Origin of the sequence: Collinsella sp. AK_207A (assembly GCF_902501965.1) — a bacterium.
In the GTDB taxonomy this organism is placed as follows: domain Bacteria; phylum Actinomycetota; class Coriobacteriia; order Coriobacteriales; family Coriobacteriaceae; genus Collinsella.
Map to the genome: position 1 here is coordinate 114,262 of NZ_CABWID010000015.1, position 57,671 is coordinate 171,932.

At 65.2% G+C, this 57,671-nt stretch carries 48 protein-coding genes and 1 pseudogene (2 of these 49 only partly in view); 42 read left to right on the forward strand and 7 right to left on the reverse strand.

From position 1 onward, the window contains the following. From GDJ97_RS05385 to GDJ97_RS05500, 24 genes and pseudogenes are all read left to right on the forward strand, one after another. Positions 1-758: the 3' portion of a DMT family transporter gene (locus tag GDJ97_RS05385; protein WP_152070272.1), read on the forward strand. Its footprint begins 229 nt before the window's first position; 758 of the gene's 987 nt are visible here — the last part of the coding sequence; its start codon lies beyond the left edge, outside the window; the stop codon is at positions 756-758. A gap of 126 nt (positions 759-884) precedes the next feature. After that, entirely contained in the window at positions 885-2,198 is a 1,314-nt protein-coding gene (hisS, locus tag GDJ97_RS05390; protein WP_152070273.1) for a histidine--tRNA ligase, read from the forward strand. Positions 2,199-2,429: 231 nt separating this feature from the next. Further along, positions 2,430-4,955, forward strand: a complete 2,526-nt coding sequence (locus GDJ97_RS05395) for an ATP-dependent helicase (protein WP_152070274.1) — start codon at positions 2,430-2,432, stop codon at positions 4,953-4,955. Between the two features lie 204 nt (positions 4,956-5,159). After that, positions 5,160-7,274, forward strand: a complete 2,115-nt coding sequence (locus GDJ97_RS05400) for a C69 family dipeptidase (protein WP_226808844.1) — start codon at positions 5,160-5,162, stop codon at positions 7,272-7,274. Between the two features lie 103 nt (positions 7,275-7,377). Beyond that, positions 7,378-8,727 (forward strand): branched-chain amino acid transport system II carrier protein, encoded by a 1,350-nt coding sequence (gene brnQ, locus GDJ97_RS05405; RefSeq protein ID WP_226808846.1) that lies wholly within the window; start codon positions 7,378-7,380, stop codon positions 8,725-8,727. A gap of 29 nt (positions 8,728-8,756) precedes the next feature. Continuing rightward, positions 8,757-9,575, forward strand: coding sequence for a pyruvate formate-lyase-activating protein (gene pflA, locus GDJ97_RS05410; RefSeq protein ID WP_152070275.1), 819 nt, complete (start codon positions 8,757-8,759; stop codon positions 9,573-9,575). Beyond that, positions 9,575-10,633 (forward strand): GTP 3',8-cyclase MoaA, encoded by a 1,059-nt coding sequence (locus tag GDJ97_RS05415; RefSeq protein WP_152070276.1) that lies wholly within the window; start codon positions 9,575-9,577, stop codon positions 10,631-10,633. Before pflA ends, GDJ97_RS05415 begins: the two co-directional genes overlap by 1 nt. 57 nt (positions 10,634-10,690) lie before the next feature. After that, a complete protein-coding gene (moaC, locus tag GDJ97_RS09835; RefSeq protein ID WP_152070277.1) occupies positions 10,691-11,812 on the forward strand; it encodes a cyclic pyranopterin monophosphate synthase MoaC in 1,122 nt (373 codons plus the stop codon). Continuing rightward, entirely contained in the window at positions 11,802-13,058 is a 1,257-nt protein-coding gene (locus GDJ97_RS05425; RefSeq protein WP_226808848.1) for an MFS transporter, read from the forward strand. Before moaC ends, GDJ97_RS05425 begins: the two co-directional genes overlap by 11 nt. Positions 13,059-13,103: 45 nt before the next feature. Then, positions 13,104-13,589 carry an S-ribosylhomocysteine lyase gene (locus tag GDJ97_RS05430; protein WP_152070334.1) on the forward strand — a complete coding sequence of 162 codons (486 nt, stop codon included), beginning with the start codon at positions 13,104-13,106 and terminating at the stop codon, positions 13,587-13,589. Between the two features lie 206 nt (positions 13,590-13,795). Continuing rightward, positions 13,796-15,568, forward strand: a complete 1,773-nt coding sequence (gene aspS / locus GDJ97_RS05435; RefSeq protein WP_152070278.1) for an aspartate--tRNA ligase — start codon at positions 13,796-13,798, stop codon at positions 15,566-15,568. A 397-nt stretch (positions 15,569-15,965) separates the two neighbouring features. Continuing rightward, the gene (locus GDJ97_RS05440; protein WP_193221323.1) at positions 15,966-18,806 is read left to right on the forward strand and encodes a metallophosphoesterase; all 2,841 of its coding nucleotides are present in this window, start codon (positions 15,966-15,968) and stop codon (positions 18,804-18,806) included. A gap of 136 nt (positions 18,807-18,942) precedes the next feature. Continuing rightward, positions 18,943-20,118, forward strand: a complete 1,176-nt coding sequence (locus GDJ97_RS05445) for a YibE/F family protein (protein ID WP_152070280.1) — start codon at positions 18,943-18,945, stop codon at positions 20,116-20,118. Positions 20,119-20,159: 41 nt separating this feature from the next. Then, the gene (locus tag GDJ97_RS05450) at positions 20,160-20,780 is read left to right on the forward strand and encodes a LamG domain-containing protein (RefSeq protein WP_152070281.1); all 621 of its coding nucleotides are present in this window, start codon (positions 20,160-20,162) and stop codon (positions 20,778-20,780) included. Positions 20,781-21,430: 650 nt separating this feature from the next. Further along, positions 21,431-22,348 carry a hypothetical protein gene (locus tag GDJ97_RS05455; RefSeq protein WP_152070282.1) on the forward strand — a complete coding sequence of 306 codons (918 nt, stop codon included), beginning with the start codon at positions 21,431-21,433 and terminating at the stop codon, positions 22,346-22,348. 256 nt (positions 22,349-22,604) lie between these two features. After that, positions 22,605-22,982: an ABC transporter permease gene (locus GDJ97_RS09360; RefSeq protein WP_306437639.1), complete on the forward strand. Its 378-nt coding sequence runs from the start codon at positions 22,605-22,607 to the stop codon at positions 22,980-22,982. Further along, positions 22,936-23,777 (forward strand): annotated as a pseudogene (locus GDJ97_RS09365) (ABC transporter substrate-binding protein). The gene GDJ97_RS09360 and the pseudogene GDJ97_RS09365 overlap by 47 nt, the downstream one beginning before the upstream one ends. A gap of 66 nt (positions 23,778-23,843) precedes the next feature. Beyond that, a complete protein-coding gene (locus GDJ97_RS05470; protein WP_226808850.1) occupies positions 23,844-24,362 on the forward strand; it encodes an ATP-binding cassette domain-containing protein in 519 nt (172 codons plus the stop codon). A 276-nt stretch (positions 24,363-24,638) separates the two neighbouring features. Beyond that, entirely contained in the window at positions 24,639-24,878 is a 240-nt protein-coding gene (locus GDJ97_RS05475; RefSeq protein ID WP_152070284.1) for a FeoA family protein, read from the forward strand. Positions 24,879-24,946: 68 nt separating this feature from the next. Then, positions 24,947-25,168 carry a FeoA family protein gene (locus GDJ97_RS05480; RefSeq protein ID WP_152070285.1) on the forward strand — a complete coding sequence of 74 codons (222 nt, stop codon included), beginning with the start codon at positions 24,947-24,949 and terminating at the stop codon, positions 25,166-25,168. Positions 25,169-25,254: 86 nt separating this feature from the next. Beyond that, positions 25,255-27,495 carry a ferrous iron transport protein B gene (gene feoB / locus GDJ97_RS05485; RefSeq protein ID WP_152070286.1) on the forward strand — a complete coding sequence of 747 codons (2,241 nt, stop codon included), beginning with the start codon at positions 25,255-25,257 and terminating at the stop codon, positions 27,493-27,495. Between the two features lie 165 nt (positions 27,496-27,660). Beyond that, complete coding sequence (locus tag GDJ97_RS05490; RefSeq protein WP_152070287.1) at positions 27,661-27,867, forward strand: hypothetical protein; 207 nt, start codon at positions 27,661-27,663, stop codon at positions 27,865-27,867. 161 nt (positions 27,868-28,028) lie between these two features. Next, on the forward strand, positions 28,029-29,372 hold the full coding sequence (locus tag GDJ97_RS05495; protein WP_152070288.1) for a glutamine synthetase family protein: 1,344 nt from the start codon (positions 28,029-28,031) through the stop codon (positions 29,370-29,372). 111 nt (positions 29,373-29,483) lie between these two features. Beyond that, complete coding sequence (locus tag GDJ97_RS05500; RefSeq protein ID WP_152070289.1) at positions 29,484-30,146, forward strand: winged-helix domain-containing protein; 663 nt, start codon at positions 29,484-29,486, stop codon at positions 30,144-30,146. 105 nt (positions 30,147-30,251) lie between these two features. On the opposite strand, the gene GDJ97_RS05505 is transcribed toward GDJ97_RS05500, so the two are convergent. From GDJ97_RS05505 to GDJ97_RS05520, 4 genes are all read right to left on the reverse strand, one after another. Next, positions 30,252-32,081, reverse strand: a complete 1,830-nt coding sequence (locus GDJ97_RS05505) for an InlB B-repeat-containing protein (protein ID WP_193221324.1) — start codon at positions 32,079-32,081, stop codon at positions 30,252-30,254. 539 nt (positions 32,082-32,620) lie between these two features. After that, on the reverse strand, positions 32,621-33,085 hold the full coding sequence (locus GDJ97_RS05510) for a hypothetical protein (protein WP_152070291.1): 465 nt from the start codon (positions 33,083-33,085) through the stop codon (positions 32,621-32,623). Beyond that, a complete protein-coding gene (locus GDJ97_RS05515) occupies positions 33,082-33,495 on the reverse strand; it encodes a helix-turn-helix transcriptional regulator (RefSeq protein WP_152070292.1) in 414 nt (137 codons plus the stop codon). The genes GDJ97_RS05510 and GDJ97_RS05515 overlap by 4 nt, the downstream gene beginning before the upstream one ends. Beyond that, positions 33,492-33,914: a hypothetical protein gene (locus GDJ97_RS05520; protein ID WP_152070293.1), complete on the reverse strand. Its 423-nt coding sequence runs from the start codon at positions 33,912-33,914 to the stop codon at positions 33,492-33,494. Before GDJ97_RS05520 ends, GDJ97_RS05515 begins: the two co-directional genes overlap by 4 nt. Positions 33,915-34,312: 398 nt before the next feature. Between GDJ97_RS05520 and GDJ97_RS05525 the strand changes: the two genes are divergently transcribed. From GDJ97_RS05525 to GDJ97_RS05570, 11 genes are all read left to right on the forward strand, one after another. After that, positions 34,313-35,803 (forward strand): S1C family serine protease, encoded by a 1,491-nt coding sequence (locus GDJ97_RS05525; RefSeq protein ID WP_152070294.1) that lies wholly within the window; start codon positions 34,313-34,315, stop codon positions 35,801-35,803. A 604-nt stretch (positions 35,804-36,407) separates the two neighbouring features. Next, a complete protein-coding gene (gene rsxC / locus GDJ97_RS05530) occupies positions 36,408-37,742 on the forward strand; it encodes an electron transport complex subunit RsxC (RefSeq protein ID WP_152070295.1) in 1,335 nt (444 codons plus the stop codon). 5 nt (positions 37,743-37,747) lie between these two features. Further along, positions 37,748-38,680: an RnfABCDGE type electron transport complex subunit D gene (locus GDJ97_RS05535; protein ID WP_152070296.1), complete on the forward strand. Its 933-nt coding sequence runs from the start codon at positions 37,748-37,750 to the stop codon at positions 38,678-38,680. Further along, positions 38,667-39,278 carry an FMN-binding protein gene (locus GDJ97_RS05540; protein ID WP_226808853.1) on the forward strand — a complete coding sequence of 204 codons (612 nt, stop codon included), beginning with the start codon at positions 38,667-38,669 and terminating at the stop codon, positions 39,276-39,278. The genes GDJ97_RS05535 and GDJ97_RS05540 overlap by 14 nt, the downstream gene beginning before the upstream one ends. A 1-nt stretch (position 39,279) precedes the next feature. Continuing rightward, the gene (locus GDJ97_RS05545; RefSeq protein WP_152070297.1) at positions 39,280-39,945 is read left to right on the forward strand and encodes an Rnf-Nqr domain containing protein; all 666 of its coding nucleotides are present in this window, start codon (positions 39,280-39,282) and stop codon (positions 39,943-39,945) included. Continuing rightward, entirely contained in the window at positions 39,945-40,547 is a 603-nt protein-coding gene (locus GDJ97_RS05550) for an Rnf-Nqr domain containing protein (protein ID WP_152070298.1), read from the forward strand. Before GDJ97_RS05545 ends, GDJ97_RS05550 begins: the two co-directional genes overlap by 1 nt. Positions 40,548-40,560: 13 nt before the next feature. Then, positions 40,561-40,716 carry a hypothetical protein gene (locus GDJ97_RS09370; protein WP_193221325.1) on the forward strand — a complete coding sequence of 52 codons (156 nt, stop codon included), beginning with the start codon at positions 40,561-40,563 and terminating at the stop codon, positions 40,714-40,716. 145 nt (positions 40,717-40,861) lie between these two features. After that, on the forward strand, positions 40,862-43,051 hold the full coding sequence (gene ligA, locus GDJ97_RS05555; protein ID WP_152070299.1) for an NAD-dependent DNA ligase LigA: 2,190 nt from the start codon (positions 40,862-40,864) through the stop codon (positions 43,049-43,051). A 143-nt stretch (positions 43,052-43,194) separates the two neighbouring features. Further along, positions 43,195-43,734 carry a MarR family winged helix-turn-helix transcriptional regulator gene (locus tag GDJ97_RS05560; protein ID WP_226808855.1) on the forward strand — a complete coding sequence of 180 codons (540 nt, stop codon included), beginning with the start codon at positions 43,195-43,197 and terminating at the stop codon, positions 43,732-43,734. 57 nt (positions 43,735-43,791) lie between these two features. After that, on the forward strand, positions 43,792-45,540 hold the full coding sequence (locus GDJ97_RS05565; protein ID WP_152070300.1) for an ABC transporter ATP-binding protein: 1,749 nt from the start codon (positions 43,792-43,794) through the stop codon (positions 45,538-45,540). Beyond that, complete coding sequence (locus GDJ97_RS05570) at positions 45,533-47,470, forward strand: ABC transporter ATP-binding protein (protein ID WP_152070301.1); 1,938 nt, start codon at positions 45,533-45,535, stop codon at positions 47,468-47,470. Before GDJ97_RS05565 ends, GDJ97_RS05570 begins: the two co-directional genes overlap by 8 nt. A 57-nt stretch (positions 47,471-47,527) precedes the next feature. On the opposite strand, the gene yihA is transcribed toward GDJ97_RS05570, so the two are convergent. Together yihA and GDJ97_RS05580 are read right to left on the reverse strand one after the other, a co-directional pair. Next, positions 47,528-48,172 (reverse strand): ribosome biogenesis GTP-binding protein YihA/YsxC, encoded by a 645-nt coding sequence (yihA, locus tag GDJ97_RS05575; RefSeq protein ID WP_152070302.1) that lies wholly within the window; start codon positions 48,170-48,172, stop codon positions 47,528-47,530. Positions 48,173-48,259: 87 nt separating this feature from the next. Then, entirely contained in the window at positions 48,260-49,084 is an 825-nt protein-coding gene (locus GDJ97_RS05580; protein ID WP_152070303.1) for a 5'-methylthioadenosine/S-adenosylhomocysteine nucleosidase, read from the reverse strand. Between the two features lie 275 nt (positions 49,085-49,359). Here GDJ97_RS05580 and GDJ97_RS05585 point away from each other — a divergent pair, with 275 nt between their 5' ends. The 4 genes from GDJ97_RS05585 to GDJ97_RS05600 all read left to right on the forward strand — a co-directional run bounded on the left by GDJ97_RS05585 (position 49,360) and on the right by GDJ97_RS05600 (position 53,293). After that, positions 49,360-50,379, forward strand: a complete 1,020-nt coding sequence (locus tag GDJ97_RS05585; protein WP_152070304.1) for an ABC transporter substrate-binding protein — start codon at positions 49,360-49,362, stop codon at positions 50,377-50,379. A gap of 57 nt (positions 50,380-50,436) precedes the next feature. Beyond that, positions 50,437-51,423, forward strand: a complete 987-nt coding sequence (locus GDJ97_RS05590) for an ABC transporter substrate-binding protein (RefSeq protein ID WP_152070305.1) — start codon at positions 50,437-50,439, stop codon at positions 51,421-51,423. A gap of 159 nt (positions 51,424-51,582) precedes the next feature. After that, the gene (locus GDJ97_RS05595; protein ID WP_152070306.1) at positions 51,583-52,506 is read left to right on the forward strand and encodes an ABC transporter permease; all 924 of its coding nucleotides are present in this window, start codon (positions 51,583-51,585) and stop codon (positions 52,504-52,506) included. Beyond that, complete coding sequence (locus tag GDJ97_RS05600; RefSeq protein ID WP_152070307.1) at positions 52,499-53,293, forward strand: ABC transporter ATP-binding protein; 795 nt, start codon at positions 52,499-52,501, stop codon at positions 53,291-53,293. Before GDJ97_RS05595 ends, GDJ97_RS05600 begins: the two co-directional genes overlap by 8 nt. Before the next feature lie 379 nt (positions 53,294-53,672). Here the strand turns inward: GDJ97_RS05600 and GDJ97_RS05605 are convergent, their stop codons facing one another. Further along, the gene (locus tag GDJ97_RS05605; protein WP_152070308.1) at positions 53,673-55,070 is read right to left on the reverse strand and encodes a hypothetical protein; all 1,398 of its coding nucleotides are present in this window, start codon (positions 55,068-55,070) and stop codon (positions 53,673-53,675) included. A 552-nt stretch (positions 55,071-55,622) separates the two neighbouring features. Here GDJ97_RS05605 and rplJ point away from each other — a divergent pair. From rplJ to GDJ97_RS05620, 3 genes are all read left to right on the forward strand, one after another. After that, entirely contained in the window at positions 55,623-56,156 is a 534-nt protein-coding gene (gene rplJ / locus GDJ97_RS05610) for a 50S ribosomal protein L10 (protein WP_152070309.1), read from the forward strand. A gap of 81 nt (positions 56,157-56,237) precedes the next feature. Continuing rightward, the gene (gene rplL, locus GDJ97_RS05615; RefSeq protein WP_152070310.1) at positions 56,238-56,615 is read left to right on the forward strand and encodes a 50S ribosomal protein L7/L12; all 378 of its coding nucleotides are present in this window, start codon (positions 56,238-56,240) and stop codon (positions 56,613-56,615) included. Positions 56,616-56,874: 259 nt separating this feature from the next. After that, positions 56,875-57,671, forward strand: partial view of a UTP--glucose-1-phosphate uridylyltransferase gene (locus GDJ97_RS05620; protein ID WP_152070311.1) — the 5' portion only. 112 nt of this gene lie beyond the right edge of the window; only the first 797 of its 909 coding nucleotides appear in the window; its start codon is at positions 56,875-56,877; the stop codon falls past the right edge of the window.

The window sequence follows — 57,671 nt, forward strand, 5'->3', positions numbered from 1 at the left end:
GCATTCGCTTTGGCGGGTCGGCGCTTTTGATGCTCGCGGCGTTTCATCGCCGTATCCGCGCGCACCTGAATCGGCGCTATGTGGCCGTCGGCCTGCTCATGGGGTTCTTCATGGGCATGGGCTATGTGTGGCAGACCCTCGGGCTCACCGACACCACGGCGGGCAAGAACGCGTTCCTGACGGGCACCTATTGCGTGCTCGTGCCGTTTATCAGCTATGCGGTGAATCGCGAGCCGCTCACGCGCTACAACCTGGGGGCGGCGCTGCTCTGCCTTGCGGGCATCGCGCTCGTGGCGCTCGACAACCTCACCGTGCAGACCGGCGATTTGCTCACGCTGGTCGGCGCCCTGTTCTTTGCGCTGCAGATTGTGACCGTGTCCAAGTTCGGGGCGAATCTGGATGTGATGGCCCTGACGTTCTGGATGTTCCTTTCCATCGGCGCGGGGTGCCTGGCGGCGTTTCCCTTTGTGGAGGCGGCGCCTCCGGCCTCGGCGTGGACCCCGCAGCTCGTGGCCACCATCGCCTTCCTCGTGTTGGTCTGCACGTTTCTGGGGCTCATGGTGCAGAATCTGGGGCTTGCGCACGTTCCCTCGAGCACGGGCTCGCTGCTGCTCTCCCTCGAGAGTCCCTCGGGCGTGTTCTTCTCCGTGGTGCTGGCGGGCGAGATGCTCTCCGGCCGGCTGATCGCGGGGTTCGTCCTCATCTTCCTGGCGATCGTGCTGTCCGAGACGCATTTCGCCTTCCTGCGCCGGCGGTAGCGGTTGGGGCGTCCCGCACGATGGTCTCTGGTTCCATCGTGCGGGGTGCCGCCGCCCGTTCAGTCCGTCCTCATCCCACATTGCGTATAATGTGGGGCGCAAACGACGACGCAGGAGGTATGGCTCATGCAGGCACAGCGAGCTGAGGGTACGAAGGACCTGATCGGGAGCGAGATGCGCGCCTGGCAGCGGATGCAGGAAGTGGCCGCCGAGGTCTTTGGGCCGTACGGCTTCGAGCTGGTGGAGACGCCCGCCATCGAGCAGCTCGACGTCTTCGTGCACGGCATCGGCCAGTCCACCGACGTGGTGCGCAAGGAGATGTTCCGCGTGTTCTCCGGTGCCAACTTCGCGCGCGTGCTGGAGGAGGGCACCGACGCCAAGCTCAAGGCCAAGCAGCGGCTGGCACTGCGCCCCGAGGGCACGGCCGGCGTGGTGCGCGCCGTGGTGGAGAACAACCTGGTCCCGCAGGGTGCGGCTCCCGTCAAGCTCTACTACACCGAGGCGATGTTCCGCGGCGAGCGTCCGCAGAAGGGCCGTCTGCGCCAGTTTCACCAGGTAGGCATCGAGTGGCTGGGCGCGCCCGATCCCGCAGCGGACGCCGAGTGCATCATCATGCTCATGGAGTTCTACAAGCGCCTGGGCTTCGACCTCTCTAAGCTGCGCCTACTCATCAACTCCATGGGCGATCCGGCATGTCGCCCCGCGTATCGCGAGTCCGTGCGCCAGTTTATCCTCGACCACGCCGACGAGATGTGCGACGAGTGCCGCGAGCGCGCCGAAATCAACCCGCTGCGCGCCTTCGATTGCAAGAACGACCATTGCCGCGAGGTCATGAAGGACGCGCCGCTCGCCCCCGACCATCTGTGCGACGAGTGCCGCACTCATTACGAGCAGGTGAAGAAGTACCTGGATGCGGCCGGTATCCAGTACGTGGAGGACCCCACCCTCGTGCGCGGCCTGGACTACTACACGCGCACGGTCTTCGAGGTGGAGGCACCGGGTGCGGGCGTAGGGTCGATTGGCGGCGGCGGTCGCTACGACGGCCTGGTGGAGCTCGAGGGCGGCAAGCCCACGCCGGGCGTCGGCTTTGCCGTGGGCTTTGAGCGCGCGCTGCTGGCGCTCCAGGCGTTCGGCGGCGACATGGGCCTTCCGGTGCCGGCGTGCGTGTACGTGGCCAATGCCGGTGCGGAGCTGCGCGGCGAGGTGTTCGACGTGTGCCGGGCCCTGCGCGCGGCCGGCGTGCGCACTGAGGCCGACTACCAGGGTCGTTCCCTTAAGGCGCAGTTCAAGCAGGCCGACAAGCTGGGGGCGCGCCTGATGGTGATCGTGGGCGGCGACGAGCTGGCTGCCGGCAAGGTGAAGATCCGCGACATGCGGAGCCACGAGGAGCTGCTCGTGGACCGCGCGAGCGTGGCGGAGGCCGTTTCCGCGCGGTTGTAAGCTAAGAAAACGCTGCGCTGCCGAACGGCTAAAACGAACTTTCTCTTCTAGTCGTTCGGTTGTGCGGTGAATCGTCTTTCTGCGGCCCGCAGGGGCGCCCGGATTCCCTATGGGGGTTCCGGGCGTGTCCGTGCGGGCCGCTATACTAGAGGACCGCAAATGCTTACGGGTGCTCGCAACCACCGACGAGCTCCCGAGATCTCGCAACCAGAGCAACCGGAAAGGCAGCCCATGACGCAGCCCGCCATCGATATCGATTCGCTGAACCCCGCGCAGAGGGAGGCCGTGCTCACGACGGAGGGGCCGCTGCTGGTGCTGGCGGGTGCCGGATCGGGCAAGACACGCGTGCTCACGCACCGTATCGCGCACATGGTGGCCGACCTGGGCGTTCGCCCCTGGCAGATTCTCGCCATCACCTTCACCAACAAGGCGGCGGCCGAGATGCGCGAGCGCCTGGACGCACTGCTGCCGGACGGCACGCGCGGCATGTGGGTGTGCACGTTCCACGCCATGTGCGTGCGCATGCTCCGCGAGGACGCGGACCTGCTGGGATACACCGGCCAGTTCTCCATCTACGACGACGATGACTCGCGCCGCATGGTGCGCGACATCATGGGCGCGCTCGACCTCGACCAGAAGAAGTTCCCGCTGAACATGGTGCGCGGCAAGATCTCCGCCGCCAAGAACGCGCTCGTGAGCGCCGAGCAGATGCAGGCCGAGGCCGCGGACCCGCCCACCCAGGCCGCCGCGCGCGTCTACCTGGAGCTGGAGCGCCGCCTGCGTGCCGCCAACGCCATGGACTTCGACGACCTGCTCGTACGCGCGCTCGAGCTGCTGCAGACGCGCCCGGAGGTGCTGGACAAGTACCAGGAGCGGTTCCGCTACATCTCCGTGGACGAGTACCAGGACACCAATCACGTGCAGTACCTGATCGCCAACCTGCTGGCCGCCAAGTACGGCAACCTCATGGTGGTGGGCGACGACGACCAGTCCATCTACAGCTGGCGCGGTGCGGACATCACGAACATCCTAGACTTTGAGAAGGACTTTCCGCAGGCCAAGGTGGTCAAGCTCGAGCAGAACTACCGCAGCACGGGGCACATCCTCAACGCCGCGAACGCCGTGGTGCGCCGCAATTCGCGCCGAAAGGACAAGCGGCTGTTCACCGCGGCGGGCGACGGCGAGAAAATCCAGGCGTACCAAGCTTCCGACGAGCGCGACGAGGGCGCGTGGATCGCCCGCGAGATCAAGAAGCTGAACGACGGTGGCATGCCGTACTCCGATATCGCCGTCTTCTACCGCACCAACGCGCAATCGCGCGTGCTCGAGGACATGTTCCTGCGCGGCGGCGTGCCCTACCGCATCGTGGGCGGCACGCGCTTCTTCGACCGCGCCGAGATCCGCGACGTCATGGCGTACCTCAAGATGGTCGTGAACCCGGCCGACGAGATGAGCGTCAAGCGCGTCATCAACACGCCGCGTCGCGGCATCGGCTCCACGAGCGTACAGAAGATCGAGCTTCTGGCGCATCAGAGAGGCGTGAGCTTCTTCCAGGCGTGCGAGCTCGCCTGCGCCGAGACGGGCCTGTTCTCCGCCAAGGTGCGCAACGCGCTCGGCGAGTTCACGGGCGTGGTGCGCGAGGGTCGGCGGCTGGACGGCGAGCTGCAGGACGTGGTGGAGCGCATCATCGAGATGTCTGGCCTGCAGCAGGCGCTGCGTGCCGAGGAGAGCATGGAGTCCGAGAGCCGGCTCGAGAACATCCAGGAATTCCTGGGCGTAGCGTCGGAGTTCGAGGAGACCCACGACGATATCGAGGGCACCCTCGAGAGTCTGGCGGAGCTCCGGCAGGCCGGCGTGGCCGATGTGCCGGACGCCGCGCCGGCCCTTGCGGGCGGTTCCAGCGTGGTGCCCGGTGCGGACGGCGCGATGCCCGCATCGCTCGTGCAGGACGAGATCACGCGCACGTACGGCGCGCTCGCCTGCCCGGCGCTCCCGGCTCTTATGGAGTGGCTGGCGCTGCGCTCCGATTTGGACGCGCTCTCGGGCGAGTCTTCCGCCATCACCATGATGACGGTGCACTCCGCCAAGGGCCTGGAGTTCCCAGCTGTGTTCGTGGCGGGCATGGAGGAGACGATCTTCCCGCACGTCAACAACTTCATGGACGATGATCCCGGCAAGCTGGAGGAGGAGCGGCGCCTGGCGTACGTGGCCATCACGCGCGCCCGCAAGCGGCTGTTTCTCACCTATGCCGCGCACCGTCGCGTGTACGGCTCCTCGCAGGAGAATCGCCGCTCGCGCTTTCTGGACGAGATCCCCGAGCAGGATATCGAGCTCGTGGGCGTGGGCTCTCGCGGCTTCTCGGGCGTGGGGCTCGACAAGCGCGGGGATCGGCGCGGCACGTTCGGTACCGGCGGCGCGGAGTACGGCGGCAACGTGTTCGGCCAGTACACGCGCTCGGCGGGCGGCGTGCAGCGGCATCGCGGCGTGAGGCCCGACGCGGGGCTGGGCCCCGCCACCTTCGGCGGCGGCCGGGGCCGCGCCGAGCGCCAGGCGGCGGCACCCGTGGTGGAGCAGCGCAAGCCCGACGTGGCGAAGGCGCGCGAGGTATTCGCCGTGGGCGACCGGGTGAGCCACAAGACCTTTGGAACCGGCACGGTCGTTGCGGCGAGCGGTGACATCATCGAGGTCAAGTTCGAGAAGATGGGCCAGGTCAAGAAGCTCATGAAGGGCTTTGCCCCCATCGTGAAGCTGGTCTAGCGCCCAAAGCGCGGTGTACGGGGTCGGTTCCCGTGTGCCGCGCTTGCCGTTGGCAGGGTATCTGCTATCGGCCGGCCAACGTTATCGAACCGTATTCGCCTGTTCACAGTTCGGAAATGCTATCTGCCGTATAGTTCTCCTATTCGCGACGCCGAGAGATACCGGCAGATTCGGGCGTCGGCCACTTCGGGGGAAGGACACGACATGAAGTTGCGTTCCGTTATTGCCAAGATCGCGGGGGGGGGTATGCTCGCCGCGTCGCTGATCATGGCTTCGCCTATCTCGGCGCTCGCGTGCACGCAGATCTACATGGGCAAGGCGCTGACCACGACGGGCGATACCTATGTGGGGCGGTCCGAGGACTATAGCAGTCGCTACGTCAAGGCCTTTGGCATTCAGCAGCGTGAGGAGAACCCGAAGTTCACCTCATACGAGAATGGCGCTGTCGACGGCTCCGGGTTCCAGTGGACCTACCAGGGAACCTCGTATCGCTACACCTACGTGCGCGACCTGCCCTCTGAGTGGGGCGCCGAGAACAGCGCCTCGGCCTCTAAGGTCTATTCCGAGGCCGGTATCAACGAGCGCGGCGTCTCGGTCTCCGCGACGGATAGCACGTCGATGAACACGGGCATCAGCGCTCTGGACCCCGTCGTTGACACGGGTATCGGCGAGTACAACCTGGCCGACGTCATCCTCTCCATCGCCGACTCCGCGCGCGACGGCGTGAAGAAACTGGGCGCGATCATCGACCAGTACGGCTCGTGCGAATGCAACCAGATCATCATCGCCGATAGCAGCGAGACCTTCATCTTCTGCCAGCTCTCCGGGCATCAGTGGATCGCCCTCAAGATGCCGGACGACAAGGTTGCCGTTACGCCCAACCTGAGTGGCCTGCAGTATAAGGTGAATCTCGATGACGAAAGCGTCTGCCTGCACTCCGCGAATATCGTGGAGATGCCCCAGGATGCCCGTCTGCTCCAGACTTATGCCGATGGCACGCCCAATATCTTCAAGACCTATGGCGATTCGAATGTGAACGGCCGCTACAAGCTGGCTCGCGACTACTTCAAGGCACAGCTCGATTCCGGAAGCGATGCCGAGGGTCCGCAGCTCGCTTTCACACCGGGCATCCAAATCGACTCCTTTACCGCGATGCGCTCCTTTGCCGCTAAGAGCACGAGTGGAAACCCGACGAGCAACTACAGCGATATCGGTAGCCAGGTCACGACTGAGACGAGCATGTTCCAGATTCGCTCCGGCCTCTCCTCCGATATCGCGGCGGTGCAGTGGACGGCACTGGCACCCGCTGAGTACAGCGTGTTCATTCCCAGCTACTCAGCGCTGCTGACCGAGGTGCCTGAGGACCTGTACCCGGCATGGAACACCATCGACGGCTCGCATGCCGGCGGCGGTGTGCAGAACGCTCTCGAGGAGGCCCCCGACGTCACCGGCAAGAACCTCGACTACATCATGATGGATATCAACACGATCGCCTCCAGCTACCTTAACAGCATGGGTGCGAACACGCGCGCCTACCTGGACGCGGTGCAGAAGTCGATCATCGCCCAGCAGGATGCCGTGGACGCTGTGATGAAGACAACGCCCGCAGGCGAGGCACGCACGGAGCTCGCCAACAAGGCGTTTGCCGCCGTGAGTGAGCAGGTGTACGCCAAGGCGAAGACGCTGCTCGATGAGATGCGCGCCTTCGTGAAGGCCGGTGACACCTCTGCGGCCTTCGTCCCGAGCGACTACGACGCCGCGACCGGCTCCATGAAGACCGGTCTCACCTACGGTGCCGCCATCGTGGCGCCGACCATCACCGCGCAGCCGGCTTCCGCCACCTATACCGTGGGCGACAAGGCTGCCGACCTGAGCGTTGCCGCCACGCTCGCGGACGGCGTGGAGGGCTCCGATGCCACGCTCGCCTACCAGTGGTTCAAGAAGGGCTCGGACGGGCACCTCGTCGCCATCGAAGGTGCCACGAGCTCCACGCTCGCCGTCGATACCGCTACGGCCGGTTCCGCCACCTATCAGGTGACCGTCACCAACGCCGTCGGCCTCGCTGCCACCTCCACTGAGGCGACCATCACCGTGAACGAGGCGAAGAAGGATCCCGACCAGACGCCGACACCGACGGACCCGGACAAGAAGCCCGCAGACGACACCAAGACGCCTGCGGCGACCAAGAAGCCGACGACGAAGGCCGCCCTGCCCAAGACGGGCGACGACAGCTCGGCCCTCATGGCCGTGACCGTTGCCATGGGCGTCGCCGCCCTGGTTGCGGGAGCCGCGCTCGCCCTGGAGCATCGCCGCCAGTAGGCTGCGCGAAGACCGCGCCGACAGCCCGCGGCGCGCGGTAAAACGAGAACGTGGTACATTGGGATGTCCCGATGTACCACGTTTTTGTTTGAGGGAGACGGTCTTGAGCTCTTCGTCCCACGGTCTGTCCGCGCGGCAATCGCTGCTGGTGGGTATCACGTTGTTCTCGATGTTCTTTGGCGCGGGCAATCTGATCCTGCCTCCGCTTCTGGGCTACCAGGCGGGTGTGGCGAGCGTGCCCGCTGTGGCGGGTTTTCTGGTGACAGGCATCGGTCTTCCGGTGTTCGGCGTCATGTCGTGCGCGCTCGTGGGCGACCTGGACCAGTTGGGCGGTCGCGTGCATCCGCGCTTCGCCTTCGTGTTCGCCATCCTCATCTACCTCTCCATCGGGCCCTGCCTGGCGATTCCCCGCACCGCGTCCACGGCGTACCGGATGCTCGTGCCGGTGGTCGCCGAGACCACGGGAGCGGCCGCCGAAGGCGCCTTCTCGCCGTTGGCGATCGCGTTCTCCGTGCTCTTCTTCGCGGCCGCGGGCGTGCTCGCGCTGCGCCCCGGCAAGCTCACGCGCCTGCTCGGCAAGGTGACGGGGCCGGCCCTCATCGCGCTCATCGTGGTCGTGGTGGTCTCCGCCGTGGCAGCCCCGCTCAGCGCGCCCCAGCCCGTGCAGGCGCCCTACGACCGCGTGCCCCTGCTGCAGGGATTCATCACCGGCTACCAGACCATGGATGTCCTGGCGTCCGTGACGTTCGGCATCGTGATCGCGCAGAACATCCGCGGTCTGGGCGTTTCGGAAGATGCCGCCGTGGCGCGCGAGGTCATGCGGGCGGGTGCGCTCATGGGCGTGCTCATGGCGCTGGTGTATTGCGGCATGGCGGCTGTGGGCACGCTGCTCGGCAATGCCGCCGGCCAGGTATCCAACGGCGCCGACGTGCTCTCCGCTTCGGCCACGCTGCATTTCGGCCTGGCGGGAACCGTCATCGTCGCCGTCATCTTCCTGCTGGCTTGCCTGAACGTGTGCATCGGGCTGCTCTGCTGCTGCGCCGAGTTCTTCAGCGAGAAGTTCCCGCGCGTCCCTTATCGCGCGTGGGTGGCTGGTTTCGCGGTGTTCAGCTGTGTGGTCTCCGTGGCAGGGCTCGACGCCATCCTCGCGTTCTCCGTGCCGCTGCTGAACGCGCTCTACCCCGTGGCCATCGTGCTCGTCCTCATGGGCATGCTGCACCGCTTGGTCGACCGTGCACCTCGCGTGTGGGCCTGGGTCGCCGTCACCGCCGCCGTGGTGAGCGCGGCCACGAGCCTGCGCGACGTTCTGGCGCCCGGCGCGTGGCTGCCCTTCGATGCTCTTCCCCTTGCCGACCTCGGCTTTAACTGGGTGGTCCCGGTGCTTGCGGCCGTGGCGGCGGGTGTGGTCCACTCGCGGCTCGTGGCCGGCGCCGCCGTGCCGGCCACGCGCTAGAATGTGGCGCGAGAAGACGGGAGGCTGCCGTGGCGCAGGTATCGCTTGAGCAATTGGACGAGGGGGAGCTCGCTTCCTCGCACTACACCCTGGGCAGGGTTCACTCCATCGAGACGATGGGCACCGTGGACGGGCCCGGCATCCGGTTCGTCGTGTTCACGCAGGGTTGCCCCATGCGCTGCAAGTACTGTCACAACCCGGATACCTGGGATGCCGGCCCGAACGCCGGTACCAAGGTGAGCGTGGAGCATCTGCTCCGCCGCTTCGAGGGCAACCGCTCGTTCTACAAGTCCGGCGGCATCACGGTCTCCGGCGGCGAGCCCCTGCTGCAGCCCGCGTTCCTGGCCGATCTGTTCCGCGCGGCGCACGAGGATCCGCACGGGCGCATCCACACCTGCCTGGATAGCTGCGGCTACGCGTTCGACCCGCGCCATCCCGAGCGCTTCGACGCCGTGCTCGCCCACACGGACCTGGTGTTGCTCGATATCAAGCACGCCGATCCGGAGGAGCACCGGCGGCTCACCGGTTGCTCCAACGAGCGCATCCTCGCCTTTGGCGACGAGCTCGCGCACCGGGGCATCCAGATCGTCATCCGCCACGTCATCGTACCGGGCATCACGGACTCCGCGGAGGAGTGCGAGGCCGTGGGCCGCATCATCGGCCGCTGGCGCAGCGTGGTGGGCCTGGAGCTCCTGCCCTACCACACGCTCGGCGTGGTGAAGTACGAGCAGCTGGGTATCCCGTACCCGCTTGAGGGCGTGCCGCAGATGGACAAGGCGCGCTTGCCGGAGCTGCGTCAGGCGGTGCTGCGCGGCATGCGCGAGGTCCGCGGCGGGGGAGGGGCATGATGCCGGTACAACACGATGGCTTTGGGCGGAACATCACGTATCTGCGCATCGCCGTCACGGACAAGTGCAATTTCCGCTGCGTGTACTGCATGCCCGAAGAGGGTGTGCCGTCGCGCGCCCACGGTGAGCTGCTCACGGCGGAAGAGATCGCCCGCTTCGTGCAGCTGGTGGCGGGCGAGGGCATCCGCCGTATCCGCCTGACGGGCGGCGAGCCGCTGGTGAGTCGCCGTATCGTGCCGCTCATCGCGGATATCCGCGCCATCCCGCAGATCGAGGACATCTCGCTCACCACCAACGGGGCGCTCCTGCCTCGTCTGGCCCCGCAGCTCAAAGAGGCCGGACTCGACCGCGTGAACATCTCGCTCGACACGCTCTCGCCAGACCAATTCGGCAAGATCACGCGGCTGGGCAGGCTCGAGCAGACCATGCGCGGCATCGATGCGGCGCTCACTTGGGGCTTCGAACCGGTCAAGGTGAACTGCGTGGTGGTGCGCCGCCTGGATCAGGACGTCTTCGGCCTGGCGCGGCTCTCGGTGGAGCGTCCCATCCACTTGCGCTTCATCGAGTACATGCCCATCGGCGACGCCGGCGCGCGCGGCTACCGCACGGCGGATGCCGCCACGGGTAAGGACGGCGTGCTCCGGGCGGAGGAATGGGACGCGAGCGACACCGTTCCCAGCACGGAGCTGCGCGAGCGCATCAGCGCGGCCGGCGTTGCGGCGGGCGTGGGCGCGCTCGAGCCCGTGGAATCCGGCGAGGGCCCCGACGGCGCGGGCCCGGCCCGGTACTGGCGCTTCCCGGGCGCGGCCGGTACCGTGGGCTTCATCACTGCCATGTCCAGCCACTTCTGCGCGAGCTGCAACCGCATGCGCCTCACGGCGGACGGTTCCATCCGCCCCTGCCTGTTCAGCGACGCAGAGTACTCCGTGCGGGCCGCCCTGCGCGCGGGCGACGACGGGCGGGTGCTGCGCATCTACCGCGACGCCATCGCCCACAAGCCACAGGAGCACGAGGTAATCGGCGGCACGGCGCGCCAGATGTCGCAGATCGGCGGCTAGCCGGCGCCCGTTGTCCCGGCAGCCGGGTTTACGCTGTCATTCGATCGAGGAGGAACCATGCCCGATACCCCGCGCGATGCCTATCGCGATACCCTCACCCACGTTGACGAGCACGGTGACGTGCGCATGGTGGATGTCTCGGAGAAGGACGTCACCCAGCGCGTGGCGCTTGCCGAGGGCAGCATCCTCATGCATCCCGAGACCCAGGCCATGGTGCTCGAGGACCGCGCCAAGAAGGGCGACGTGCTCGCCTGCGCGCGCGTGGCCGGCATCATGGCATGCAAGCGCACGAGCGAGCTCATTCCCATGTGCCATCCGCTGAACATCACCAAGAGCAAGGTTCAGATCGAGGCGATCCCCGCCAACGGCGCGGGCGCTCGACCGGATGGGCGCGTGGGCTTCCACGTGCTGGTCACCACCGGCGTGACGGGCAAGACCGGCATCGAGATGGAAGCGCTGACGGGCGCCTCGGTGGCGTGCCTCACCATCTACGACATGTGCAAGGCGGTTGACCGCGGCATGGAGATCGTGGACGTGCGGCTGCTCCGCAAGGAGGGCGGTCGCTCGGGCGTATGGGTGCGCGGGGGAGCGGCGAGCGAGGAGGCTTCTGCCCCGGCGCCGGCCTCCGACGCTGGTTCCCCCTCCGTTGCCGGCCCGGCCCCTGCCATCGCCTTCATCGGCTACCAGAATGCCGGCAAGACCACGCTCGTGGAGAAGGTCATCGCCGAGCTCACCGCTCGCGGGCACCGCGTGGGTTCGATCAAGCACCACGGCCACAAGGGCTTCGACATCGACCAGACGGGCAAGGATTCCTGGCGGCACGCCCAGGCCGGCAGCAGGCACGTGGGGCTGGTGAGCCCCACGGGGTACGCCGAGTACGCGAGCACGGAAACCGAGCTGCCGCTCAACTGCATGCTCGATCGCTTCACGGATGTGGACGTGGTGGTCGTGGAGGGCTATAAGTCCGCGGGCCTGCCGAACGTGGTGGTGGCCAGAAGTGGGGTCGACCGCCTGCGCAACCAGAGCTCGCTCGACCTGGTGGGTGACGCGACGGTCGCCCTGGCCTGCAACGACGCGCTGGCCGCGCGTGCCAACCTGAGCGTGCCCACCGTGGATATCAACGATGCCGCCGCCGTGGCGGACGTCGTGGAAGGATGGCTGAAGCGCCGTGTCCAGTAGCACCTCCCTGCCCTCGTCTCCTATCGCGGCGTCAAACCTGCCGCGCTCCCGCCGCAACCTGTGCGTGGCCCTGCTGGTGATGCTGGGCTTCTCGCTCGGCTGCTCCGAGTTCGCCGTCATCGGCATCGAGACCGAGCTCGCCCAATCGTTTGGCGTCACGCTCCAGACAGTGGGCTTCACCATGAGCTCCTTCGCTGTCACCTACGCGGTGTGCACGCCGCTCTTGGCGGTCTGCACGGGACGGTTCCGCCGGTTCCAGCTGCTTGTGGCCTACGCGGTTGTGTTCTGCCTGGGCAATGTGGTAGCAGCCATCGCGCCGACCTTCCCCGTGCTCATCGCCTCGCGCGTGGTGATCGGCGCGGTCTCGGGTGCGTACCTCGCCGTGGGCGTCACCTTCCTTCCCGAGCTTCTCGGCCGCGGCAACACCTCCATGGCCATCTCCGTGGTGTACGGGGCCTTTTCCGTTGCCATGGTGATCGTGACCTCGGTGGGCAAGCTGGTGGCGGACGCGCTCGACTGGCATCTGGTTATGGTGGGCACGCTCGTGCTCGCGGTGGCGGTCTCCGCCGCCCTCGTGCTCGTGCTACCGCGCCAGGGGGCGACGGACACGCCCGCGACGGCGTGCGAGCAGCTCGCGCTCCTCCAAGAGCCGCAGGTGCTTTCGGGCATCTGCATTTTCGTCTTCGGCGTGGGCGCCGTCTACGTGTTCTACGGGTACGTGACGCCGTACCTGGAGGAGGTACTCGGCCTCACCGGCGTGCAGGCGAGCATGGTGCTCATGGGATACGGTTTTGCGTGCATGGTCTCGAACCTGCTCTCCGGCTGGTTCGACGCCCGCTTTGGCCTGAAGTCGCTCGTGCCTACGTTCCTGGCGCAGGCGCTCATCCTTTTCTCCCTCTTCCTTGTGGGCGGTCGCACCGCGCCGGGCCTGGCGCTCGTGTTCGGCATCGCACTCAGCATGTACGTGGTCTCCGTGCCCTGCATCTCCATGTTCATGAAAGCGTCCTACGACGCGCATCCCAAGGCGCTCACGCTGGCGAGCTCGCTCGAGCCCATGGCGTTCAACATCGGCATCGCGTTCGGCTCCGCCGTGGGCGGGGCCGTGGTGGCGGGGCCGGGCATCGCGAACGCCGGCATGGTCGGGTCCGCGTTCTCGCTGGTCGCCTGCTGCTTTGTGCTCCTGAGCATCGCGTTGGAGCGCCGGGCGCGTCGGCGGAACCACCCGCAAGCGGTACAATCGCGCTGACCGATTGATCGCATAATAAGGGGGATCGTCATGGCCGAGAACGATATGAAGAAGATTGCGAGCTTTACCGTCAACCATCTGGTGCTCATGCCGGGGGTGTACGTGAGCCGTCGCGACGCGGACCCCGCCACGGGTGTCGTCGTGACCACGTTCGACCTGCGTCTGACCGCGCCCAACCGCGAGCCGGTTATGAACACGGCCGAGTGCCACACCATCGAGCACTTGGGTGCCACCTTCTTGAGGAACCACGCTGCGTGGAAGTCGCGCGTGATCTACTTTGGCCCCATGGGCTGCCGTACCGGCTTTTACCTGGTTGTCTTTGGCGATGTGACGAGCGAGGAGATTCTGCCGCTCGTGCGCGAGCTCTTCACCTTCGTGCGCGACTTCGAGGGCGGGGAGGCCGACATCCCCGGTGCCAAGCCGAGTGAGTGCGGGAACTACCTGGATCAGAACCTGGGTATGGCCAAGTGGCTCGCCGCTCGCTACCTCGAGCGCGACCTGTCGGAGAACCCGCACCTCAGCTACGAGTAGGCCCCGGACGCGCCGTATCCGCCTACCGCGCCGCGCGCCGGCGGCCATTTGTTTCGACTTCTGAGCCTTCCACATTGTTGGGGGGAGTTGGCTGCCGCCGCGCTATCATGAACGCTTGCGCGCCTACGCTGTCTACGCATCCGCGCAGTCTGTACACCAGCCGCCCGCACCGACACGGGGCGGCACGGACCCAAGGAGGACCGTACATGGCCCAACCCCACTCCATGCACACGCATACCTGCGGCGAGCTTCGCCGCGAGCACATCGGCCAGGAGGTCACGCTCACCGGCTGGGTGTGGCGCCGCCGCGACCACGGCGGCCTCATCTTCGTGGACCTGCGCGATCGCGAGGGTGTCACGCAGATCTCCTTCGACCCCGAGCATTCCGGCGGCGAGGCCTTCCATGCGGCTGAGGGTATCCGCTCCGAGTGGCCCATCAAGGTGACGGGCACCGTGCGCAAGCGCCCCGAGGGCATGGAGAACGCCAAGCTCGTCACCGGCGACGTGGAGGTGCTGGTGAGCGCCATCACCGTGCTCAACCGCTCCAAGACCCCGCCCTTCCAGATCGAGGACCACATCGAGGCTGGCGAGGACGTGCGCCTGCGCTACCGCTACCTGGACATTCGCCGCCCGCACATGATGGCCAACCTCAAGATGCGCTCCGACTTCACCTTCGCCATCCGCGAGGCGCTGCACAAGCGCGCCTTCATGGAGGTCGAGACGCCCAGCCTCTTCAAGTCCACGCCCGAGGGCGCGCGCGACTTCCTGGTGCCGAGCCGCATCCAGCCCGGTCACTTCTACGCCCTGCCGCAGAGCCCGCAGCTCCTGAAGCAGCTGCTCATGGTAGGCGGCGTGGAGCGCTACTACCAGGTGGCCAAGTGCTTCCGCGACGAGGACCTGCGCGCCGACCGCCAGCCCGAGTTCACGCAGGTGGACATCGAGATGAGCTTCGTGACGCAGGACGACGTCATGGGTGCGCTCGAGGACGTGCTGAAGGATGCCTTCGCCGCCATGGGCGTCGAGCTGCCCACGCCGCTGCGCCGCATCTCCTACTGGGATGCCATGGAGACCTACGGCATCGACAAGCCGGACACGCGCTACGGCATGCACCTGGTGGACGTGACGGACATCTTCAAGGATTCCAAGTTCAAGGTTTTCGCCAGCGCCGCCAACACCGAGGGCGATGTGGTGAAGTGCATCAACGCCAAGGGTGCCGGCACCTGGGCGCGCAGCCGGATCGACAAGCTGGAGCCGGTGGCGCGCGAGCTGGGCGCCAAGGGCCTGGCCTGGATCGCCTTCCGCGAGGACGGTTCCATCAACAGCCCCATCGTCAAGTTCTTCTCCGACGAGGAGATGGCCGCGCTGCGCGAGCGCGTGGACGCCCAGCCCGGCGACCTCGTGATGTTCGCCGCCGGCCCGCGTCTCCAGAGCTGCGAGATCCTGGGCGGCATGCGTTGCCACATGGCCGACGCGCTCGATGTGCCGCGTGAGGGTCACGACTTCCTGTGGGTCGTGGACTTCCCGCTCTTCCACTGGGATGAGGATCGCAAGGCCTATGCCTCCGAGCACCAGCCCTTCACCCAGCCCATGGAGGAGGATATCGACAAACTCGATACCGATCCCCTGGCCTGCGGCTCGCACACCTACGACTTCGTCATGGACGGCTTCGAGGCTGGTGGCGGCGGCATGCGTATCCACGACGCCCAGCTGCAGGAGAAGATCCTGGAGAAGCTCGGCTTCACGCCGGAGCGCGCGCGTGCGCAGTTCGGCTTCCTGATGGATGCCCTCGAGTTCGGCGCGCCCCCTATGGGCGGCTTCGCGCTCGGCCTCGACCGCGTGTGCATGCTGCTCGCCGGCGCCGACTCCATCCGCGAGGTCATGGCCTTCCCCAAGACGAGCTCCGGCTCCGACATGATGAGCGACGCGCCGAGCGAGGTCTCGGCCAAGCAGCTGAAAGAGGTCAGCCTGCGCCTGCTGTAGGCTGAGTCACCGCATCGGTGTTCTGATCAAGCGCGTCCGGTTCTCCCGGGCGCGTTTTTTCGTCGTCGCCCGTGGTGAGGGCGGGGAGGCAGGCGACAGGCTGGCGCGGGTCCGAGGTGCTCGCAATCGATTCTTCCCTCGCTCCGTTTCTGTAAAGCACGTGTCATCGCCCAAAGCGAATCGGCGACCCCGCGCGAAAGGCGTGAGCAGAGGGGTTGACCTGCTGTCCCGCTTCCATTTGGCGCCAAACACCGTACCAAAGCGGCCCTCGCATCCCTTACAAAACTCTGCGCCAGAGCAGATACGACACTTGCCGGGGCTTGACGTGGCCTTCCTAGAATCTCCTTGAATGCGCCGGGAGTACACGTGCGCGCACATCGAAGGGGAAGGACGAATCGTGAAACACAAGCTTGCGGTATTCCAAAGAAAGATTCATTCGGGGGGTAGCCGTCTTCTCGCGCGCGGTCTGGCTGCGTGCGCGGTAGCGCTCCTCCTCGCGCTGACCGTGGTGCTGGGCGGCGCGTTCGCGCGTCCCGCATCCGCCAAGGCCGACGCCAAGAACCCGGACGTCGTGGTGTCCGGCACCACGGAGTGGCAATACCGCGACGACGACGCTCAGCCGGCGGACGGCTGGAAGACGAGCCCCGCGGTCACCGAGCAGGCCTGGAAGACGGGTAAGGGTTCCCTCGGCGCCAAGTTGGGTAAAATTGCCGATCTGGGCGACGGACACACGCCCCAGGTGCTCCTCACCCAGTACCGTGCCGGCGGCCTCCAGGACATCCCGGCCTACTACCTCCGCACCACCTTCGATGTGACCGATCCCAACGCGGTGAAGACCATCACCGGTTCCTTCGAGTACGACGACGCCGCCTTCATCTACATCAACGGCGTGAAGGTCGCCGAGGTGGGCAACAAGTCCGAGAACAACTACACCGGAAATATGGGCGGCGATATCGAGGGCCAGCACACCTGGGGCGGTACCAACGCCGACAAACCCCAGACCGGCACCATCAACGTCACCGATGTCTCGGCCCTGAATCTCAAGGCCACGGGCAACGTGGTGGCGGTGGAGCTCCATAACGGCCGCCCCGCGAGCTCCGACGTCTACTTCGACCTCACCAAGCTCACCCTCAACACGGGTGCTCCCGATCCCGGTCAGCCCACGGGCGACCTCAAGGCCGTCTCGCTCGAGGTGGGCGCCACCGAGGCCTCGCGCAACATCAACTGGCTGGGTACCTCCACGGCCGAGAGCTACGTCGAGTACGTGGCCAAGCCCGCCGGATATAAAGAGGGCGATGCCTTCCCCGAGGACGCCGCCACCAAGGTGACCGCCACCCAGGCGGCCGCCACGCGCGCCGGCTACCAGTCCAACAAGGTGACGCTTTCCAACCTCGCTGCCAACACCACCTACCTCTACCGCGTGGGCAACAGCGAGAAGTGGAGCGACCCGGCCGAGTTCTCCGTCAGGGCGCAGGGCGCGGGCCAGAGCTTCAACTTCCTCTTTGCGGGCGACCCGCAGATCGGCGCCGGCAACGGCTCCATTCAGGACAACCAGACGGGTTGGTCCAACACGCTGAACCGCGCGCTCAAGAAGCTCGGCGGTGCCGATTTCCTGGTCTCCGCGGGCGACCAGATCAACGACCGCGGCAACGAGGGCCAGTACGATGCCTACTACGCACCCGAGGCGCTGAAGTCGCTGGCCGAGGCCACCACGGTGGGCAACCACGATAACGGCTCCATGCGTTACACCGACTACAACAACATGCCCAACGTGAGCGATAAGGGCTCCACAGCGAGCTTGACGGGCGCGCAGTCCGGCGACTACTGGTACACCTACAACGGCGTGCTGTTCATGGACCTGAACTCCAACAATCTGACGACCTCCGAGCACAAGGCATTCATGCAGGACGCCATCGCCAAGAACCCGAACGCCAAGTGGAAGATCGTGGTGTTCCACCACTCCGTGTACTCGCTCGCCAACCACTACGACGACTCCGATGTGGCGCAGCGCCGCCGCGAGCTGCCGCCGGTGTTTTCCGAGTTGGGCATCGACGCGGTGCTCATGGGCCACGATCACTACTTCACGCGCACCTACCTCATCAAGAACGGCACGCCGGTCATTCCCGAGGGCCACAACGTGTCCAAGGGCGAGGATGCACCCACCGAGGCCGTGAACCCGGCCGCGGGCGAGGTCTTCTACCTGACGGCCAATTCCGCCTCGGGTTCCAAGTACTACAGCCTGAACAGGAGCCTGAATCCCAACGCCCTGCCGAGCTGGGTGGCGCATCAGGGCCAGAGCAAGCGCCAGACCATCACCAACGTGTCTGTGACCGCGAACGAGCTCAAGTTCGATACCTACTACACCGATCAGGACGAGCTGCAGCCACTCGACTCCTTCACCATCAAGCGCGCTGTCGCGCCGACCATCACGGTGGAGAAGGCCGACGAGACCGTCAAGGTGGGTGACGCCTTCGACCCGATGACAGGTGTTACCGCGAAGGATGCTGACGGCAAGGATCTGACCGACCGGGTGACCGTGGCCATCAAGGACAAGGATGGCAAGGACGTCCGCTACGTGGACACCTCCAAGGCGGGCAGCTACACCATCACGTACAGCGTTGAGGACGCATACGGCCAGAGTGCCAAGGCGACCAAGACCGTGACCGTGAAGGAAGCGGCGAAGCCCGAGACCAAGCTCTCCTACAAGCTTCTCGACGCCGAGGGCAAGGCGGTCTCGGCCGTGACGGTCAAGGTGGGCGATGATTTCGATGCGCTTTCCTACCTGCACGTGTACGACGAGACCGGCAAGGAAGTCGCCAAGGACGGCGTGACCCTGCGCGTGACGGATGCCACGGGTGCCGAGGTGACGAAGGTCGATACCTCTGCTGCGGGCGAGTTCACCGTCTCCTATGAGGCGAACGGCGTCGAGGTCGCCTCGCTCAAGGTGACCGTCAAAAAGGCTGGCAACGGCCAGAACCCTGGTGGCAACAACGGTGGAAACAACCAGAGCGGCAACGGCCAGAACCCTGGTGGCAACGGCAGTCAGAACAACGGTGGCAACGGCGGCCAGAACACCAACGGCAGCCAGACCGGCAACACCGGTAAGCCGGGTGCCAAGCCCGTCAACCTGCCCCATACCGGCGACGATGCCTTCGCGCTCGTGGGCGGCCTCGCAATAGCGGGTGTGCTGCTGGTGGCCGGTGCCCTCGCGTGGCGCCTCGCCCAGAAGCGTCGCTAGCGCGCATCCCATTCTCGCGGGATGGGTGGAGCTCTCCTGCTGCCCATCCCGCGTGTACGAGGAAGTGATCGGGGTGGCCTGTACGGGATGCAAGTTCCCGGGTCGGGCCGCCCCGTTTGGAAAGGAACGGTTCTCCTTGACGTTCGATCTCAAGACTCAGGCTCGCGCCCACGTGGTCGAGTTGGCGACCATTGCTGCCATGACCGCCATCGTGGTGGTCGTGCTCGTCTTCGGTGGGCTGAAGACGGCGAGCTTCCGCATGTTCGCCAAGAACGGTATCACCTACCCCGTCGCCACGGTCACTCGCATCGTCTCGGAAGACGTGGCCGAGGAGGAGGGGACCGGCCGCTATCTGGGCTCGCAGAAGGTGGAGGTGCGCATCGAGGACGGCGTGAACGCCGGCAAGACGGTCGTGGCCTTCAACCAGATGTCCGCCGACCACAACGTGCTCGCGCGGGTGGGCGAGAAGCTCATCGTGCAGGCGGAGAACCAGGAGGGGCTGGAGCCCCACTACTCTATCTATAACTACGACCGCATTCCCGGTATCGCGGCGATCGTGGGCGTCTTCGCCCTGAGCATGGTGCTGGTGGGGCGCACCAAGGGACTGCGCAGCCTGCTCGGCCTCGCCTTCTCGCTCTTCATGATCGTGATGTTCCTGCTGCCGCTCATGTTCAACGGCGTCTCGCCCATCTTGGCGAGCCTGCTCACGGCGGCCATCATCACCGTGTGCTCCATGCTGCTGCTGAACGGCGGTAGTAGAAAAACGGCTGCGGGCATCGCCTCCACGCTCTTGGGGCTCCTTGCCGCCACGTTGGTGTACCTGGCCATCGCGGCCGTGCTCCAGGTGAGCGGGTTCAACGACGAAGGCGCCGAGGAGCTCGTGATCCTGCAGCAATCCACGGGCGTCCAGGTGCAGCAGGTGCTCTTTGCCGGCGTGCTCGTGGCCTCGCTCGGCGCCGTCATGGACATGTGCATGTCCATCGCCTCCTCGCTCTTCGAGCTGAAGCAGGTGCATACGGAGCTGACGGCGCGGCAGATGGTGGCTTCGGCGTTCTCCATTGGCGGCGACATGATCGGCACCATGTGCCAAACGCTCATCATGGCCTTCGCGGGCGCGGGCATCTCCTCGCTCCTGCTGCTTCTGGCCTACGGAATCGACTTCAACCAGTTCATGACCTCGGATTACCTGGCCGTTGAGCTGATTCATAGCTTTGTGGGCGCCATCGCGGTGGTGCTCTGCGTTCCCATCACGGCGCTCGTGAGCGCCTGGCAGTTCGAGGGCGCCTCCCTGCGGGGCAGCCGGACTGCCTAAACCATCTGATCGAGAAGAGATGCCGATGAACTCCGGTCGGCGTGTTCGGCGGGCTCTCGGGCGATGCGACGATCTCTGCCTGGGTCGACCTCGACAGCACCTCGAACAACCAGATGATGCTGGGCGCGGGGTCCGATAAAGACAACTTCTTCGTGATGGCGCTGAACGACGCCTTCCGCAGCGGTCTCAACGTGGAAGGCGCGGGCGAGCGGCGGATGGTCGCCGATTCCGGGGTACCTGCCGGAACCTGGGCGTACGTCTCGTGCGTGCAGAAGGGCACGGCGGCCTCGCTCTACGTGGACGGCAAGAAGGTCGCCACGGGTACGGCCGACCATGCCCTCGCCGCTGCCGTGGCCAAGGCAGGCGCCTTCGCGCACCTGGGCGGCATCGATTTCTGGGGCGACCCGTACTTCGGCGGGCGCATCTCCAGCCTTGCGGTGTATGACAAGGCGCTCGATGCCGACGCGCTCGCCGCCGAGATGAAGCGCACCGACGCGCGTCTGGCCGATGAGGTCGCGCGTGCGGAGACCGTGCTGGACGCTGGCGGTTTGAGCGTGGACCAGGCGCGTGCGCTCACCCAGGCACAGGACGCCGCCAAGGCCGTGGCGGACGATCCGACGGCCACGGCCAAGGAGGCAGCTGCCGCGCTGAAGCGTTCCTGAGCGGGTCGATCCGCCATGCGGAGTCGGCCCGGCGCCCAGGTTTGGGCGCCGGGCCAATCCGACGTATGGCCGGTTCGGCATCTGGAGGCGAGATAAACGCTAAAGTGTAGAGTTTCTCGTTGGGATTCCAGGTATACGCGGTCTGGACGAATCGCCCAACTGGGCTTTTGTTCATGAAAAAACTCGCGGTCGTGCTCGCGGAGTCAAAAACTCTACATTTTAGTGTTTATCTCCGGGCATCGCTGCAAAAGCGTGCCGCACTGAACCGTATGGCGGGCGCCGACGGCATTGCAAAGTACCGTTTACGCGTTTCACCGGTTATGTTCGCGCGTTCCCCAACCGTGCGGCGGTTTCTCACGAGACGCGCATGGTAGCGTCGCGGCATGGTTGTTATATGCGACATATCGGCTTGGCAATACTGGCGTACCCCTCCCGTGGTGCGAGAGGGGTGGCTCGATGCGGCCCTACTCGATCAGATGCTCTCTGCCGCCTCCTTGGATCGGGAGATTCTGAAGCCGCTCCGTGCCAACGCACGCGAGGCGGAGCGCCTGATCCGGTGGCGCCTGCTCGCGGACCTCAAGGGGCTGAGCCTACCCGTACACGTTATGGTCGACGTACGCGAGAGCAGGCATGCGAGCGAGATTCTCCGCGTGCACGAGTATCCCCGCAACCTGCCCGCCGACATGCTCGTCGATCTGGGCAACGGCCTGTACGTCATGCCGCCCGAACTGTCTGCCTCCCTGAGCATGCGTAAAACCGATGTGGTGGCGATGGCAAAGCGCATGTTCGAGGCTTGTGGGCTGTTCTCGATCATCCCGTCGAACCCGCGCATACAGCTCGTGTTGAACGACCTTCTGAGCAGGGGCGTGCTGGCAGCTTCATCATCTCGAGGAGATGGCATCTACGGATACAGCGATAGCAATGGTCGACGCCAGGGCTTCTTAGACCAGGAAGGCGAGACGTTGCCGTGGTCGCCGACGTTCGATCGCACCGCCCGCCTGACGGATATGTGGAAGCGCGCGCCCCTGACTAGCACAGATGCTATCGCAGCATCGCTCGACCGCTTGGAAGGCGTTCGGGGGCTGCCGATGGCGCGACGGGCCCTTGCGCTGGCGCGCGATGGCGCGGCGTCGCCGGAGGAGGTCAGGGCATATCTCCTTCTGTGCTCCGGCTGGCGAGTCGGGGGAGAGTCATGGGGGACCCCGGATCTGAACAGGAGGGTCGACTTCACGCCGGAGGCGCGGCTGTTGGCGCGAAGGTCCTTTGCCGTTGCCGACTGTCTCTGGATGGAGCCAAAGGTGGACCTTGAGGTGCAGGGCATGGCATTTCATGCCGATGATCAGGGATTTCTCGTTGCCTCCGGCAGGAGGACGGCGCTTGAGAGCATGGGCTATACCGTTTTGGAGATCAATCACGAGCAGATGGCCGATCTTGAGAAGTTCGATGCTATGCTGCCCTCGATGGCACGCGCCGTGGGATACCCGCTCCAGCCTCGAACGGGCGCGTTTCTGCAGCGCCGCGACAAGCTTCATCGTGCGCTGTTTGGGCTTCCCTACGACCCCCAATAGAGCGCAAAAGACCTGTGCGCGGCATCCAGCCCCTGCTTGCATGCTGTTGGATGGAGATAAACGCTAAAGTGTAGAGTTTCTCGTTGGGATTCCGGGTATGTGCGGTCTGGAGGAATCGCTCAACTGGGCTTTTGTCCTCCGGAAAGCCGTCCTTGTCCTCTTCGCCGCCTGAAAACTCTACACTTTAGCGTTTATCTCGAGCAGGCTGCTTTCGCTGCCCGGTTTTAAGCCCTGTGGCGCGTTCTACCCGCCCGTCGTGCTCACGCAGACTATCCCCACGGTCGCCATCGCCCCGCTGCTGGTGCTCTGGTTCGGCTACGACATGGCGCCCAAGGTGGTGCCCATCGTGGTCACCACGTTCTTTCCCATCGCGGTGGGGCTCTTGGGCGGGTTCCGTTCTGTGGACCCCAACCAGATCGACCTCATGCGCTCTATGGGAGCCAGCCGCCTGCAGATCATGCGCCACGTCAAGCTGCCGGCGGCCATGCCGCAGTTCTTCAGCGGTTTCAAGATCTCGGCGGCCTACGCGGTGGTGGGGGGCGGTCTTCGTCGAATGGCTCGGCGGCTTCTCGGGCCTGGGCGTGTACGTGGCGCAGAAGAAGGGCTTCTACAAGGACGCGGGCCTAGAGGTTAAGATCGTCCAGGGTCCCGAGAACGGCGCCGATTCGCTCGTGGCCACCGGTGAGGGCGACTTCGGCGTGAGCTTTCAGGACACCATGGCGAGCTACGTGGTGGGTGCCGGCGCCCTGCCCGTCACCGCCATCGCCGCCATCATCCAGCACAACACCTCGGGCATCATCAGCCTGAAGGACAAGGGCATCACGAGTCCCGTCAAGATGGCCGGGCACACCTACGCCACATGGGAGACCCCCATCGAACAGGGCATCATCAAGCGCTGCGTTGAGGCCGACGGCAGCGACTACAACCAGGTCAAGATGATCCCCTCCACGGTGGCGGACGAGGTTTCGGCGCTCAAGACCGACCAGGTGGACTGTATCTGGATCTTCTGGGCCTGGGCGGGCGAGAAGTGCGAGCTCGCGGGCCTCGCCACCAACTACTTCATGTTCAAGGACTTCGACGCACGTTCGACTACTACACGCCGGTGATCATCGCCAACAACGACCTCATCAAGAACGATCCCGACACCGTGCAGGCGTTCATGGACGCCACGCGCAAGGGCTCCGAGTACTGCGTGGAGCACCGAGACGACGCCGCGAAGATTCTGGTCGATGAGGTGCCGGAGCTCGATCTGGAGCTGGTTCGCGCCTCGCAGGAGTACCTGGCTGACCAGCACACCGCCGACGCCGACGCCTGGGGCAGGATCGATCCCGACCGCTGGGACGCCTTCTACGCGTTGATCTCGGAGAACGGCATCAGCGAGGAGCAGATTCCCGTCGGCGCAGGGCTCACCATGCAGTTCCAGAAATAGCAGGTACGAGCGACTGGGTGAGCCGGGGGCTATCCCGCGCGCCCGGCCGCGCAGAAAGGGTGCGAGATGGCGCGCTTGAGCGTTGGACACGTGACGCAGGGCTTCGGTTCCCTGACCGTTCTGGACGACGTGAGCCTGACGGTTGAATCCGGCCGGGTGGCGTGCCTGCTCGGACCCTCGGGCTGCGGCAAGACCACCCCCTTCCACGTGGTTGCCGGCCTCGAGCGACCGTCTGCGGGCCGCGTGCTCCTCGGCGAGCGCGACGTGACCGGATGCCCCGGCCAGCTCTCCTATATGCTGCAGAAGGACCTGCTGCTGCCGAGCAAGACCATCCTGGACAACGTCTCGCTGCCGCTCGTGCTCCGGGGCACGCCGCGCGACGCCGCCCGCGAGGAGGCGCGCGAGCTCATGCCGACCTTCGGACTCGTCGGCACCGAGGACCGCTGGCCCGCGGAGCTCTCGGGCGGCATGCGGCAGCGCGCCCCAGGCGGGCGAGCCCACGCGCATCGTCGGCGCGGAGCGCATCGATCGGCCGCGCAGCGAGCGCCAAGTCTTCAACCTGACCGAGGACTTCCTTGCGCATAATCGCCGAGTGCTCGCGTTGTCGGGGGAGCGCGCACTACACCGTTCGCCGAGGAAACGCGTACGCTCGGCCAAAAATACGCGCTATTCACCTGCGAGCCATTTTTCAGAACTTTCCCAGAAGCGCTTCACAAGACCGCTCTGACGTGCTAGTTTACTAAGGCGAACATAGACGCGGCTAACTTCCCCTTGAGTCGCCCGCCTTCGTGTGGGCAAAAGAGGGGAAGTTTCCCCGTATATGTGCGCTATCGGCCTGTATGTAAGGAATTGGTGAGAAGCATGGTGCAAGGTCCCAAGGCTCCCGCGATGCCGCTTTCCCTGGTGAAGGCTGGCGAGACGGTGACCGTCGAGCGCGTCAAGGGCGTCGAGGACATGAGGCGCCACCTCCAGGAGCTCGGCTTCGTGGAGGGTGCAGAGGTCCATGTGGTCTCCAACAGCGGTGCCAACATCATCGTCATGATCAAGGGTGCGCGCTTTGGCATCGACGCCAAGGTCGCCGTCCACATCATGACGGTCTAGCTGGCATCCACGCCATCACCGCTCCGTACATCGGCGCGAGCAACGAGTGCATCGAAAGGGGGAAGCAAATGAAGACACTGGGAGATGTGGCCGTGGGCGATTCCTCGACCATCATCAAGCTGCACGGTGAGGGCGCGCTCCGTCGTCATCTCATGGACCTGGGGCTCATCAAGGGCACCAAGTTTACCGTCGTGAAGGTCGCTCCGCTGGGCGATCCCGTCGAGATCAACGTGCGCGGGTACGAGCTCTCCATCCGCAAGGAGGAGGCGGCGATCGTCGAGGTTCAGTAAGTTCCCCCTTGACGATTGTTTCTGCAGGTAGAGTTAGAGTTTTCTAACTTGAATGTCCCTTTTAGGACGTTTGGAAGAAGGATTGAATGGCGGCTTCACAGCTACATGTCGCGCTTGCCGGTAACCCCAACTGCGGCAAGACGACCCTCTTCAACCTGATCACCGGCGCCAACGGCTACGTTGGCAACTGGCCGGGCGTCACGGTTGAGAAGAAGGAGGCCAAGCTCACCTCTGATAAGAGCGTGACCATCACGGACCTCCCCGGCATCTACTCGCTTTCCCCCTACAGCCCCGAGGAGGTCGTCGCCCGTGACTACATCATGAGCGACGAGCCCGACGTGGTCATCCAGGTGCTCGACGCCACCAACCTCGAGCGCAACCTCTACCTGGCCCTCCAGGTCGTCGAGACGGGCAAGCCCGTTGTCGTGGCCCTGAACATGGCGGACCTGGTGGAGAAGAACGGCGACAAGATCGACACCAAGAGGCTCTCCAAGGCCCTCGGTGCCCCGGTCGTCATGATCTCCGCCCTCAAGAACACCGGTATCGACGAGCTCTTCGCCAAGGCGCGCGAGGCCGCTGCCAAGAAGGCCGAGGTTCCGGAGCACAAGTTCGACTCCGCCATCGAGGACGTGCTCGATCACATCGAGAACTGCCTACCGCAGAGCGTGCCCGTCAACAAGCGCCGCTACTACGCCGTCAAGCTCTTTGAGCGCGACGCCCAGGCCGTCAAGCTGGTCAACCTCAACAAGGAGCAGGCTGACCGCGTTGAGCAGCTCGTCTCCCAGTGCGAGAAGGACTGCGACGACGACTCCGAGTCCATCATCACCGGCGAGCGCTACGCCGTGATCGCGCACATCATCGACGAGTGCCTGAAGAAGGCCCCCGAGAAGATGAGCATCTCCGAGAAGATCGACCGCGTGGTCACCAACCGTTGGCTGGGCCTGCCGATCTTCGTGCTCGTGATGTGGGCCGTGTACTACATCGCCATCGGCACCATCGGCACCGCCGGTACCGACTGGGTGAACGACAACCTCTTCGGCGACGGCTTCACGCTGTTCGGCGCCTCCTTCCCCTCGGTTCCCGGCCTCTTTGAGGGCTGGCTGACCGCGGCTGGCGCCTCCGACCTGGTGATCAGCCTCGTGAACGACGGCATCGTCGCCGGCGTCGGCGCCGTGCTCGGCTTCATCCCGCAGATGTTCGTCCTGTTCATCCTGCTGTCCTTCCTCGAGGACTGCGGCTACATGGCGCGCGTTGCCTTCGTGATGGACCGTGTGTTCCGTCGCTTCGGTCTCTCCGGCAAGTCCTTCATCCCCATGCTCGTCTCCACGGGCTGCGGCGTGCCGGGCGTGCTGTCCACCAAGACCATTGAGAACGAGAAGGACCGTCGCATGACCGTCATGACGACGACCTTCATTCCCTGCGGCGCCAAGCTGCCGATCATCGCGCTCCTCATGGGCGCCCTCATCGGCAACAACGACGCGAGCTGGATCTCCCCGCTCTTCTACTTCCTGGGCGTCGTGGCCGTCATCGTGTCCGGCATCATGCTGAAGAAGACCAAGCTCTTCGCCGGCCGTCCGACCCCGTTCGTTATGGAGCTGCCTGCCTACCACATGCCCTCGATTCGCTCCTGGGCCTTGCATGTGTGGGAGCGCGTGAGCGCCTACATCAAGAAGGCCTTCACGATCATCTTCGCCTCCACCATCGTGATCTGGTTCCTCTCCAACTTCGGCGTCTTCGAGGGCGCCTTCGGCTTCCTGCCCGACCTGACCGATGCCGACGAGTTCATGGACTACTCCGTGCTCGCCATGCTCGGCAGTGCCCTGTCTTGGATCTTCGCCCCGCTGGGCTTCGCCTCTTGGCAGGCCGTCGCCATGTCCATCTCCGGCCTGGTCGCCAAGGAGAACGTCATGGCTACCGCCGCGTCGCTGCTCTCTATGTCCGACGCCACCGAGGCCGACCCGGAGCTGTGGCACGCCTTTGCGCAGCAGATGTTCTTCAATCACGGCGGCACCGTGGGCGCCATCGCCGCGTTCGGCGCGTTCAACCTGCTCTGCGCTCCGTGCTTCGCTGCTATGGGCACCATCCGCGCTCAGATGAACTCCGGCAAGTGGACCGCCATCGCGCTGGGCTACGAGTGCGGCTTCGCCTGGGTGATCGGCCTGATGATCAACCAGTTCTACCTGCTCTCCCAGGGTGTATTCAGCATCTGGACGATCGTGGCCGTTGCATTTGCCGCCGCCATCCTCTTCCAGCTGTTCCGCCCGATGCCCAAGGGCGCCATGGGCGAGGACGACAACGAGGTTGCCCCCTCCGTCTCCGCGGCCTAGTATCTCCCGGCTGTAGAGCCCCCTTTGGACCGGCTGCCCGCACGGCAGCCGGTCCTTTTTTAGGTTTGCGCACCGTGCCCGCGCGAACCAAGGTCATTTTTGAAAAAGGCGTTAAGACAGCTCGGATGGGGTAGAGTTAGCGAGAGTAAACAAAGGAGGCACACCATGTCCCTGGCAGATGTTGTTGTTCTTGGTCTTCTAGCCGTTGCGTTCGTAGCGGTGTGCGTGCGGGTGAAGCGCCATGGCGCGTGCATGGACTGCGGCGAGGCCGGTATGTGTACCGGTCATTGCAGCCCCGACCACAAGAAGACCTGTGCGGCGCTCAAGGGCCTCGACCAAGTTGAGGCAGAGCTCTCCCGCGGTGTGAAGTAGCGCCCGCGCCCGTCGCGCGCTGCCAGACGCCAAACGCCCGTTCACGGTTGCCCCAATGGTGCCGTGAGCGGGCGTTCTTGTGTGCGGTGCGTGGGAAATACCTCGGTAACAATCGTGTGAGAAAGTGGGGACTGCAACGTTTCGGCAGGAAAGGGCCGTGTATGGATAAGCAGCAGAACATCGACTTCGTTATTCGCACGGTAGAGGAGCGCGGCATCCGCTTTGTGCGCCTGTGGTTCACCGACGTGCTGGGCCGGCTCAAGAGCTTCGCCATCTCGCCCGAGGACCTCGAGGTTGCCTTTGAGGAGGGCATCGGCTTCGACGGCTCCGCGATCGAGGGCTTTGCCACGCCCGATGAGGCCGATATGCTCGCCTTCCCCGACGCCTCCACCTTCCAGGTGCTTCCCTGGCGCCCGAGCCACGACGGCGTGGCGCGCGTGTTCTGCGACGTCTGCACGCCCGACCGCGAGGCCTTCCCGGGGGATCCCCGCGAATGTCTGCGTGTCATGTTCCACAAGGCCGAGAAGCGCGGGTTCATCATGAACGTGGGCGCCGACCTGGAGTTCTACTACTTCCCGAGCGAGGATAAGCCCGTGCCCATGGACGAGGCCGGCTACTTCGACCTCACGCCCAACGACTCCGCGCGCGACCTGCGCCGTTCCATGGTGCTCATGCTCGAGAAGATGTCCGTGCCCGTTGAGTACACCTATCACAGCTCCGGCCGCTCGCAGCACGGCATTGCGCTGCGCCATGCCGAGGCGCTCACCATGTCCGACGCCATCATGACGGCCAAGCACGTCATTCGCCTGGAGGCCTACGACGCCGGTATCCACGCGAGCTTCATGCCCAAGCCCATGGCGGACGAGGCGGGGAGCGCGATGTTCCTGCACCAGTCGCTCTTCAACAAGCGCGGCGAGAACGTGTTCTACTCCGCGGGCGAGGAGGGTGGCCCGTACCACCTCTCGAGCATCGCCAAGAGTTACATGGCGGGCATCCTGGACCATGCCGCCGAGATCACGGCCATCCTGAACCCCACGGTCAACTCTTACAAGCGCCTGGCGCTCGCAGGGGATACGGCGCCCAGCTACGCCACGTGGGGGCTCCGCAACCGCAGCGCCATGATCCGCGTGCCCATCTACAAGCCCGGCAAGGAGCTCTCCACGCGCATCGAGCTGCGCAGCCCCGATCCCATGGCCAACCCGTACCTGGTGAACGCGGTGACGCTCGCCGCGGGTCTGGATGGCATCGAGCGCGGGCTCGACCTGCCCGCCGAGTCCACCTCGGAGCTCATGGCGCTCTCGCCGGCAGAGCTGGCGCAGCGCGGGATCAAGCCGCTGCCGCGCAGTCTAGAGGAGGCGCTCGACATCTTCGAGGCCAGCGACTTCATGCGCGAGACCCTGGGCGAGCACATCCACGCGTTCTTCCTGCGCAAGAAGCGCGATGAATGGGCCAAGTTCGCCTCGACCATCACGAAATGGGAGCTCAAGCACTACCTAGCTTCCTAGGCCATCCTGTGCAGCGGGTTCTGCCGCGCCATTGCGGCAAGATAATGTGCGCGCCTGCTGCTGATATCTGCGGTTTGTTGCTATCATCGATTTGTTACGAGGGAGGTGCCCATGTCTGACAAGAACGTACTGTTCATGGCGCGGACGACGCGGTTCCATGAGTTCGTAAGGACGCTCGGCACCACGATGGGCGCCGAGGTGTTTGCCGCCACGCCGGATTCTCCGGGTGCCGCCCACGATTTCGACCTGCTCGTGCTCGATGCGGACGGCGTCCGCGCCGACCGTCTGGAGCAGATCTCCAAGTGGCTCGAGAGCCGGGGGAACATCCCCATGCTACTGATCGTGGACGAGGAGGCGCTGCCCGAGCTGCATCTTCCGGCGCATGCGCGTGCCGACTTCCTCTGCTCCGGCGCCAGTACGGTGGAGCTCGAGGTGCGCGCCCGGCGTCTCATGGGCGAGGACGACCCGTTCCTTGCCGAGGACATCATCAAGATCGACAGCATGACCATCAATCTGGCCACCTATCAGGTGTACCTGGACGACGAGCCGGTTGACCTCACGCTCATGGAGTACTCGCTGCTCTCGTTCTTGGCCACGCATCCCAATCGCGCCTACAGTCGCGAGGTGCTGCTGCACCGTGTGTGGGGCTTTGAGTACTGCGGCGGCACGCGCACGGTGGACGTGCACATCAGGCGCATCCGCTCCAAGGTGGGACCGCAGATCGCGGGCCACATCACCACGGTGCGCGGCGTGGGCTACCTGTTCAAGGACTGATAAAACGAACCAGACACGTTCTTTCACGGGAGCGGGGCGGCCCCGAACCTGGTTGGTCCGGGGCCGCCCCGCTGTTGCGTGCCTATGGCGTGGGCGAGTGTGCCGCTACTCCTTGCGGCGGCGCTGGACGACCGCCACGCCGGCGGCCACGGCCGCGACGCCCGCGGCGCCGGCCGCCAGGGCCGCGGCGCCCTGGTCGTCGCCGGTCTTGGGCAGGGAGGCCTTCTTGGCGTCCTGCTTCTTGGCCTCGGGCTTCTGCTCGCCCTTCGGCTGCTCCGGCGTCTCGGTGGTGCCGCCGCTGCCGCCGACCTTCCTCCAGCCGGCGAAGAGCGTCAGGTCGGACGTGACGGGCTCGTCGAAGTCGTACGCCTTGGTCAGCGCCTCGTCGGCGTACCACCCGGCGAACGTGTAGCCCGCTCGCGTTGGGTCGGCCGGCTTGGAAGCCGCGTCGCCGTACGTAACCTCCTGGACCGCGACCGCGCTGCCACCCTTGGAATCAAAGGTGACCTTTTGGGCCTTGGTGGAATCCCGAATGGTGAGTGAATCGGTGTTGGTGACGGTCTCACCCTTGGAGTTGGTCAGCGTGTGGCCGTTCAGGTTGATGACGACCTTCTTGCCGCCAGGAACGGTCACGTCCTCCTCAACGTTTTGCTGCAGGGTGACGGTTTCTCCGTCCTTGGCGGCTTCGATAGCGGCATTCAGCGTGAGGTACGCCTTGCCGTTCGCGGTCGTTGCCTTGATGATTCCGCTGACGGGCTTCGTGTTCGCACCAAAGTTGTTGGCACCGAGGGTGACCACGCCGTCCTTGATGGAGTTTTTGACCTCGTGGGTCTTCGTATCCGTATAGCTGCCGAAGGAGATGCCGACGGTGGTGTTGAACGTATTGCCCTCGACCGTCACGTTTACGCTCGGACCCTGGCCGGGCCAGATGCTGTGGGAGATGCCGGTGCGGCCCTCGAAGTCGTTCTTGGTGATTGCCGCGCCGTCAACGTTGGTGATGAGGGCGCCGTTGATCCTCGACTTATCCGAAGCAAGGCCGGAGTGGTCGTAGACGTGGTTACCCTCGAAGGCAAGGTTCTTGATGCCGTAGGAACCCTCGGTTCCAACGTTACCGTTGCCGACGAGCAGTATCGTCGAAGAGGCCGTGCCACCCTCAGGAACGGGATTGCCAGGCTGCGCGTTCAGAGTGTTGTTGATGACCTTCACATTGTCGATCGCATTCGCGCCACCGACAAGGTTGATGCCACACCAGGACCACTTATCGTCACTGCTGGCACCTTTCGCATTGGAGTGGGTTGCGATGTTGAAGAAGTTCGTGTCGAACGTAATGTTTTTTGCACCCGGATTGACGCGGACGCCGTTGTGCTGCTTCTTGACGTTTGCATCCTTGCTGATGTCGAACGTGCATTTCATAACCTTTGCGCCGCTCGTCTTTCCGTCAACCGAGATATTATCATGCGGTCCGCCGGCCGTATTGGAGGCGTCGGTGAGGAAGTGCACGCCATCGACGGTGACGTTCTTGGCCTTGACGGTGATCGTGCCGGTGTAGACGACGTCCTTGGCGGCGGTGACGGTCACACCTTCCTCGTCCACGGTCAGGTTTTCCGACGTGGTCTTATTGATGGTCCACGTCTTGCCCGTCTTGGTGAAGGGGCTATTGGTGCCATTGTTCGCAGCCGCCGGCTGGGCGTCCGTCGTCGCGGCATTATCGTCCGCAGCGCTCTTCGCATCCGCGGTCGCGTCGGCAGCGTCGGTCGCCTTCGCCGCGTCCGTGGCAGCATCAGACTTGCCCGCCGCGTCCGCCGACTGGACCGCCTGCGGTGTGGCGTTGGTACCCTCGGCGAGCGCCGCGATCGGCGTGCCGCCCAGGGCGAGGGTCAGGGCCAGGCCAGCGGTAACCGCGGCGGGACCCCGGAAGGTATTGATACGTGGCATGTTTTTCTCCCATCCCGTATTGAGCCGAGAACATATAAGGGTCGGAACCCATATAGCAAACATTGTGTCCCCCCCCTGCTCTTTTCAAGGGAGAAGTGCAAACCTTTACAATCCAATCGACAAATGGCATCGATAGTCGACAAGTGGCTGGCTTTTCCGTCCCGGTTTCGAAACAAAGTTGAGGCTATGGACGCTCAAGGCGTTGCGAGGCGCCCGCTCTTCCGGCATGAGGGCGCTCGCGAAGGGGTCGGCCAAGCGGCCGCATGTTGCCATGCGGCCCCTGGCATTCTGTTGCTAGTTGTGGTGGTCCCGCGCGGAGTAGATGGTGATGGTCTCGCTCGTTTTACCCACGCGTTATGTTTTGCCAAACCTGAACGGGGAGGGGATTTTCTTTTAGCTTCAACGCTTCAGGAAATAAGAGAAGACGGTCATGCAAGGACGACCGTCTTCTCCAGCGGGCAGGGGGCCTTGAGTACACCCCGCCATAGCCGCTATTCCCTCTGTATGTTTATACCCGCAAGCATGCTGCTCAGCCATCATCACACTGGATTTACCTGCTGCTTAAGACCTTCTAGATAGGCGGCGGGGTCGATCGGCTGGATGGTAAACCTTCCAAGAAGGGATTGACCTGTCATGATCTCAACCTGCGAGCGCAGGAATGAGTAGAACATCGACACGCCGTTGAGCTTCAGCGCCTCGAACACCTCGTGCTCTGGAATGCCGATTGCATCAGCTACAGACAGACTCCCCACGGCGGACGCGAGGACGCTCAGCCGTGTTTCCTCGCTGCCCTCAATTTCCTCGGTCAAGATGAAATTGATTTGCATGCTGAACGGTAGGGTGAACTTGCCGTTTTCGTGCGCCAGCTGCAGGTTATCGGGCGTTGTGATGGTGATGCTGGCGTTGAGCGTATCGCTTTCCGGTCGATTCCTGTTGGCATCGAAATCGATTCTGTCAACGAATGGGCCGGAAATTGATATCGGGGAAAGGAATCCATTGCTCATGCTGCCTTAAGCCCTCCCTTTAGCACGCTTAGACTCGGCGCATTGGGCTCGGTGTAGGAGACCCGGGCGCTGCTGTTCCTCTGTCTCCACTCGCTTTTGTCGACAATCGATTCAGAGCTGGCGCTTGCGGCGGATGATGGCTGGTAGACAAAGCCGCTCGATAGGTCGATATCGAGAGCACTCTCGATTCGCGCAAGGGTCTTCAACGTCATGTTGGTCTGCCCCTTGATGATTCTCGTGATCTGCGCGGGCTTTACCCCCATCTTCGCCGCGAGCTCGCTTTTCGCCATGCCGAGCTCTTTCATCCTCGTGTACACGGAGCCGGATATGTTCATGGCGTGGTCCCAAGCGAGGTCTTCAGGAGTAAGCTTAAGATCCATCATCGCGTCTAGATCTTCATTTTCTTTCATTCCGTTCCTCCCATCATGCAACCCCTTGCGAGGGAAGCAAGCTTCTTCGCTCTCGCAAGGTCACTCTTTTTGATATGGCCACCCTTTCCCTGGTGTCCGTCGAAGTCGAATAGATAGATTGGAGTTCTCTGCTCATCGTCGTGTAGATAGGTCATCACTCTGATAACCTTTCCGTCGGCTCTCAACTCGAAGACTGACACGTCGGATGTGAGTTGCTTCAATTTCTTCGCTTGTATCGCCCAGTCAGTGCTGAAGCGAGCGACCTTTTCCATCATGCCGGCTATAACTCGGGCACGGTACTTTGTCTTTCCGCTTGAATGGAGCTTGCTTAGGAAATCCTTTTCTCCTTCTTTTGCGAGTACGTTCACTAAGGTGTCTTTAGTGGCCTTCACTTTCCGAATCTCATAATTAGTATCCACCGCATCACCTCACACTTTACTTATAAGTTAAATAAAGACAATAGCTTAAGCGCTGATATTTGCGTTCATTACATAATGGTATAAAGGAGTGTTCGGAACTGTGCAGTGAGTGGTTGGATACAATTCGCGGATATCAGTTTTTTCCTACTGAATTCGTTTGATCGATACAATTCCATTGTAGCCCTGACCCGCATCCCCGCACCCGCCCGCTCCGGTGAGTGGGTGGTTTGAACCGGACCGAGCACATGCTGAGGTATAAATGCGCGGGTAGATGCCCCTCACATCCTCATACCTCGGCTTTCTCTTACAATTGCCTTAATCTCATATGAAACGGTGGAAACGCATTCGCACGTTGGGGTACAACGTAGCCGTATTCAGAAGCGAGAAAGGATCGCGTGATGAGCGACGAAAAGTTTCCCCAGCGCCCCGAGGGGGCCGGTCCCGCGCCGCGCGTGGAGGTAGAGCCCACGCCGCAGCCTGCCGAGCAAACGCAGCAGACGGAGGCCCAGCGAGGCGCCGCGTCTGCCGCGGGCACGGCTCCCACGGAGCAGATCCCGTACGTGGCCAGCACGTCCGCGCCCGTAACGGAGACCGTCAAGCACACCGTGGTGAAGACCAAGACCAAGAAGCTGCCCGTGTTTCTGGCGTCCCTGGCCGGCCTGGCCGTGGGCGCGGTGCTGGTCATCGCACTCGTGATGTCCGGCGCCTTCCGCATCACGGACGCCAACGTGGTGGCTACGGACAGCGGCTCGTCCAAGGGCACCACGCAGACCCTGAAGATCGACGCGGAGGACACCACCCTCGCCGAGGCTGTGTCCGCCAAGGCGCTGCCCTCCGTGGTGTCCATCACCGCCATGACGGGCAACGGCGGCTCCGCGAGCTCCCAGAACAGCTCGTCGGATAGCGCGGGCAGCATCGGCTCCGGCGTGGTCCTGGACACGGACGGCAACATCCTCACCAACTACCACGTGGTGGAGGGCGCCACCAGCATGACCGTCTCCACGTCCGACGGCGGCAGCTACGAGGCCGAGCTGGTGGGCTCCGACGAGTCCAGCGACCTGGCGGTCATCCGCCTGAAGGGCGCCAAGGCTAGCGACCTCACGCCCATCGAGATCGGCGATTCCGATAAGCTGACCGTGGGTGAGTGGGTCATGGCCATCGGCAGCCCCTTTGGCAACGAGGCCTCCGTGTCCACGGGCATCGTGAGCGCGCTCTACCGTTCCACCGCGCTGCCCAGCACCACGGGCACGAGCATCTACGCCAACATGATCCAGACGGACGCGGCCATCAACCCCGGCAACTCCGGCGGTGCGCTGGTGAACGACGAGGGCAAGCTCATCGGCATCAACTCCGTGATCGAGAGCTACTCCGGCTCCAGCTCGGGCGTGGGCTTCGCCATTCCCGTGAAGTACGCCAAGAACATCGCGGACCAGATCATCAGCGGCAAGACGCCCGTCCATGCCTACCTGGGCGTGACGCTCACCAGTGTGAACGCCACCAACGCGCAGCAGAACAACCTGGCCGTGACGAGCGGCGCGTACGTGTCCGAGGTGACGGCCGACAGCCCCGCTGACAAGGCCGGCATGAAGAAGGGCGACATCATCGTCGCCGTGGATGGCGAGGAGATCAGCTCCGCCGACGGCCTGATCATCGCGGTACGCGGCCACGACGTGGGCGACAAGGTGGACATCACCGTCAACCGCGACGGCAAGGAGGAGAAGCTCTCCGTGACGCTGGGCTCCGACGAGGCGCTGCAGAACACGGGCAAGGACGACACCACGCAGGGTGACGGCTCCGGCAACGGCATGACCGAGGAGGAGTTCCTCCGGTACCTGCAGGAGCTGCTGGGCCGCGGTGGCAACGGCGGCCAGCAGGGCAACGGCTTGTAATTTGGGGACGTTTCTCTAAATCAGAGTGCCGCTGGTTTGGTTGCGGCAGCCTTCAACAAGCTCTGGGGCACCTTCCGATACGGAAGGCGCCCCTTTTCTATTGCCGTACGTTGGGCGGGTGCCCTTCCAGATCCGCGGTCGACGGTTTGGTTACCCTTTCGGCCGTCGAAGGAGAGAAATCCTCGGTTTGGTTACCCTTTTTCTCGTGCTGGCGATGTAGAGAGCGGCCTGTCTGAGAGAACCCGCAGGTCAGGGAGGTTCGATGCTGGCGCTGTATATCGGCGAGCCGCGAAAAGGGTAACCAAACCGAACGAAAATTTCTTCGCCATCTGAAAAGGGTAATCAAACCGGCAGCTAAGCCCCTTTTTGAGGTGCGACCACGTGGGACGCTGCCCGTTCATAGGAACATGGCAGCTCGACGGCCACTGTAATTTGGGGAACGTCCCCAAATTACAGATGCGAAAACTATTCTCAGATAAGAATTAATCGAAATGGGGAAACGATATCATCTACGCGCTAAAATAACCGCGTATGTGCCGGCGCAGAGGCTTGCGCCAAAACCCTCTTGCCCGGCCTTATCGGAGAGGAACGGGAAAGGGGAGAGATGTTCACTCTTCACAAGACCCAGGGCGGCGTTCACCCGCCCCAGTGTAAGGACATGCGGGATTTTGCCTGCACGTCCATTACACCGCCCAAGCGGGTGCGTATCCCGCTGAACATGCACATCGGCGGTCCGTGCAGCCCCGTCGTCAAGGCGGGCGACCACGTGTACGTGGGCACGCTGATCGGCGACGGTCAAGGCCTCTACGCGCCCATCCACGCCAGCGTCTCGGGTACCGTGATCTCCACGGATCAGGAGAAGCTCCCCACCGGTCAGACGGCCCACGTGGTGGAGATCGAGTCCGATGGCAAGATGGAGGCCGATCCCACGCTCAAGATGCCCGAGTACACGGACACCGCGTCGTTCATCGACTGCGTGCGCGCGTCCGGCATGGTCGGCCTGGGCGGCGCTGCCTTCCCCACGTGGTTCAAGATGCGCGTGCCGGCGGGCAAGAAGTTCGAATTCTTGGTCATCAACGGCATGGAGTGCGAGCCCTACATCACGAGCGACTATCGCCAGATGATGGAGCACGCCGACCGCGTGATCGACGGCGCCCACCGCATCATCAAGGGCCTCGGCATTCCCGCGGCCGTGATCGGCATCGAGGACAACAAGCCCGAGGCCGTGGAGAAGCTCTCCGCCGCCATCAAGGAGAAGGGCTGGGATGACTGCCTGCAGGTGCTCTGCATCCCGACCAAGTATCCGGCGGGCGGCGAGAAGGTGCTGATCCATGCCACCACGGGTCGCGACGTGCCGGCCGGCGGGCTGCCCGCCGACTGTGGCTGCCTCGTGATGAACGTGACCTCGGTTTCTCGCCTGGAGCAGTTCTTCCGCAACGGCATGCCGCTCGTCACCAAGACCATGACCATCACGGGTGACTGCGTGGGCAAGCCGGGTAACTACCGCGTGCCCATCGGCATGAGCGTGAGCGACATCATCGAGGCGGCGGGCGGCCTCACCAAGGACCCGGTGAAGATCATCATGGGCGGACCGATGATGGGCCGCACCCTCACCGATATCAACTGCCCGGTTATCAAGGCCAATAACGCGATTCTCGCGTTGCACGACACCGCGATCCTTCCCGAGGAGACGCCCTGCATCCGCTGCGGCCGCTGCGTGCGTGCCTGCCCGCTGGGCCTCATGCCCTTTGCGCTCGATTCCGCCAGCCGTCGGCACGATGCCGTTGAGCTGGACGAGCTCGCCGTTATGAACTGCATGTCCTGCGGTTGCTGCGCCTACGTGTGCCCGGCCCATCGCCGCATCACGGCGTCCATCGCCGAGGGCAAGGCCGTCTACCGCGGCGAGTGCGCCCGCCTGAATCCCAAGAAGGAGGCGTAAAGCTCATGAACCTCATCAACGAAGCCTCCCCGCATTTCCACGGCAAGGGTTCCACCGCCTTTATCATGGGCGCCGTCTGCTTGGCGCTCGCGCCCACGCTCGTGGCCGCCACCGTGCTCTACGGCCTCGGCGCGCCGCTGCTGGTGCTCGTGTGCGTCGCCACGGCGCTCGTCTGCGAGCACGTCTGCTGCCTCATCATGCGTCGCGAGTCCACGGCGGGCGACCTGTCCTGCGTGGTCACCGCCCTGCTCTTTGCCTTCACGCTGCCGGCCACGTGCCCCATCTGGGTGGCCGTGCTCGGTACCGCCTTTGCCATCGTGGTCGTGAAGATGCTCTTCGGTGGCATTGGCTGCAACGTGTTCAATCCCGCCGTCGCCGGCCGCGTCTTCATCATGGTGGCGCTGCCGAGCGCGCTCAGCTCGTATCCCGACGTGCAGGGCAAGGCGCTCGATGCCGTGACCGGCGCCACACCGCTCGCCATGGCCGCGCAGGGGAACACCCCCTACAGCCTGATGGACCTGCTGCTGGGCAACCACGCGGGCGCCCTGGGCGAGACCTGCATCCTCACGCTGCTGATCGGCTACGCCTTCCTGCTCATCATCCACGTGGTGGACGCCTGGGCCACGCTGCCCTACGTGCTCACCGTGGCCGTGGTACTCGGCCTCGGCGGCCAGGACGTGCCCTACCAGCTGCTTTCCGGTGGCCTGGCGCTCGGTGCGTTCTTCATGGCAACGGACTACACCACCACGCCCATGACGCCCACGGGCAAGATCATCTTCGGCGTGGGCTGCGGTCTCATCACGGCGCTCATCCGTCTGTTCGCCTCTGCTCCCGAGGGCGTGGCGTTCTCCATTCTGTTCATGAACATGTTCGTTCCGCTGATCGACCGCGCGACGCGGCCGAAGCCGGTGGGAGGTGTGAAGAATGCCCTCGTCTAACAGCAAGGGTGCGGGTGCCAACGCGAGTTGGGTGGCCCGTCACAAGAACGGGGCGTGGTACACGCTCGTGGTGATCTGCGTGGTCGCGGTGGTGTGCGGCGGCGTGGCCGCAACGGCCCACTTTGCGCTGCGCGATGCCTTCACCGCGTCTGACGCGGCGCTCGAGGAGGCCAAGGGCGGCGCGCAGCGCGCGCTCATCTTCCCGGACGCCGGTTCCTTCAGCCAGGTGACGGCTCCCGATATCGAGGGCTTGAACTCCGTGTGGCAGGCTGATTCCGGCGAGTACGTGTTCGACGTGCAGTCCGATGGCTACCATGGCCCCGTCGAGCTCATGATCGGTATCACCACCGACGGCAAGGTCGCCGGTATCCAGGTGGTTTCCGAGGATGAGACGGACGGTATCGGCAGCAACGCGCTGACCGACGACTACCTGGGCAGCTACAAGGATATGGCTGCCGCGGGGACGCTCACCCTCGACGAGGCCGGGAGCGGCGAGACCCACGTGGACGGCGTCTCGGGCGCGACCTTTACCTCCACGGCGGTCGTGAACGACCTGAATATCGCCTTCGAGGCCTATGCGCAGCTGGGAGGTAACTAACATGGCTCTCAATCGCAATGTGGTGGCCGAGCAGAACGCCTCGCTCAACGAGCTGGTGCATACGCCCACGTTCCTCATGGTCGCGGGTGCGCTGCCCGGCCTGTTCGCGGCGACGTCTCTCGGGCACGGTGCCGTCATCGGCGGCGTGTGCGCGGTCGCGATCCTTGGCGCGGCGCTCATCTCGCGCGGCGTCTCCTGCTTTACCGGACGGTTCTCGCGCGTGGCCGTGGCGCTTATGCTCAACGCGCTCGTGATGGTGCTCGTTGGCTTTGGCGTGCGCGTGGCACTGCCGGTCATCTATCAGGACCTCGGCATCTATCTGCCGCTCACCTGCGCCTCGGGCGTGGCGTCCATCTTCATCGCCCAGAGCGGGATCGACGCCCTAAAGGGTGCTGATCGTGCGGGCGAGCTGACCTTTGGTGACGCCGTGCTGGCGGCCGTGACGGCCTTCCTGGCGCTCGTGTTCTGCGGATTCTTTACCGGCCTGTTCACCACCGGCCAGGTCTTCGGCCTGACGGTGGGCGAGCTCGCGGCTTCGCCCATCTCGATCTTCGGCAAGCCCGCCGGTTCGCTTCTGCTGCTGGCACTCGTCGCCGTGTTCGTGCAGGCGGTGTGCGATGCCCGCGCCAAGGGTGCCGCCGCTGATTCGAAGGGAGGCGAGGCGTAATGGCGTTCATCAACGCGCTCTTCACCTCCATGCTCGATAACAACCTGGTGTTCTGCCAGCTGATTGCCATGGTGACCGTTATCCTCGCGGCCAAGCGATCGCAGGATGGCGTCTGCTTCGGGACCATGCTGGGTTGCGCCACGGCTGCCGCCGGTGCGTTTGGCGCCCTGGTGTACGCCGGCTTCCTGGCTCCTTGGGGTGTGGGTTACCTGGCTCCCGTGGTCTATGCCATCCTCGGCGCCGCGGTGGCCTTCGTGGGCGGCGCCGTTGCCGCTTCGCGCAAGGGTGCCGCCGACCGTGGCCTCGCCCTGCGTCTCGTGGCGCTGCTGGCCGCGAACGCCGCGCTCATGGGCGCTGCGCTGGCGAACGGCGTTGCCTTTGATTCCGCCACCGCGACGGCCGACGTGCTGTTCGGCAACGCGCTCGGTTCCGGCCTCGGCGTGTTCCTGGCCGTGGTGCTCTTCACGTCCATCCGCGCCCGCATCGACGACCGTCTGGTGCCGCATGCGATGCGCGGCCTGCCCATCGCGCTCGTGACGGCCTCGCTCATGGCGATGGCGTTCACCTGCGTTGCCGGTATCGCCGGCGGGCTCTTCGTCTAAGGGGGTTTGAGGTATGGATCCCATCATCCAGATCTGCGTGCCGCCGATCCTGTTGGCTATCGTCGCCGCTGGCTTTGGCGGCCTGATTTCCATCTGCGCCGGGGCGTTCAACCGCGCGGACCGTGCCGAGACCGAGGCCGCGGCCGAGGCTGACGACCAGGCCGAGTAGCCGCGGGCCGCTCGGCTCGACATCGTTTCTCTGAAACCGCCGAGATGCGCGTGCGTCTCGGCGGTTTTTCGTTCTATCGGGGTTGTGTCGCGGTCCCTGCGGGCTGGTATCCTGAGTTGGGTGAACACGACGAACGGGAGCGACCATGGCAGAACAGCAGACCCTCTTCAATACCGCCGACGATGCACCCGCGCAGCCGGATCCGGCCGCGCGCGCGGCTGAGCTTCGGCATCTGCTGGACTGCCACGCCTACCGGTACTACGCCCTGGATGCGCCCGAGATCACGGACGCCGCGTTCGACAAGCTCCTCGTGGAGCTTCAGCAGATTGAAGCGGCTCATCCGGAGCTCGTGACGCCCGACAGCTACACGCAGCGCGTGGGCGGCTACGTCTCGGAGCAGTTCGCGCCCGTGACGCACATGGCGCGTATGTACTCCATGGACGACGCCATGAACCTGGACGAGCTCGATGAATGGCTGCAGCGCACCGAGGATGCGCTCGGCGCCGGCAAGGTCACCTACACCTGCGAGCTCAAGATCGATGGTCTGGGCGTGGCCCTGACCTACCAGAACGGTGCCTTCGTGCGCGGCGCCACGCGCGGCGACGGCACCACGGGTGAGGACGTGAGCCTGAACATCCGCACCATCCGCGACGTGCCGATGCACCTAGCGGAGGCCGCGCTCGTCCACATGGCCGAGGACCGCCCCACGCCCATCGAGGTCCGTGGCGAGGTCTACATGCCCAAGGGCAGCTTTGCACGGCTGAATGCCGAGGCCGATGCCGAGGGCAAGGCGCCCTTCGCCAATCCGCGCAACGCGGCCGCGGGAAGCCTGCGTCAGAAGGACCCCAAGGTCACCGCCCGGCGCGACCTCGCTACCTTCATCTACGCCATCGCGGACACGGCTCCCCTCCACGTGCACTCCCAGCGTGAGTTCCTGGATTGGCTCCGCTCCGCTGGTTTCTCGGTGAACCCGAACGTCTCCACCTGCTCCACGCCGGCCGAGGTGCATGCCTTTTGCGCCGACGCGCTCGCGCACCGCGGGGACCTCGATTACGACATCGACGGCGTGGTGGTGAAGGTCGATAGCTTTGCCCAACAATCCGAGCTCGGCTTTACCGCCCGCGCGCCGCGCTGGGCCATCGCCTTCAAGTTTCCGCCCGAGGAGAAGCAGACGGTGCTCCGCGAGATCCGCATCCAGGTGGGCCGCACGGGCGTGCTCACCCCGGTGGCGGAGTTCGATCCGGTGCTCGTGGCGGGCTCCACGATCGCGCGCGCCACGCTCCACAACGAAGATGAGGTGCATCGCAAGGATGTGCGCGAAGGCGATACCATCATCGTGCACAAGGCGGGCGACGTCATCCCCGAGGTGGTGGGGCCGGTCCTCGCCAAGCGTCCCGAGGGCGCCCTGCCCTGGAAGATGCCCACCTGCTGCCCCGCCTGCGGGAGCCCCGTGATACACGAGGAGGGCGAGGTCGCCTACCGCTGCGTCTCGCTCGATTGCCCGGCGCAGCTGAAGGAGCGCCTGCTCCATTGGGTGAGCCGCGGGTGCATGGATGTGGACGGTATCGGCGAGGAACTCGTGGAGAAGATGATCGCCGCGGGGCTGCTACACGACGTCTCGGATTTCTACCAGCTTACGGTGGACGACATCGCCGGGCTCGACACGGGGCGCACCTACCTCAAGGACGACAAGAAGAAGGGCGTCCTGGCGGGCCAGCCCATTCTGGTGGGGGCGAAGATCGCCGGCAAAATCGTGGACGAGCTGACGGCGTCCAAGGCCCGCTCGCTCGGCCGCGTGCTCTTTGCGCTGGGTATCCGCCATGTGGGTAAGAGCGTGGGCGAGGTCATCGCGCGACGCTTCCTGACCATCGACGCCCTTGCGGCGGCGAGTGAGGAGGACATCGCCAGCGTTGACGGCGTGGGGCCCAAGATCGCCCAGAGCGTGCGCCAGTTCCTCTCGGTGCCGGAAAACCTCGCGGTGCTCGACCGCCTGCGGACGGCCGGGCTCACGCTCGAGGAGGACCTCTCCGCCGAGGCCGCCCGCACGGCGGCGGAGACGGGCGTGGCGGAGGACCTGGCGGCTTCGCAGCCGCTCGCCGGCCTGACCTTCGTGCTGACGGGCACGCTCGAGAACCGCACGCGCGACGAGGCGGGCGCGGCCTTGAAGGCGCTGGGTGCCAAGGTGACGGGCAGCGTGTCAAAGAAGACGAGCTACGTGGTGGCGGGTCCCGGCGCGGGCAGCAAGCTCACCAAGGCGGAGAGCCTGGGCGTGCCGGTGCTGGATGAGGCCGCGCTGGAGCAGGTTCTGGCCACGGGCACGGTGCCGGCGGCGTAGGCGGGTCAAGCGCCGCTGCGCCCGGGGTTCTGTGGCGGCGCTATCCCGAACAGCCACAATCTGAAATAGCTGTTTGACACATCAACTATTGAGGCCTATACCATGACTGGTCAATAGTTGATATGTCAAGGAGATGACGCGACGTGGCTGATTCGCCTCGTTCGGAATCGTGTTCTGCGTATCCCGAGGAAGATGACTTCCATCTGCGGCTCTACCGCGCCTTCCATGCCCAGCGCACGTTCTTGCGCGCGGGACATCGACAGACGGGCCTCGGGGCCGGGCAACCCAAGCTGCTCGCCTACATTGCTCGGCATCCCGCCTGTACGCAGCGCGAGCTCGCCGCCTACTACGACCTGGATGCCGCCGGCGTCTCGCGCATGCTCGACGGCTTGGAGCGGTCCGGGTTCATCACCGTGGCGCCCGACCCCGCCGATCGCCGCGCCAAGCACCTGCGCGCCACGCCGGCGGGGGAGCGGTCGCTCGTTATCTGGCAGGGCCATTGCGAGCAGCTGGAGCGGGAGATGCTCGTCGGCTTCTCGCCCGAGGAGCGCGCGGCGTTCGCCGGTTTTCTCGAGCGCGTCTATCTGAACCTGAGGGGAAAGGCACCGGATGCGGGGCCGGGCGTCGCGCCGGCCTCCTCGCCCGCGGTAACGCCTGCCGCCAACCCCGTCGACGGCGCATAGCCCAACCGCCGTTCCAGCTTCAACCTCCTCAAACCCACCCGAAAGAAGGATTCATCCATGCGTGAACTCGCCCGCTTGCTCTCGTATCTGGGGCCGCGCTATCGCCGCGATGCCATCCTGGGCATTTTCATCGTCATCGTGGAAACCTCGCTCGAGATGTTCATCCCCGTGCTCATGGCGCGCATCATCGACGACGGCATCGCGGCGGGCAACGCGGCGCTCATCTGGCACCAGGGCGCGCTCATGATGGCCTGTGCCGCCGCGGCGCTCATGCTCGGTTTGGGCTATGCGCGCTTTGCCTCGCGCGCGTCGATCGGTCTGGGCGCCAACCTGCGGCAAGCGGAGTACGAGCATATCCAGGAGCTCTCGTTCGCCAACCTCGACCGTTACCAGACGTCCTCGCTCGTCACGCGCATGACCACCGACATCACCGTTATCCAGAACGCGCTGGCAAACGGGTTCCGGCCCATGGTGCGCGGTCCCGTGATGCTCGTCATGGGGCTCGTGTACGCGGTGGCCCTGAACCGCGGTCTCGCGCTCGTGTTCGCCGGCATCCTGCCCGTGCTGGCGGTCGTGCTCGGCCTGATCACCTGGCGCGTGGCCCCGCGCTACCGCACGCTGCAGGACACGATGGACGAACTCAACGGCGTGCTGCAAGAGGACCTCACCGCCGTGCGCGCCGTCAAGGCCTACGTGCGCGAGGACCACGAGCGTAAACGCTTCGGCCACGTGAACCGCAGCTTAGCGGATACGGCGACGGCCACCTTCGGTACCGCCGTCATGAACGTGCCTGCCTTCCAGGCGTCCATGTACGTGGCGGCTACGCTCATCCTCTGGATCGGCGGGCACAAGATCCTGGCCGGCGAGCTGCAGGTGGGGGAGCTCACGGGCTTCATGAGCTACGTGCTGCAGATCATGAACTCGCTGATGATGATCTCGAGCGTGTTCCTGCTGCTCACGCGCGCGCTTACGAGCGTGGAGCGCGTGGGCCAGGTGCTCGACGAGCGCCCGGTCCAGGCCCTGCCCGCGTCCGAGCATGCCGTGGTCGAGGTGGCGGACGGCTCCATCTCTTTCCGGGACGTGTCCTTCCGCTACGAGGAAGATGCCGAGGAGGACGTGCTCTCGCATATCGACCTCGATATCGCCAACGGCGAGACCATCGGCATCCTGGGCGGCACGGGCTCGGGCAAGACGACGCTCGTGCAGCTGATCGACCGGCTTTACGACGCGAGTGCGGGCACGGTGCTGGTGGGCGGGCACGATGTGCGCGATTACCAGCCGGCGACGCTCCGGGCGGCCGTGGGCTTCGCCCTGCAGAAGAACGTGCTCTTCACCGGTACGGTCCGCGACAACCTGCGGTGGGGCGCGCCCGACGCCACCGACGAGCAGATGCTCGAGGCATGCCGCGTGGCCTGCGCGGACGAGTTCCTCGACCGCATCGGCGGGCTCGACGCGGACTTGGGCCAGGACGGCGCCGGCGTCTCCGGTGGCCAGCGGCAGCGCTTGTGCATCGCGCGCACGCTGCTCACGCACCCGAAGATCCTGGTGTTCGACGACGCGACGAGCGCGTGCGATATGGCCACGGATGCCAAGATTCGCGCGAACATCGCGCAGATCGAGGGCGTGACGGTCATTGTCATCGCCCAGCGCGTGGTGTCCGTCGAGGGCGCCGACCGCATCATCGTCATGGACGACGGCCGTATCCACGGCGCGGGCACGCACGAGGAGCTGCTGGCGGCGGACGAGATCTATCGCGAGATCTACCAGTCGCAGAACCTGACGGACGAGGAGGTGCGCCATGCCTAAGACCGCGGCGCAGGCGCGGCCCCAGAACCTGGGACGCACGCTGAAGAGCCTGCTTTCGTACATGGGACACGCACGGCGCTCGCTCGCGGCGGTGGCGGTGCTCGTCACCGTATCCGCGGTCGCGAGCCTGATCGGCACCTACATGGTGCGTCCGGTGGTGAACGGCCTAGCCTCGGGCGACGGTTCGCACCTGGCGGGGCAGGTGGCCTTTACGGCGGCCGTGTACGCTATCGGGTTCCTCGCCTCGGCGGGCTACACGCAGGTCATGGTGCGCGCCGCGCAGACGGTCGTCTACGACATCCGCCGCGACCTCTTTGCCCACATCCAGAAACTGCCGCTCTCGTACTTCGATCGCACGCGCGCCGGCGACATCATGAGCTTCTTCACCAACGACGTGGACACCGTTTCCGAGGCGCTCAACAACAGCTTCGCCAACGTGATCCAGGCGTTCATCCAGATGGTGGGAACGCTCGCGGTGCTCTTCATCCTGAACTGGCGGCTCACGCTCATCACCGTTGCCTGCGATGCGCTCATCGCGGCCTACGTGCGGTACTCGGGGGCGCGCGGCAAGCGGTTCTTCGAGGCGCAGCAGCGCTCGCTCGCCGGTCTCGACGGCTATGCGGAGGAGATGCTGCGCGGTCAGAAGGTCGTGAAGGTCTTCAGCCACGAGCGGGCGAACGTGGCCGAGTTCACCGGGCGCAACGAGGACCTCAGGGTCTCGGGCACGGCGGCGCAGGCGTACGCGAGTACCATGGTGCCCGTGACGGTGTGCATCAGCTATGCGAACTACGCCATCGTGGCGGTGGTGGGCGGTCTGCTCGCCATCCAGGGGCTGGCCGATGTGGGTGCGCTCGCGAGCTACCTGGTCTTTGTGCGGCAGGCGGCTATGCCCATCAACCAGTTCACGCAGCTGGGGAACTTCCTGCTGAATGCCCTGGCTGGTGCCGAGCGACTGTTCTCGGCCATGGAGCTCGCGCCGGAGGTCGACCGCGGCCGGGTGACGCTCGAGCGCACGGGCGAGGACACCTGGGCCTGGGTGCTGCCGGCCGGCTACGGCGTGGGCTCGCTCGGCCAGGTGGTGCCGGTAGCGCAGCGCGCGGCGGGTGCGGGCACGGCGGGCACTGGTTCGGATGTGCCGACTGCCGGCGCGGTGCAGGCCGCGGACGGGACCGCGCTCGAGCTCGGTCCCGTGCCGCTCGCAGGCGACGTCCGCTTCCACGCGGTCACGTTCTCGTACGTGCCGGGGCATCCGGTGCTCACGGACTTGGACCTCTTTGCGCATCCGGGGCAGAAGATCGCCTTCGTGGGATCGACTGGCGCGGGCAAGACGACCATCACCAACCTGATCAACCGGTTCTACGAGGTCGATGCGGGCGAGATCACCTACGACGGCATCGACGTGCGCGAGATCGCCAAGGCCGACCTGCGCCGGAGCCTGGGCATCGTGCTGCAGGACACGCACCTCTTCAGCGGCACGGTGGCGGAGAACATCCGGTTCGGCAAGCTGGACGCCACGGATGAGGAGGTGCGCGCGGCGGCGGAGGCGGCCTGCGCGGACTCGTTCATCCGGCGCTTGCCGCAGGGCTACGACACGACGGTCGAAAGCGACGGGGCCAACCTGTCCGCCGGGCAGCGGCAGCTGCTCGCCATCGCGCGCGTGGCGGTGGCCGATCCGCCGGTTCTCATTTTGGACGAGGCAACGTCGTCCATCGACACCCGCACCGAGAAGCTCATCGAGCGCGGCATGGACCGCATCATGCGGGGGCGCACCACGTTCATGATCGCCCACCGGCTCTCAACGGTGCGCAACGCCGACGCGATCATGGTGCTCGACCACGGCCGCATCATCGAGCGCGGAACCCACGAGCAGCTGCTCCAGCAGCATGGCGAGTACTGGGTCCTCTGCCACGGGCTGAAGGAGCTGGATTAGGAGGGCCGGCTGGCGGGGCGGACGAGCGGGTTCGGCCCGTCAGCCGGCTCGCCCGGTCTAGGCCTCCGGCTGGTCCTCGGGCGCGACGGCATCCGTCTCCTCACCGTCGCCCAGGCAATGCGCCTCGATGACGGCCTTGAGGTCGTCGATGCCCTGGCCGGTGGAGGATGACGTGATCAGGATGTCGCCCGCGCTGATGCCGATCTGGCGAGAGATCGCCATGCGCTGCAGGTGCTGCTTGCCGCGGCTGAGCTTGTCGGCCTTGGTGAGCGCCACCACAAACGGAAACTCGTGGTCGGAGAGGTAGTCGATCATCTGGATGTCGAGCTTGCTCGGGTCGTGGCGGATGTCCACGAGCGAGACCACCAGGTTGAAGCTGCGGTCGAGCTCGAAGAACTCACCGATGAGCGAGCCCCAGCGCGCCCGCTCGGCCTTGCTGCGCTGGGCGTAGCCGTAGCCGGGCAGGTCCACGAAGTGCACGCCGTCCGCCTCGAAGAAGTTGACGTTGGCGGTCTTGCCGGGCTTGGACGAGACCTTCACGAGGCCCTTGCGGTTGAAGAGCTTGTTCATGATGCTCGACTTGCCCACGTTGGAACGCCCGACGAAGCTGACTTCCGGGCAGGTTGAGGGTGGAATCTTGGCGACGTTGCCGTAGCTCGCCACAAAGTGCGCCAGCTGGTAGTTGATATGGTTCTCGGACATCTTCGTCCTTCCGGGATTCGATGAGGCAACGGACGGAACGCAGCGCGAGGGAGGCTGCCCCGATGCGCCGCGTTTGCGGGGATGCCGCTAGGCTTCGGGCTTGTAGAGGCCCATCTTCTGCGAGAGGCGCCGGACGATCGCCAAAGTGAGCGAGGATGCCGTGCGGGCGTAGCCGTCGAGGTCGAACTCGCGCTCGCAGAAGGCGTCGTAGGCTTCATCGCAGTTGTCGGAGATGGCACGAAGCACCAGGCAGTCCACTCCGTTCTTGGCTGCGATGTGCGCCACGGCCGCGCCCTCCATCTCGGCGCAGTCGGCCTCGGTGGCGGCAACCACGGCCTCGCGCGCCTCGGCCCCGGTGATGAAGCGGTTGCCCGTGGCAATGGTGCCCACCAGGTAGCGGCGGAGCGGGGCGCTCGGGTTGTTGCGGCGGAAGGGGGAGGCGTCGGCTGCCTGGCGCGCGGGGGTGCCGGGGGCCACGGCCTTATCGGGGAGCGTGGCGTCCAGGTACCCGTGGGCGATGAGCGTCTCCTCGGCGAGCTTGACGAGGAAGTCGCTCGATGAATACTCCATCAGGTTCGGCTTGCTCTCGGCGATGAGCGCGTTATCGGTATCGATGTAGCGCAGGCAAGCACCGATCACCACGTCGTCGATGTGCAGCTGGGGGTTGAGTCCGCCCGCGATACCGGAGAAGATCACCGCGTTCGCGCCATAGCGGCTGATGAGGTGCTGCGTGGCGGCCGCGGCGTTCACGGTCCCCATGCCCGCCACGGTAGCGACCAGGTTGAAGCCGCAGTACTCGCCGCCCAGGATGGTGAGGCCCGCGTCCTCCGCTACGGTTCCGTGCTCGATCTCGTGGTAGATCTGGCGAACTTCCTTCTCAAGCGCACCGATGATGGCGATGGTGGGCGTCATAGCGGGCTCCAATCGTGCTGCGTCGTGGTATTTATCGAGGATATGGTAGCAGGTTGGCCGGTAGTGCGGAAAAATGACCGTGCCGAATGCGGCGCGCGGAATCTTGCTGGGTCGAATCCGCCTGAAACCCGCTTCAAGCGCACTCGGACGCCCCGCTCCGCGCACCCGAAACCCTCCATTAACATTTGCGAACGTGGATGAGACTTTGCCCAGATAAAGCACCGCCAGGCGTACCATCGAAAACCATGCATATGTATCGGGAGGAAAGGCATTCCATGAACAGCATCCTCATCTCTCGCCGCTCGGCGCTCGCTGCCGCTACGACCGCCTGCGGCCTGGGCCTCGTCGGCTGCGGCAAGGGGGGTTCCGGCACGTCCGCGGGGAGCGTCGGCTCGGGCGCCGCGGCAGCGGACGGCAAGACCTACCAGATCGGCGTCCTGCAGCTCACCGAGCACGCCGCGCTCGATGCCGCCAACAAGGGTTTCATCAAGGCGCTCGACGCCGCCGGCCTGAGCTATAAGGCCGACCAGCAGAACGCCCAGAACGACCAACCCACCTGCCAGACCATCGCGAGCAAGTTCGTGGGCGACGGCGTGGATCTGATCTTCGCCATCGCCACCCCCGCAGCCCAGGCGGCCGCCGCGGCCACCACGGAGATCCCCATCGTGGGCACGGCCATCACCGACTTCGCCGCGAGCGGTCTGGTGGAGAGCAACGACGAGCCCGGCGGGAACGTCACCGGCTCCTCCGACCTCACCCCGGTGGCCGACCAGATCGACCTGCTCCACAAGGTGCTCCCCGACGCCAAGAAGGTGGGCTTGCTCTACTGCACGGCTGAGAGCAACTCCGAGGTGCAGGTCAAGCTGGCCGAGGACGCCTGCGACGAGAAGGGCCTCTCCCACGAGCGCTACACCGTCTCGAGCTCCAACGAGATCCAGCAGGTGGTGGAGTCCATGGCGGGTAAGGTGGACGTCATCTACGCGCCCACCGACAACACCATCGCCGCCGGCATGGCCACCGTCGCCATGGTCGCCAACGACAACAAGATTCCCACGGTGGTGGGCTGCGACACCATGGTCGAGGACGGCGGCATGATCTCGTACTCCATCAACTACACCGACCTGGGCCAGCGCGCCGGCGAGATGGCGGTGAAGATCCTCACGGAGGGCGCCGACCCGGCGACGATGCCTATCGAGACCCTCTCGTCCAAGGAGTGCAAGCTCATCGTCAACAAGGCCACGGCCGAGGCCTGCGGCGTGGACATCAGCGGCGTGGACGCCGACCAGACCGTTTAACGGATCGCGGTGCCGGCGCCCTGCGCGGCAACCGCGGCTTGAGGGAAAGGACCCCTTATGAAGACCATCACCATCACGCGTCGCTCGCTGCTCGCCGCTACGGGCGCGGCCGTAGCTGCCGGCATCGCCGGTTGCGGCACCTCCGGCGAGAATTCGAACGGCTCCGCCGCCTCCTCGGGCAAGAGCTACAAGATCGGCGTCCTGCAGTACACGCAGCACAACGCGCTCGACGCCGCCAACAAGGGCTTCATCAAGGCGCTGGACGAGGCCAAGATCAACTACAAGGCTGATCAGCAGAACGCCTCCAACGACCAGTCCGCCTGCGCCACCGCCGCCTCAAAGTTCGTGGGCGACGGCGTCGATCTGATCTACGCCATCGCCACGCCGGCCGCCCAGGCTTGCGCCGCCGCCACCACGGATATCCCCATCGTGGGCTGCGCCATTACCGACTACGCCGAGAGCGGGCTCGTGAAGAGCAACGACGAGCCGGGCGTCAACGTCACGGGCGCCTCGGACATGAACCCGGTCGAGGAGCAGATCGACATGCTTCACAAGGTGCTCCCCGACGCCAAGAAGGTGGGCATGCTCTTCTGCACGGCCGAGGCCAACTCCGAGATCCAGATCAAGATGGCGGAGGAGGCTTGCGATGCCCTGGGTCTGGAACATGAGCGCTACACCGTTTCCAGCTCCAACGAGATCCAGTCCGTGGTGGAGTCCATGGTGGGCAAGGTTGATGCGGGCTACTCTCCCACCGACAACACCATCGCCGCGGCTGCCCAGCAGGTGGGCCAGATCGCCAAGGACGGTAACCTGCCCTTTGTCTGCGGCGAGGAGAACATGTGCATGGGCATGGGCATCTGCACGATCTCCATCGATTACGAGGAGCTGGGCCACATGGCCGGCGAGATGGCGCTCAAGATCCTCACCGATGGCGCCGACCCGGCCACGATGGCCATCGAGACCGAGAGCAAGGATCAGCTCAAGGTGGTCAAGAACGAGGACATGGCCAAGGCCCTGGGCATCGACCTCTCCGTGCTCGACTAGTTCTGCCGGCGCGGGTTCGGCGGAAGGTTTCGTGCATCGGCCGAGCTCCTGTTAACTCTGGGGTGCGGGCCTAGCGCCCGTGTGCCCGAACGGCTACGATTACACCTCGGCCGCGGATATGCCCGCGGCCGAGGTTTTCGCATTCTCTTGGGAGGTCATATGCTGACAGCCATGCTCGGCGCCGTGTCTCAGGGCATCCTCTGGGGCATCATGGTGCTCGGCGTCTTCATCACCTACAAGCTGCTGGATATCCCCGATCTGACGGTGGACGGCAGCTTTGCCACGGGCGGTGCCGTGGCCGCCGTGCTCGTGGTGGCGGGCGTTGATCCGGTGATCGCCATTCTCGCCGCCATGCTGGCCGGTGCGGCCTGCGGTGCGGTGACGGGCTTCCTCACCACGGTGTTCGAGATTCCTGCCATCCTCGCGGGCATCCTCACGCAGATCAGCCTGTGGTCCATCAACCTGCGTATCATGGGCAAGTCCAACACCCCGCTGCTCGCCAACGAGACCGTCTTCTCGCGCATGGCCGAGCTGACGGGCCTGCCCACCAACGTGGTCGCCATCATCGTGGGCGCCGTCGTGGCCCTGGCGCTGATCGCAGCCCTGTACTGGTTCTTCGGCACCGAGATCGGCTGCGCGCTCCGCGCCACGGGCGATAACGAGGCCATGATCCGCGCCCTCGGCGTCAACACCGGCACCACCAAGATGGTCGCCCTCACCCTTTCCAACGCGCTCGTGGGCCTTTCCGGCGGCCTGATCTGCGAGAGCCAGAAGTACGCGGACATCGGCATGGGAACCGGTGCCATTGTGATCGGCCTTGCGGCCATCGTCATCGGCGAGGTGCTCGCCCGGATCCTGCCCAAGGGCTGGACGTCCGGCTTTGCCGCGCGCCTCACCTCGGCGCTCGTGGGCTCCATCGTCTACTTCCTCATCCGTGCCATCGTGCTGCAGATGGGCATGGACGCCAACGACATGAAGCTGCTCTCCGCGATCATCGTGGCGCTCGCGCTCTGTGTGCCCGTGGTGTGGGAGAGGTACCGCCTGCGTGCCAGCTACTCGAAGGGCGGTGAGGGCCGTGCTTAAGCTCTCGAACATCACCAAGACGTTCAACAAGGGAACGGTCAACGAGAAGCGCGCGCTCACGGGCGTGAACCTGGAGCTCGCGGACGGCGACTTCGTGACCGTGATCGGCGGCAACGGCGCCGGCAAGTCCACGCTGCTGAACATGATCGCGGGCGTGTACCCGCTGGATTCCGGCGTGATCGAGCTGGGTGGCGTGGACGTGAGTCGCCTCTCCGAGCCCGCGCGCGCCAAGTATCTGGGCCGTGTGTTCCAGGACCCGATGCGCGGAACCGCGGCCGACATGTGGATCGAGGAAAACCTGGCGCTCGCCAAGCGCCGCGGCCAGCGCCGCGGCCTCGCCTGGGGCATCTCCGCCGAGGAGAAGGAGGAGTACCCCAAGCTGCTCGCCTCGCTGGGCCTGGGCTTGGAGACCCGCATGCGCAGCAAGGTTGGCCTGCTTTCCGGCGGTCAGCGCCAGGCGCTCACGCTGCTCATGGCCACCCTCACGAACCCGCAGCTGCTGCTCCTGGACGAGCACACCGCGGCGCTCGACCCCAAGACGGCCGCCAAGGTGCTCAAGCTCACCGAGGAGATCGTCTCGGAGCGTCATCTCACCACCCTCATGGTGACGCACAACATGGCCGACGCCATTCGCCTCGGCAATCGCCTCATCATGATGCACGAGGGCAACATCATCTTCGACGTGGCGGGCGAGGAGAAGAAGTCCCTGACCGTACCCGACCTGCTGCAGAAGTTCGAGGAGGCCTCGGGCGGCGAGCTCACGAACGACCGCATGCTGTTGAGCTAGCGAGGCCCTCTGCGGCGCCGCTCTTGCCGCGCTGCTCAGCAGATCGCACGGCCGAGGGCGGTTGCTAAGCAGATCTGCCATGTGGGGCGGTTGCTAAGCAAACTGGACAGTAGGAGGGCAGTTGCTAAGCAAACTGGACAACTAGAGGCAGTTGCTGAGCAAACTGGTCAGCTAGAGGCAGTTGCTAAGCAAAACGTCCACGAAGGCCCCCATTTTCCGGTCTTCGTGGACGTTTTGCTTAGCAAGTGCCCCTTCGTGGCCGATGTGCTTAGCAACGTCCCCTCACGTGGCCGATGTGCTTAGCAACGTCCTCCCCCACGTGGCAGGTCTGCTTAGCAACTACCCCTACGCGGCGAGGGAATGGTCCGGCTGCAGGTCCTTATGCCTCCGGAACGTATATCGGCGCGGCGTTGAGGTCGGTTCCCGCTTTGCGGCAGCCCACGTGCCAACCTGCCTCGGCCACGCTGCGGTAGGCGAAGCGGGGGATGGCACAGCGGGCGAGGATGGCACCCCGACGCGCGGCCTCGAGCTCGTCCGGCGTGCCGCCGAAGCGCTCGGCGGCGTCCGCTACCGTCAGCCCGCACCGCAACGCCGCGATGAGCCGGTCGGTCGCCTCGGACCAGGCGCGGCGCATGCCGCCCATCCGTGACGAGTCCCGGAGTCCCGGAGCCATGCCGCCACCGCCCACCGCCAGGCCTCCCTGCCAGGCGAGGTCCAGTGTCCGGCACCAGCAGGCGAGTGCGGCGAACGAGGTCTCGATCTGTTCCGGTTCGTAGAATCCCAGGTTGGAGATGGCGTAGACCGGAGTTCCCGTCGCGGGCCGAGGTGCTGCGCCCTGCTCCATCTGGTCGAGCAGCCAGACCAGGTTGGAGGGGAGCGCGTCGACGTAGAGCGGATAGCCGAGCACGATGGCATCGCAGGCCGTGAGCTCATCGGCATCCGCGAGCTTGCCGGCGGCGGTGCAGCGCATGCGGACGAGCTCGGGCGGGGTGTCGGCGCCGGAGACGGAAGAGGCGGCATCGTAGGCGAGCAGCGCATCGGCCAGGTCGTCCAGCAGCATCAGGCTCGCGCTCTCCTTGCCACGCGGGCTCGCGCAGATGAGGGCGATGCGCCGGGGCGCGTGCGGGGTCACCCGGCCCACGCGAACATCGTCGGCGTCTACATCCCAACAGGCGCGCACCGCCTCGCCGCGCGGGAACGTGGCATCTCCCCAGGAAGCATCCCACCTGTTCGGCGCGGCATCTTCATCTCCGCAGCCGCGCGCATCGTCGCAGAACCACACGCCGCGGATGTCCGTGCCCTGGTTCAGCTGGTTCGCCCGGGCGGTGGCGAGAAAGCAATCCTGCTCCGCGGGCGTGGACGCGCCGTACATCCATATCTTCTCTACCAAACGGGTCCCCGCGCCGCCCGAGCGCGCCGAGCCGTTGTAGCGCATGCGGTGGTGCAGCTCGCGCCCGGCGGCGCCGTCGAGCACCCGAAAGCAGGGATGCAGGTAGGGGAGGGTGCGGTCCATGCCGCGCTTGACGAGTGGGCTGTACTCCCCGTGCACGTTGCGGCTCACCACCCAGAGCTCGTAAGCGCTCCCAAGCAGAGCGCCCATCTGTTCCAAGCCGTCCGCGATGACGCAGCGTCCCGGCGAGCGCACCCAGCAGCCAAAGCAACCCAGGCAGGCATGGCCCGCTTGGAGTTGCTCGCGCCCGATGACGACGTCGAACCCATGGCCAAGGCCGCAGCGGGACCGTTCGGCCGTATCAAGATCGGTGAGCAGCGCCTTCATGGAAACCCCCTTGCGTTGCGTACTCAATGAGCATGGTACAGGTGTGAGCAGGTATTGTATGGCAACGGTAAGGACCGGTTGGAAGGCGGATGGCGCGGCCTCGCCGGAAGAGCGCCCGCCCGCTGGCCGACCGCCCGCCTGCCGGCATGCGCCCGCCGACCGACCGACCGCCCGCCGACCGCCCGTCCGCTGGCCGCCCGCCCGCCTGCCGGCATGCGCCCGCCCGCCGACCGTCTGCCGGCACATATCCGGCCGGCCCTCGCGCCGAGCCTCCAGCCCGTTTGTGTACAGAACGTGGGCAAACGGCCATCTCCCCTTGACGCGCTCCAGCAGGCTCGCCATACTATCAATGTTCAACGCACGATTCGCTGCCAGAGACAGCCGGTGCCGCGGAGCGCAAGCTCCCAGGCGTAAAGGGGGAACCCGCCAGCCGAGGTGGTCGACAAGCTTCCGAGCTTTCGCCCCCGCCGCTCTTGCAGCTGCGGGGGTTTCTTTTTCGAGACGCCCGCTCAAGGCGGGTCGTGCCCGGAAAAGAAGCAAAGGAGGTGCAACATGGCAGAGAAGGCAGTCAAGCAGTACAAGATCGATCGCGTCGCCGAGATCGAGTCTCACATCGAGAACCACGCTGGTCTGTTCGTCGTCAACTACAACGGTCTGACGGTGAAGCAGGCCCAGGAGCTGCGTCACCAGCTCCGTGAGGTCGGTGCCGAGATGAAGGTCTACAAGAACAACCTCGCCAAGATCGCGCTCAAGAACCAGGAGCAGCCCAACATCGACGAGCTCCTCGTGGGCCCTGTGGCTTACGTGTTCTACGCGACCGAGCCGGTGGAGGCCGCCAAGGTCCTCAAGGACTTCGCCGCACAGGCGAAGGGCGTCCTGGAGGTCAAGGGTGGTATCTCCGAGGGCAAGGCCATCACGGCGGAGGATGCCAAGGCGATCGCCGATCTTCCGACCAAGGATCAGCTCCTGGGTCAGATCGCGGGCCTCATCAACGGCTTCGCTCGCGACATCGCGGTGTGCGTCAACGGCGTCTCCAGCGGTCTCGCTCGCTCGATCCAGCAGGTTTCCGAGCAGAAGGCGGCCTAGCCGCTCCCCGCGCGGCATGGTCGCGCATGCAACACAGTCTCCGCGCGCAATCGCGCGGGCTTACAGAAAGGATTAGCTATCATGGCTAAGCTCACCACCGACGAGATCGTCGAGGCTCTGAAGGAAATGACCCTGCTCGAGGCTTCCGAGCTCGTCAAGGCCATCGAGGACACCTTCGGCGTGTCCGCCGCCGCTCCCGCTGCCGTCGTGGCCGGCCCGGCTGCCGCTGCTCCCGCCGAGGAGGAGAAGACCGAGTTCGACGTCGTGCTCGAGGGCTTCGGCGAGAACAAGATCCAGGTCATCAAGGTCGTCCGCGAGCTCACCAGCCTTGGCCTGAAGGAGGCCAAGGAGGTCGTCGAGTCCGCCCCCAAGGCCGTGCTCGAGGGTGTCAAGAAGGAGGACGCCGAGGCCGCCAAGGAGAAGCTCGAGGCTGCCGGCGCCGCCGTCACCATCAAGTAGCTTCGGTTTTCATACCGGCTTCTTTCGGGGCGAGGTCCGCGCGAGCGGGCTTCGCCCTTTTTTGCGCGCAATCGACGGTGCTCACACCCCGATCAGCCTGCGTGCCAACGGTTTTCGCGAACCTTGTCCAAACCGTTTACCGAGCCGTTCTCTGGTTTTTGCTCGAAGGTTTCACGCCCCGCGCGCCGCGGCGCTATGCTTTACCCTGTTGTTTGACATCGCCGGCGCCCGCCGCGCGAGCGAAAGGACTCACACCGCTATGAAGGCCATCATCCCCGCCGCCGGTCTCGGCACCCGCTTCCTGCCCTCCACCAAGTGCACTCCCAAGGAGATGCTCCCCGTGCTGGACAAGCCCGTGATCCAGTACGTGGTGGAGGAGGCCCTGGAGCCCGCTGAGGTTGACGGCGCCATCATCGTCACCTCGCCCGGCAAACCAGAGCTGCTCAGCTACTTCCAGCCCGACCGCTCGCTCGAGACGCTGCTGCGCGAGCGCGGCAAGGCCGCCTACGCCGACGCCGTGGCCGATGCCGGCGGCATGCCCGTCGACTTCCGCTACCAGTACGAGCCCAAGGGGCTGGGACACGCCATCCGCAGCGCGGCCGATGCCTGCGCCGATGAGTCCTTCCTGGTGCTGCTGGGCGACTACGTGGTTCCCGCGCGCGACATCTGCACCAAGATGCTCGAGGTCAGCCGCGCTCACGGCGGCGCGAGCGTCATCGCCGTGGCTCCTTGCTCTCCCGAGGACGTCTCGCGCTACGGCGTGATCTCGGGCGACCGCGTGGGCTCCATCTGCGGTGCCGAGACCGCGGGGGACGAGGAGCCGGGCGCCGTGTGGCGCGTCTCGGGCCTCGTGGAGAAGCCCGCCCCCGAGGAGGCTCCGAGCAACCTCTACATCGTGGGCCGCTACCTGCTCTCTCCGCTCGTCATGCAGCTGCTCAAGGATCAGAAGCCCGGCAAGGGCGGCGAGATCCAGCTCACCGACGCCATGGCGCGCAGCCTGGACTGCGAGGTCATGTACGCCGTGGTCATCGACCCGCTCTCGGGCTACGACACCGG

Excerpts from the sequence above, each read along its gene's own strand:
- GDJ97_RS05590 (WP_152070305.1), top strand. The coding sequence starts at position 50,437 with ATGAAGACCATCACCATCACGCGTCGCTCGCTGCTCGCCGCTACGGGC.
- yihA (WP_152070302.1), bottom strand. The coding sequence starts at position 48,172 with ATGTCCGAGAACCATATCAACTACCAGCTGGCGCACTTTGTGGCGAGC.
- GDJ97_RS09370 (WP_193221325.1), top strand. The coding sequence starts at position 40,561 with ATGGATCCCATCATCCAGATCTGCGTGCCGCCGATCCTGTTGGCTATC.
- GDJ97_RS05525 (WP_152070294.1), top strand. The coding sequence starts at position 34,313 with ATGAGCGACGAAAAGTTTCCCCAGCGCCCCGAGGGGGCCGGTCCCGCG.
- GDJ97_RS05535 (WP_152070296.1), top strand. The coding sequence starts at position 37,748 with ATGAACCTCATCAACGAAGCCTCCCCGCATTTCCACGGCAAGGGTTCC.
- GDJ97_RS05565 (WP_152070300.1), top strand. The coding sequence starts at position 43,792 with ATGCGTGAACTCGCCCGCTTGCTCTCGTATCTGGGGCCGCGCTATCGC.
- GDJ97_RS05470 (WP_226808850.1), top strand. The coding sequence starts at position 23,844 with ATGGCGCGCTTGAGCGTTGGACACGTGACGCAGGGCTTCGGTTCCCTG.
- ligA (WP_152070299.1), top strand. The coding sequence starts at position 40,862 with ATGGCAGAACAGCAGACCCTCTTCAATACCGCCGACGATGCACCCGCG.
- GDJ97_RS05430 (WP_152070334.1), top strand. The coding sequence starts at position 13,104 with ATGAAGAAGATTGCGAGCTTTACCGTCAACCATCTGGTGCTCATGCCG.
- GDJ97_RS05570 (WP_152070301.1), top strand. The coding sequence starts at position 45,533 with ATGCCTAAGACCGCGGCGCAGGCGCGGCCCCAGAACCTGGGACGCACG.
- feoB (WP_152070286.1), top strand. The coding sequence starts at position 25,255 with ATGGCGGCTTCACAGCTACATGTCGCGCTTGCCGGTAACCCCAACTGC.
- GDJ97_RS05505 (WP_193221324.1), bottom strand. The coding sequence starts at position 32,081 with ATGCCACGTATCAATACCTTCCGGGGTCCCGCCGCGGTTACCGCTGGC.
- rsxC (WP_152070295.1), top strand. The coding sequence starts at position 36,408 with ATGTTCACTCTTCACAAGACCCAGGGCGGCGTTCACCCGCCCCAGTGT.
- GDJ97_RS05495 (WP_152070288.1), top strand. The coding sequence starts at position 28,029 with ATGGATAAGCAGCAGAACATCGACTTCGTTATTCGCACGGTAGAGGAG.
- GDJ97_RS05480 (WP_152070285.1), top strand. The coding sequence starts at position 24,947 with ATGAAGACACTGGGAGATGTGGCCGTGGGCGATTCCTCGACCATCATC.
- rplL (WP_152070310.1), top strand. The coding sequence starts at position 56,238 with ATGGCTAAGCTCACCACCGACGAGATCGTCGAGGCTCTGAAGGAAATG.
- GDJ97_RS05550 (WP_152070298.1), top strand. The coding sequence starts at position 39,945 with ATGGCGTTCATCAACGCGCTCTTCACCTCCATGCTCGATAACAACCTG.
- GDJ97_RS05415 (WP_152070276.1), top strand. The coding sequence starts at position 9,575 with ATGCCGGTACAACACGATGGCTTTGGGCGGAACATCACGTATCTGCGC.
- GDJ97_RS05500 (WP_152070289.1), top strand. The coding sequence starts at position 29,484 with ATGTCTGACAAGAACGTACTGTTCATGGCGCGGACGACGCGGTTCCAT.
- GDJ97_RS05580 (WP_152070303.1), bottom strand. The coding sequence starts at position 49,084 with ATGACGCCCACCATCGCCATCATCGGTGCGCTTGAGAAGGAAGTTCGC.
- GDJ97_RS05540 (WP_226808853.1), top strand. The coding sequence starts at position 38,667 with ATGCCCTCGTCTAACAGCAAGGGTGCGGGTGCCAACGCGAGTTGGGTG.
- GDJ97_RS05545 (WP_152070297.1), top strand. The coding sequence starts at position 39,280 with ATGGCTCTCAATCGCAATGTGGTGGCCGAGCAGAACGCCTCGCTCAAC.
- GDJ97_RS05595 (WP_152070306.1), top strand. The coding sequence starts at position 51,583 with ATGCTGACAGCCATGCTCGGCGCCGTGTCTCAGGGCATCCTCTGGGGC.
- GDJ97_RS05605 (WP_152070308.1), bottom strand. The coding sequence starts at position 55,070 with ATGAAGGCGCTGCTCACCGATCTTGATACGGCCGAACGGTCCCGCTGC.
- hisS (WP_152070273.1), top strand. The coding sequence starts at position 885 with ATGCAGGCACAGCGAGCTGAGGGTACGAAGGACCTGATCGGGAGCGAG.
- aspS (WP_152070278.1), top strand. The coding sequence starts at position 13,796 with ATGGCCCAACCCCACTCCATGCACACGCATACCTGCGGCGAGCTTCGC.
- GDJ97_RS05475 (WP_152070284.1), top strand. The coding sequence starts at position 24,639 with ATGGTGCAAGGTCCCAAGGCTCCCGCGATGCCGCTTTCCCTGGTGAAG.
- GDJ97_RS05515 (WP_152070292.1), bottom strand. The coding sequence starts at position 33,495 with ATGAAAGAAAATGAAGATCTAGACGCGATGATGGATCTTAAGCTTACT.
- GDJ97_RS05400 (WP_226808844.1), top strand. The coding sequence starts at position 5,160 with ATGAAGTTGCGTTCCGTTATTGCCAAGATCGCGGGGGGGGGTATGCTC.
- GDJ97_RS05395 (WP_152070274.1), top strand. The coding sequence starts at position 2,430 with ATGACGCAGCCCGCCATCGATATCGATTCGCTGAACCCCGCGCAGAGG.
- moaC (WP_152070277.1), top strand. The coding sequence starts at position 10,691 with ATGCCCGATACCCCGCGCGATGCCTATCGCGATACCCTCACCCACGTT.
- GDJ97_RS05585 (WP_152070304.1), top strand. The coding sequence starts at position 49,360 with ATGAACAGCATCCTCATCTCTCGCCGCTCGGCGCTCGCTGCCGCTACG.
- rplJ (WP_152070309.1), top strand. The coding sequence starts at position 55,623 with ATGGCAGAGAAGGCAGTCAAGCAGTACAAGATCGATCGCGTCGCCGAG.
- GDJ97_RS05510 (WP_152070291.1), bottom strand. The coding sequence starts at position 33,085 with ATGAGCAATGGATTCCTTTCCCCGATATCAATTTCCGGCCCATTCGTT.
- GDJ97_RS05490 (WP_152070287.1), top strand. The coding sequence starts at position 27,661 with ATGTCCCTGGCAGATGTTGTTGTTCTTGGTCTTCTAGCCGTTGCGTTC.